At 45.5% G+C, this 57,671-nt stretch carries 47 protein-coding genes, 1 tRNA gene and 3 pseudogenes (1 of these 51 running past the window's edge); 22 read left to right on the top strand and 29 right to left on the bottom strand.

Annotated elements, in window-relative coordinates; all coding sequences use genetic code 11:
* Window positions 1–75: 75 nt before the first annotated feature.
* The 4 genes and pseudogenes from QUB14_RS15930 to QUB14_RS15945 form a co-directional block, all read right to left on the bottom strand.
* Window positions 76–378 (bottom strand): annotated as a pseudogene (locus QUB14_RS15930) (transposase); the annotation flags it as partial.
* A gap of 123 nt (window positions 379–501) precedes the next feature.
* The gene (locus QUB14_RS15935; RefSeq protein WP_333217950.1) at window positions 502–1,701 is read right to left on the bottom strand and encodes an FAD-dependent monooxygenase; all 1,200 of its coding nucleotides are present in this window, start codon (window positions 1,699–1,701) and stop codon (window positions 502–504) included.
* A gap of 78 nt (window positions 1,702–1,779) precedes the next feature.
* The gene (locus QUB14_RS15940; protein ID WP_333217948.1) at window positions 1,780–2,376 is read right to left on the bottom strand and encodes a Uma2 family endonuclease; all 597 of its coding nucleotides are present in this window, start codon (window positions 2,374–2,376) and stop codon (window positions 1,780–1,782) included.
* A 67-nt stretch (window positions 2,377–2,443) separates the two neighbouring features.
* Window positions 2,444–2,860 (bottom strand): VOC family protein, encoded by a 417-nt coding sequence (locus tag QUB14_RS15945; RefSeq protein WP_333217947.1) that lies wholly within the window; start codon window positions 2,858–2,860, stop codon window positions 2,444–2,446.
* A 379-nt stretch (window positions 2,861–3,239) separates the two neighbouring features.
* On the opposite strand from QUB14_RS15945, the gene QUB14_RS15950 reads away from it, so the two are divergent.
* Together QUB14_RS15950 and QUB14_RS15955 are read left to right on the top strand one after the other, a co-directional pair.
* Window positions 3,240–3,614, top strand: coding sequence for a response regulator (locus QUB14_RS15950; RefSeq protein ID WP_190659809.1), 375 nt, complete (start codon window positions 3,240–3,242; stop codon window positions 3,612–3,614).
* Window positions 3,615–3,853: 239 nt separating this feature from the next.
* Window positions 3,854–5,179, top strand: coding sequence for an ATP-binding protein (locus QUB14_RS15955; RefSeq protein ID WP_333217945.1), 1,326 nt, complete (start codon window positions 3,854–3,856; stop codon window positions 5,177–5,179).
* A gap of 325 nt (window positions 5,180–5,504) precedes the next feature.
* Here QUB14_RS15955 and QUB14_RS15960 read toward each other — a convergent pair whose 3' ends face one another.
* Together QUB14_RS15960 and QUB14_RS15965 are read right to left on the bottom strand one after the other, a co-directional pair.
* Window positions 5,505–6,041, bottom strand: a complete 537-nt coding sequence (locus QUB14_RS15960; protein WP_333217944.1) for a GrpB family protein — start codon at window positions 6,039–6,041, stop codon at window positions 5,505–5,507.
* An 83-nt stretch (window positions 6,042–6,124) separates the two neighbouring features.
* Window positions 6,125–6,673, bottom strand: a complete 549-nt coding sequence (locus QUB14_RS15965; protein ID WP_333217942.1) for a GNAT family N-acetyltransferase — start codon at window positions 6,671–6,673, stop codon at window positions 6,125–6,127.
* A gap of 200 nt (window positions 6,674–6,873) precedes the next feature.
* Between QUB14_RS15965 and cax the strand changes: the two genes are divergently transcribed.
* Both cax and QUB14_RS15975 read left to right on the top strand, forming a co-directional pair.
* Entirely contained in the window at window positions 6,874–7,995 is a 1,122-nt protein-coding gene (cax, locus tag QUB14_RS15970) for a calcium/proton exchanger (RefSeq protein ID WP_190659801.1), read from the top strand.
* 1,121 nt (window positions 7,996–9,116) lie between these two features.
* Window positions 9,117–11,186 (top strand): serine/threonine-protein kinase, encoded by a 2,070-nt coding sequence (locus tag QUB14_RS15975; RefSeq protein ID WP_333217940.1) that lies wholly within the window; start codon window positions 9,117–9,119, stop codon window positions 11,184–11,186.
* Between the two features lie 98 nt (window positions 11,187–11,284).
* Here QUB14_RS15975 and QUB14_RS15980 read toward each other — a convergent pair whose 3' ends face one another.
* From QUB14_RS15980 to QUB14_RS15990, 3 genes are all read right to left on the bottom strand, one after another.
* A complete protein-coding gene (locus tag QUB14_RS15980) occupies window positions 11,285–11,836 on the bottom strand; it encodes a GUN4 domain-containing protein (protein ID WP_333217938.1) in 552 nt (183 codons plus the stop codon).
* 59 nt (window positions 11,837–11,895) lie between these two features.
* Window positions 11,896–13,416 carry a calcium-binding protein gene (locus QUB14_RS15985; RefSeq protein ID WP_333217937.1) on the bottom strand — a complete coding sequence of 507 codons (1,521 nt, stop codon included), beginning with the start codon at window positions 13,414–13,416 and terminating at the stop codon, window positions 11,896–11,898.
* 227 nt (window positions 13,417–13,643) lie between these two features.
* On the bottom strand, window positions 13,644–14,282 hold the full coding sequence (locus tag QUB14_RS15990) for a transaldolase family protein (protein ID WP_333217936.1): 639 nt from the start codon (window positions 14,280–14,282) through the stop codon (window positions 13,644–13,646).
* Window positions 14,283–14,719: 437 nt separating this feature from the next.
* Between QUB14_RS15990 and QUB14_RS15995 the strand changes: the two genes are divergently transcribed.
* Window positions 14,720–14,947, top strand: coding sequence for a hypothetical protein (locus tag QUB14_RS15995; protein ID WP_333217934.1), 228 nt, complete (start codon window positions 14,720–14,722; stop codon window positions 14,945–14,947).
* 176 nt (window positions 14,948–15,123) lie between these two features.
* On the opposite strand, the gene QUB14_RS16000 is transcribed toward QUB14_RS15995, so the two are convergent.
* On the bottom strand, window positions 15,124–15,792 hold the full coding sequence (locus tag QUB14_RS16000) for an ElyC/SanA/YdcF family protein (protein ID WP_333217932.1): 669 nt from the start codon (window positions 15,790–15,792) through the stop codon (window positions 15,124–15,126).
* 96 nt (window positions 15,793–15,888) lie between these two features.
* On the opposite strand from QUB14_RS16000, the gene QUB14_RS16005 reads away from it, so the two are divergent.
* Together QUB14_RS16005 and QUB14_RS16010 are read left to right on the top strand one after the other, a co-directional pair.
* Window positions 15,889–16,560 (top strand): aminotransferase class IV, encoded by a 672-nt coding sequence (locus QUB14_RS16005; RefSeq protein ID WP_333217930.1) that lies wholly within the window; start codon window positions 15,889–15,891, stop codon window positions 16,558–16,560.
* A 116-nt stretch (window positions 16,561–16,676) separates the two neighbouring features.
* Complete coding sequence (locus QUB14_RS16010) at window positions 16,677–18,128, top strand: anthranilate synthase component I (RefSeq protein ID WP_333217929.1); 1,452 nt, start codon at window positions 16,677–16,679, stop codon at window positions 18,126–18,128.
* A 159-nt stretch (window positions 18,129–18,287) separates the two neighbouring features.
* Here the strand turns inward: QUB14_RS16010 and QUB14_RS16015 are convergent.
* Window positions 18,288–18,579 (bottom strand): annotated as a pseudogene (locus QUB14_RS16015) (IS1 family transposase); the annotation flags it as partial.
* Between the two features lie 272 nt (window positions 18,580–18,851).
* On the bottom strand, window positions 18,852–20,762 hold the full coding sequence (locus QUB14_RS16020; protein ID WP_333217928.1) for an ABC transporter ATP-binding protein: 1,911 nt from the start codon (window positions 20,760–20,762) through the stop codon (window positions 18,852–18,854).
* A gap of 711 nt (window positions 20,763–21,473) precedes the next feature.
* On the opposite strand from QUB14_RS16020, the gene QUB14_RS16025 reads away from it, so the two are divergent.
* Together QUB14_RS16025 and QUB14_RS16030 are read left to right on the top strand one after the other, a co-directional pair.
* Window positions 21,474–21,866, top strand: coding sequence for a hypothetical protein (locus QUB14_RS16025; RefSeq protein ID WP_333217927.1), 393 nt, complete (start codon window positions 21,474–21,476; stop codon window positions 21,864–21,866).
* Window positions 21,791–22,039, top strand: a pseudogene (locus QUB14_RS16030) (hypothetical protein); the annotation flags it as partial. The gene QUB14_RS16025 and the pseudogene QUB14_RS16030, both read left to right, overlap by 76 nt.
* 102 nt (window positions 22,040–22,141) lie before the next feature.
* Here QUB14_RS16030 and QUB14_RS16035 read toward each other — a convergent pair.
* Window positions 22,142–23,302 carry a quinone-dependent dihydroorotate dehydrogenase gene (locus QUB14_RS16035; RefSeq protein ID WP_333217955.1) on the bottom strand — a complete coding sequence of 387 codons (1,161 nt, stop codon included), beginning with the start codon at window positions 23,300–23,302 and terminating at the stop codon, window positions 22,142–22,144.
* 231 nt (window positions 23,303–23,533) lie between these two features.
* Here QUB14_RS16035 and QUB14_RS16040 point away from each other — a divergent pair, with 231 nt between their 5' ends.
* Window positions 23,534–26,455, top strand: a complete 2,922-nt coding sequence (locus QUB14_RS16040; RefSeq protein ID WP_333217926.1) for a GAF domain-containing protein — start codon at window positions 23,534–23,536, stop codon at window positions 26,453–26,455.
* Between the two features lie 333 nt (window positions 26,456–26,788).
* Here QUB14_RS16040 and QUB14_RS16045 read toward each other — a convergent pair whose 3' ends face one another.
* Window positions 26,789–27,247, bottom strand: coding sequence for an ABA4-like family protein (locus QUB14_RS16045; protein ID WP_006635816.1), 459 nt, complete (start codon window positions 27,245–27,247; stop codon window positions 26,789–26,791).
* Window positions 27,248–27,425: 178 nt separating this feature from the next.
* Between QUB14_RS16045 and QUB14_RS16050 the strand changes: the two genes are divergently transcribed.
* Complete coding sequence (locus QUB14_RS16050; RefSeq protein WP_333217924.1) at window positions 27,426–28,436, top strand: leucine-rich repeat domain-containing protein; 1,011 nt, start codon at window positions 27,426–27,428, stop codon at window positions 28,434–28,436.
* 412 nt (window positions 28,437–28,848) lie between these two features.
* Here QUB14_RS16050 and QUB14_RS16055 read toward each other — a convergent pair whose 3' ends face one another.
* On the bottom strand, window positions 28,849–30,348 hold the full coding sequence (locus QUB14_RS16055) for an NAD(P)/FAD-dependent oxidoreductase (RefSeq protein ID WP_333217922.1): 1,500 nt from the start codon (window positions 30,346–30,348) through the stop codon (window positions 28,849–28,851).
* 70 nt (window positions 30,349–30,418) lie between these two features.
* Here QUB14_RS16055 and QUB14_RS16060 point away from each other — a divergent pair, with 70 nt between their 5' ends.
* The 3 genes from QUB14_RS16060 (at window position 30,419) to QUB14_RS16070 (ending at window position 34,778) form a co-directional block, all read left to right on the top strand.
* Window positions 30,419–32,113, top strand: a complete 1,695-nt coding sequence (locus QUB14_RS16060; RefSeq protein WP_333217920.1) for a hypothetical protein — start codon at window positions 30,419–30,421, stop codon at window positions 32,111–32,113.
* A gap of 183 nt (window positions 32,114–32,296) precedes the next feature.
* Window positions 32,297–33,292, top strand: coding sequence for a pentapeptide repeat-containing protein (locus tag QUB14_RS16065; RefSeq protein WP_333217918.1), 996 nt, complete (start codon window positions 32,297–32,299; stop codon window positions 33,290–33,292).
* A gap of 154 nt (window positions 33,293–33,446) precedes the next feature.
* Window positions 33,447–34,778, top strand: a complete 1,332-nt coding sequence (locus tag QUB14_RS16070) for a serine/threonine-protein kinase (RefSeq protein WP_333217916.1) — start codon at window positions 33,447–33,449, stop codon at window positions 34,776–34,778.
* Between the two features lie 276 nt (window positions 34,779–35,054).
* Here the strand turns inward: QUB14_RS16070 and QUB14_RS16075 are convergent, their stop codons facing one another.
* The 6 genes from QUB14_RS16075 to ndhL form a co-directional block, all read right to left on the bottom strand.
* The gene (locus QUB14_RS16075; RefSeq protein WP_333217953.1) at window positions 35,055–37,466 is read right to left on the bottom strand and encodes an ATP-binding protein; all 2,412 of its coding nucleotides are present in this window, start codon (window positions 37,464–37,466) and stop codon (window positions 35,055–35,057) included.
* 252 nt (window positions 37,467–37,718) lie between these two features.
* Complete coding sequence (locus QUB14_RS16080) at window positions 37,719–37,928, bottom strand: hypothetical protein (RefSeq protein WP_333217914.1); 210 nt, start codon at window positions 37,926–37,928, stop codon at window positions 37,719–37,721.
* A 689-nt stretch (window positions 37,929–38,617) separates the two neighbouring features.
* Window positions 38,618–39,265, bottom strand: coding sequence for a DUF6658 family protein (locus QUB14_RS16085; protein WP_333217912.1), 648 nt, complete (start codon window positions 39,263–39,265; stop codon window positions 38,618–38,620).
* 446 nt (window positions 39,266–39,711) lie between these two features.
* Window positions 39,712–40,509: a tryptophan synthase subunit alpha gene (trpA, locus tag QUB14_RS16090; protein WP_333217911.1), complete on the bottom strand. Its 798-nt coding sequence runs from the start codon at window positions 40,507–40,509 to the stop codon at window positions 39,712–39,714.
* 305 nt (window positions 40,510–40,814) lie between these two features.
* Window positions 40,815–41,120, bottom strand: a complete 306-nt coding sequence (locus tag QUB14_RS16095; protein ID WP_006635827.1) for a DUF3007 family protein — start codon at window positions 41,118–41,120, stop codon at window positions 40,815–40,817.
* Window positions 41,121–41,336, bottom strand: a complete 216-nt coding sequence (gene ndhL / locus QUB14_RS16100) for an NAD(P)H-quinone oxidoreductase subunit L (RefSeq protein WP_006635828.1) — start codon at window positions 41,334–41,336, stop codon at window positions 41,121–41,123.
* Window positions 41,337–41,534: 198 nt separating this feature from the next.
* Between ndhL and QUB14_RS16105 the strand changes: the two genes are divergently transcribed.
* Window positions 41,535–41,619: transfer RNA gene (locus QUB14_RS16105), tRNA-Leu, on the top strand.
* 374 nt (window positions 41,620–41,993) lie between these two features.
* Here QUB14_RS16105 and QUB14_RS16110 read toward each other — a convergent pair.
* Both QUB14_RS16110 and QUB14_RS16115 read right to left on the bottom strand, forming a co-directional pair.
* Window positions 41,994–43,769 (bottom strand): ATP-binding protein, encoded by a 1,776-nt coding sequence (locus QUB14_RS16110; RefSeq protein WP_333217909.1) that lies wholly within the window; start codon window positions 43,767–43,769, stop codon window positions 41,994–41,996.
* 236 nt (window positions 43,770–44,005) lie between these two features.
* On the bottom strand, window positions 44,006–46,720 hold the full coding sequence (locus QUB14_RS16115; RefSeq protein WP_333217908.1) for a DNA methyltransferase: 2,715 nt from the start codon (window positions 46,718–46,720) through the stop codon (window positions 44,006–44,008).
* A gap of 164 nt (window positions 46,721–46,884) precedes the next feature.
* Between QUB14_RS16115 and QUB14_RS16120 the strand changes: the two genes are divergently transcribed.
* The 5 genes from QUB14_RS16120 to ureC all read left to right on the top strand — a co-directional run bounded on the left by QUB14_RS16120 (window position 46,885) and on the right by ureC (window position 51,381).
* A complete protein-coding gene (locus QUB14_RS16120; RefSeq protein WP_333217907.1) occupies window positions 46,885–47,760 on the top strand; it encodes an urease accessory protein UreD in 876 nt (291 codons plus the stop codon).
* Window positions 47,761–47,922: 162 nt separating this feature from the next.
* Window positions 47,923–48,225 carry an urease subunit gamma gene (gene ureA / locus QUB14_RS16125; protein ID WP_006635319.1) on the top strand — a complete coding sequence of 101 codons (303 nt, stop codon included), beginning with the start codon at window positions 47,923–47,925 and terminating at the stop codon, window positions 48,223–48,225.
* A gap of 33 nt (window positions 48,226–48,258) precedes the next feature.
* Window positions 48,259–48,570 carry an urease subunit beta gene (locus QUB14_RS16130; protein WP_333217906.1) on the top strand — a complete coding sequence of 104 codons (312 nt, stop codon included), beginning with the start codon at window positions 48,259–48,261 and terminating at the stop codon, window positions 48,568–48,570.
* A 67-nt stretch (window positions 48,571–48,637) separates the two neighbouring features.
* Window positions 48,638–49,639 (top strand): DUF91 domain-containing protein, encoded by a 1,002-nt coding sequence (locus tag QUB14_RS16135; protein WP_333217904.1) that lies wholly within the window; start codon window positions 48,638–48,640, stop codon window positions 49,637–49,639.
* Between the two features lie 5 nt (window positions 49,640–49,644).
* Complete coding sequence (ureC, locus tag QUB14_RS16140) at window positions 49,645–51,381, top strand: urease subunit alpha (protein WP_333217902.1); 1,737 nt, start codon at window positions 49,645–49,647, stop codon at window positions 51,379–51,381.
* A gap of 233 nt (window positions 51,382–51,614) precedes the next feature.
* Here ureC and QUB14_RS16145 read toward each other — a convergent pair whose 3' ends face one another.
* From QUB14_RS16145 to QUB14_RS28760, 3 genes are all read right to left on the bottom strand, one after another.
* The gene (locus QUB14_RS16145; RefSeq protein ID WP_333217900.1) at window positions 51,615–52,247 is read right to left on the bottom strand and encodes a hypothetical protein; all 633 of its coding nucleotides are present in this window, start codon (window positions 52,245–52,247) and stop codon (window positions 51,615–51,617) included.
* A gap of 253 nt (window positions 52,248–52,500) precedes the next feature.
* Window positions 52,501–52,800: a hypothetical protein gene (locus QUB14_RS16150; RefSeq protein WP_333217899.1), complete on the bottom strand. Its 300-nt coding sequence runs from the start codon at window positions 52,798–52,800 to the stop codon at window positions 52,501–52,503.
* Window positions 52,743–52,931 (bottom strand): hypothetical protein, encoded by a 189-nt coding sequence (locus QUB14_RS28760; protein WP_445251879.1) that lies wholly within the window; start codon window positions 52,929–52,931, stop codon window positions 52,743–52,745. The genes QUB14_RS16150 and QUB14_RS28760 overlap by 58 nt, the downstream gene beginning before the upstream one ends.
* Between QUB14_RS28760 and QUB14_RS16155 the strand changes: the two genes are divergently transcribed.
* Complete coding sequence (locus QUB14_RS16155) at window positions 52,846–53,100, top strand: hypothetical protein (protein WP_333217897.1); 255 nt, start codon at window positions 52,846–52,848, stop codon at window positions 53,098–53,100. The genes QUB14_RS28760 and QUB14_RS16155 overlap by 86 nt on opposite strands.
* Window positions 53,101–53,350: 250 nt before the next feature.
* Here the strand turns inward: QUB14_RS16155 and QUB14_RS16160 are convergent, their stop codons facing one another.
* Together QUB14_RS16160 and QUB14_RS16165 are read right to left on the bottom strand one after the other, a co-directional pair.
* Window positions 53,351–55,054 (bottom strand): S8 family serine peptidase, encoded by a 1,704-nt coding sequence (locus QUB14_RS16160; protein WP_333217896.1) that lies wholly within the window; start codon window positions 55,052–55,054, stop codon window positions 53,351–53,353.
* A 327-nt stretch (window positions 55,055–55,381) separates the two neighbouring features.
* Window positions 55,382–56,278 (bottom strand): aspartoacylase, encoded by an 897-nt coding sequence (locus QUB14_RS16165; RefSeq protein WP_333217894.1) that lies wholly within the window; start codon window positions 56,276–56,278, stop codon window positions 55,382–55,384.
* A gap of 251 nt (window positions 56,279–56,529) precedes the next feature.
* Between QUB14_RS16165 and QUB14_RS16170 the strand changes: the two genes are divergently transcribed.
* Window positions 56,530–57,435, top strand: coding sequence for a LysR substrate-binding domain-containing protein (locus QUB14_RS16170; RefSeq protein WP_333217892.1), 906 nt, complete (start codon window positions 56,530–56,532; stop codon window positions 57,433–57,435).
* Window positions 57,436–57,624: 189 nt separating this feature from the next.
* On the opposite strand, the gene QUB14_RS16175 is transcribed toward QUB14_RS16170, so the two are convergent.
* A protein-coding gene (locus tag QUB14_RS16175) for an RNA-guided endonuclease TnpB family protein (RefSeq protein ID WP_333217891.1) crosses the window boundary here: on the bottom strand, window positions 57,625–57,671 show its end. The gene runs 1,126 nt beyond the window's last position; only the last 47 of its 1,173 coding nucleotides appear in the window; its start codon lies off the right edge, out of view — the gene reads right to left on this strand; the stop codon is at window positions 57,625–57,627.

The raw sequence follows: 57,671 nt of genomic DNA on the forward strand, positions 1-57,671 counted from the left end.
ATTGAGTAAGATTTCATTGGGACTATTATTTCTACATTAAATATTAGTGTACCTCATAAACCTGGGATACGCTGTAAGACAATCAAGAACTAACTGCCATCGTTGATCCATCACCATTTCTTCAATCACTTCATCATCAGAAATACCCAAATATGCTTGTAGAATAATTGCCAAGGCAAGTTGTGCAGGAGGAACTGGACTCTGACCCACTGTGCTGTCTTTAAAAATTGTAGCCAGTTGTTTTTGAAACTCATCATTAAATATGAATGAACGGTTCAGTCGAAGAAACGTGAATAACTTGGCTCGTTTAATGCGTTTGATAATCAACGCTTCTCTTTCTGAGAGTTCAATTGGAGGATGCCATAAGGGAGGACGCATAAGATTTCTTTCTTCTTCCTGATTGTGAGAATTTAACAGGCTTCTCAATTCACATATCATTTCCAGTCTGTTTTGTCAAGACCGCATACTGAACCGATGCTCTAGCTTTAGCTATGGAGTTCCTTACACAACCAATTTTACCTCTGTTACTCCTTGGCGCAATTCATACTGTTTTTTTACCCAAAATTGTTTAATTTTTTCACCCAAAAACGGAGCCGTTTGCATCATCAATAAACGCAATAATCGATTTTTTCGCAGTTGTTCGCCTTTCCCGGCTTCTTGTGCTTGAAGTTGTTGGGCGCGAATAATTTCGGGTTCCCGTTCTGCCTGAATCCGCGATAATGCTAAGTCAATATCCTCGTAATTAGCCCCTGCTTTCAATAAAGGTACAAGGTGATTGGCGGCAACAATTACATCGCGCAAAGCCATGTTAATTCCTTGAGCGCGAACCGGAGACATGGGATGTGCCGCATCCCCCAAAAGTATGATTCCTGGTCGATGCCAGCGCGGACAGCGACCAACCACAACAGATAATCGCATCGGAGATTCGATCGTATCGGCACAGTTGCGGAAATGTTCTGCCATCCACGCAGGCGATCGCGATGCGAAAGTTTCTGCCCAGTCTGTGTGTTTCCAATCGGTTTTGTCATCGGCAGATAGCACCCAAGCCAGATGAAGTTTTCCTGATTCTGCCCCATGAAAGACACTAAATCCGCTACCGCCATTCAGGATGGAATAAAATACATTATCCGCCACAAACCGAGGATGAGCGGCAAGTTTAAACCACAGAACATCTATACTATTCTGCTGTTTTACTAACTCTAATTCTGCACGCTGTCGTACAACCGAGTTTCTACCATCTGTACCAATCACAAGTGCAGCAGGAATCTCTCGCCCATCTCCTAGCTTTACACCCGCAATGCGATCGTTGCTGTACAGTAAATCTTTTACGGGAACACCTGGGATAAATTCAAACTCTGGATGCAACTGAGCTTCTGAAATTAGTGTTTCTAGCAAAGGCGGTTGCGATACCAGTGTACAAGGTCGATTTGACCCCATTGGCTCATCAACTCGAAATAACTGCCGATCGCCCACAATGAACTCCCAGGCATCAATTTGTCGGTGTGGAACACCTTCGAGCATAGTGGATAAACCCATTTGGGCGATCGCATCCAATCCGCTGGGCATTAACGCTTCACCGCGAAACACTCGGTAGGAATCTTTTGCAGCCTCAACCAAGGTTACGGCAATACCTCGTTTGACCAGCAGTAAGGCAAGTGCCGCACCAGTTGGCCCCGATCCCACAATTACAACTTGCATCATTGCCCTTCCCCATTGCTTTTTGCGGATATTGAGATGTCAAAAAAGGTGGTAAAAGGAGGCGAAATCCCCTATTTCCAGCTATTTCTGGAGTGCCTGTTGAAAAGTCTTAACTGCATCAACATGATTCACCATATTGATGCAACGCAACAACAAATCCAAATCGATCCCTTTCACCTCCTCACTACTGGAAACCTTTTCATAATAAAGTGTATTGTCCTCTCCCCGGAGGTGATAAACCTCTAACAATCCATCTTCCCAGAACCACACTTCCTTTATCTTCAGCCGCTTGTATGCCTCCAGTTGGTTGATGCCACCACTGGAAAACACGACCTCGATCGCCAAATCGGGTAGCTTACGACCAGGGGCAAGTTTATAAGATTCATCCGCCTCTCGCTTAACGGCTACCCCTTCACTTTCTAGCGTCATTGAGCCAGTTGGAGTAAAGTCAAACCCCGCCATCAGCAGGTACAGTTCCACCAATGCGGCAATTCTCTTCTTAACGGTTTCGTGGGGTTCTCCAGGCATTCGTCGTATCTCCAGAATTCCATCCAGGAAAGAAAGTCGATATCCTGGACGGTCTAACAATTGCTCAACTGCTTTGAACTCTCTCCAAGTGAGTCCCTCAAACAGAAGGGGTGATTCTTTTCTGGGTGGTGCGATGATTGCTGCGGTCATTTGATTCTCCAGTCTATTTCCAGATGAGAAACGATCGGGTTTGGAGGGCTATTTGTTTATTATAACTTTAAGTAGCTTTCTCCACTGTAAATCCGATTTCTTGCCCGTATGATAGTTCCAGCGTGTGACCGTCCGGGTCTCGCAAAAAAGCCCAGTAGCCGATCGGATATCCAGAATCTTTTGGTTCCTCAAGCAGTACGCCTTCTTGACGTGCTTTGTCGCAGAGTTCGTCCATATATTCGCGGCTTTTGCAACCTACTCCGAGGTGTGCAAAGGGAGACAACACGGGATGTACGGAGTCTGTTTGAATTAGCACAATTACAAAAGGGCGAGTGCGATCGGAAAGCCAGACCACAGCAACACCAGTTTCTGCATCAATGCGGCGGTGAACGACCTGCATTCCAGCATACTTGGAGTAGAATTCAATACTGCGATCGACATCGGAAACGGGCAGTGCGATGTGTGTGAGACCGATATCAATCATATGTTATCTTGCTCCCGTCATATTAGGCTTAAAATCAATAATTGCCACTTCCAATATCATAAATTTAATGAGACGATCGCCACTTATACCAATTTTTTATGAGGCCCCGTAGAATCCGATCCCCCCTAGCCCCCCGCGTCCGGGGGGGGACAAGAGTCTGATCTTTCGTTCCCCTACTATCAGGGAGATGCGAGGGGGATCGAGATATGTGCAACTTCACATTAAATTGGTATAACCGCTCGTAACTGTCCATCGTTTTGCTGCCTAGTATTTGTAAGCAGCAAAACCTGAGCGGAACCAAGAAGATTTACCTCTCAAGGTAGATGTCGGTTAATCCGGCCTTTGAGATACTCCATATGAAATGTAACTATTTATACTAATGCCGCATCTTTTGTTGGTAGACGACGAAGCCCCACTCTGTGAAAGCCTTGCTTACTCACTGAGAAAGGAAGGCTATGAGGTCACTACAGCACCAGATGGACACAGCGCGATCAAACAATTCCACAAGCAAGTACCCGATATCATTCTGCTCGATCTGATGATGCCAGAAGTTGATGGGATGGAAGTGTGTTGGCGTATCCGGGCTTTTTCTAATGTGCCTATACTGATGCTAACGGCTAAAGACCAAGATATGGATAAAGTGTTGGGCTTAGAGGCAGGGGCAGATGATTATGTGACCAAACCCTTCAATACGCAGGAATTGCTCGCACGGATTAAAGCTTTGCTGCGCCGCCATCATGCGGAATCTACTTAAAAGCGATTAAGGCATCCTTCAAGGGTTTGATAGCTCGGTTGGCTCAATCCATGACCAATGGCGCTAGGTTAGGATCGCTTGCAACGGATACACCATTTATCCCAGCCATGTTTGAGCCGATGAAACTTTTTGCCCAAGACTCCTTTACGAGCAGATGGTTAGCATCTCTTCGGTGGAATTCAATCCACACGAAGCTCTTGGCTACCTACCTGATCCTGATCGTCTTAGGAACCTCGCTTATGTCTGGTTACATCCTATGGACGTTTTATGCCTTTTTCATGCAGTCTCGTCAGACAGATTTAGAAAACTGGGCAACAGCACTGAGCGAGAGCGTTGCAGATGCCCTCCAAGAAAAAGATATGCAACGGGTGCAGATCATTGTCCGGCGCTATGGGGCACCCGCCAATATCACACTCCGTGTCTTTGATGCCCAAGGTTCGCTGTTAGCCACCTCTGACCCTCGAACAGATCGACAAATCACCAATTGGCTGCTGATATCTGGCGTTTCAGAAGCACTAGACGGTCATTCGGTGCAGGGCGTTACTAAAGGGGTTTTATCAAGGGAAGATCGCCTCTATATTGTCAAACCGATGACTCGCAACGGTCAGATGTTGGGGATATTACGCATCTCGATTACTTTAGAACAGTTTCAGAAACAGTTTGTAAGGGTGATCTGGACAATTTTAGCCGCCCTTGGCATTACCATTCTTCTCTGTACCTTGGTCAGCAATCGATTAGCCCGGAGTCTCTCTAAACCCATTGAGGTGATGCGAAACTTTGCGATTCGCGTGGGTAGAGGACAGTTTGATGACAAACTCGTGATTCGTCAAAGCAATGAACTAGACCAACTCGCAACGGAACTGAATCGTATGAGTGAACGGTTGAAATCATTGGACAACGAACGCAGAGCCTTCCTAGCGAATGTTTCCCATGAACTGCGGACCCCTGTGAGTAATGTTCAGGTCACCATTGATGCGCTGGAGCGTGGCGCTGTGGATGAGCCGGAGTTGCGCGATCGCTTCTTTCAAACCATCAAAGAGGAGACGAAGCGACTTTCGGGCTTAATTCACGATTTGCTTGATTTAGGACGCTTAGAAGCGGGTGTCACGCTATTAGAAATCCAAGCCATTGCCTTAGAAAGTGTCATCAGCCGTGCGATTAGAGCAATGGAAGTTCGTATGCAGGCTAAAAACGTGACTGTAGAAGTTGATGTTGCTGACCTTCGGATTATGGGCGATTCGGAACGCTTATTACAGGCTTTTTTGAATCTCTTAGACAATGCGATTAAGTACTCTACCCCCAATGCTCGTATTTTCATTGCTGCCTCTGGCAACAAGCAACAGGCTCTGATTTCAATTCGAGACCAGGGAAGCGGCATTCCTGAAACCGATTTACCTCGCATTTTTGAACAGTTTTACACCACGAGCCGCTCTAGTAAGAATGGGGTTGGTCTGGGTCTAGCGATTGCCAGACGCATTATTGAAGCGCATGGAGGCAGTATTACAGCCAGTAGTAAACCCGGTCAAGGGGCTGTATTCACCCTTTCTCTACCCTTAGAATCATAAGTAGTTGATCCCGTTGTCTGGTTCCGTGTCACTTCTTCCACCTGACTCACAGCAGTATTAGTCAAATGGATAGGAAAACCCGACTCTGCCAAATCAGACAATCTAGATTTAATTATCTTTTTATTTAAAGAAAAATGTTGTGCTAATTCTTTGTCAGGACATTTGCATTTTTTATAATTATTTAGTAGTCTCTAATACCAATTTAATGTGAAGTTGCACATATCTCGATCCCCCTCGCATCTCCCTGATAGTCGGGGGACGAAAGATCGGACTCTTGTCCCCCCCCGGACGCGGGGGGCTAGGGGGGATCGGATTCTACGGGGCCTCATAAAAAATTGGTATTAGCCGCTTTCAGATCCATTGCTTTAATGAAACCATCTTTTCCGTCCATGTACCCTTGAATATTATCAGGGTATTTTTGGGCAAGTTTTCTCTTTAGTTCGCTGTATTGCTGCGCGTCCTCAGGATGGGAAATCATATAATCTCGAAACGCTAAATGGCGCTCTATCTGCGCTGAGTTCACTTCAAACCCGTGAATTTGGTGTGTTCTAATCCCTGCTTCATTACCCTTGCGAAAATAACGACGACCGGATATCCCAAACTCACCCATTGCTTCATAACCTAATGCCTCAAGTGCTGAACTCTGTGTATCGAGTTTTATAATATCTTTAACCTCAACTAACATATCGATAATCGGCTTTGCATAAATTTGTGGAATGGCTGTGCTACCAATGTGATGTATAGCAACCACATTGTCCCTAAGTGCAAGTGCAATCAGTTTAGACTCAGTTTCAAAGGCGCTGCGCCAATTTGGATCGTGCGGGACGACTTCTACTTTGAAAAAATCTACTTTTATTGACATGGCTGATAATTATTGGCTTTTTTTGTCATCTCATTGATTTACCATCGGATTTAACCGAAACAGATTTTATTATGCCTCATATTTTACGGGCTGGGTTCAAAGCTCTTAAACATACGGACAACGGGGAGGAACTGACTGTTTGGGAGAGAAATTTCAAACCGCTCAATCACCTGATAGTCAAATTTTGTGTAAAATGGCTCTCCCGCCAGCGTCGCAATCATCTCAACTTCCTTAAATCCAGCACGCTCAGCAGCCATTTCACATACTCGCATAATCTGACTTCCAATTCCTCGACGTGCCCATGCTGGATGAACAAAGAATGCACGAATTTTTGCCGAGTCGCTGTCTGGGTTGAGGAGGCTGTCTTCTGGATTATTTTTGCCTGAATCACCTCCATAAAGCGTTTTACGCTTACTCCAACCACCGCAACCAACAATTTGGTGATTGTTCTCAGCAACAAAGTATGTTTGGTCTTGAATCAGTTGAGTATCAACCCCAAAAACTGTGCCCAGTGCGCCTTCAATCTGCTCTGAAGTGTAGTAGCCTGCTTGCAAAGCTCTAGCAGAATCAGGAATTAAAGTTGTCAGCTTAGGAATGTCTTCTAAGGAAGCTAATCGAATACAAAAATCCATTGAACCGATCGGCTAAACAAATCGCTCTCTTAGTTTGTCACATCCGTGAAAGCGGCAATGCAGCGATCGCTCGTTAGCGAAGCCCTCGAAGAGGATCGCCCACCCCCAGCTTTAAGCCAACACCCAAATCCCTCGCCCTCGCCCTTTTTTTCATTTGGTCACAGGCTATGATTGACGGTTGGCAGCTTTTGAGAATCTAAATGCTAAACACAAATACAATTATTTCCAGCCTGCTGTTATTTATCCCAGTTTCCATCGCCGGACACTTTCTCGGCTGGGAATCCTCCACAATCTTTATCACCTCGGCTTTAGCCATCGTCCCCCTAGCCGCCTGGATGGGCACAGCCACCGAAGAAATCGCCGTTGTCCTCGGTGCCAACTTGGGGGGTTTGCTGAACGCTACCTTCGGAAATGCCACGGAACTGATTATCGGCATCGTCGCCCTCAACGCCGGACTAATAGATGTTGTCAAGGCCAGCATTACCGGTTCAATTATGAGCAACCTGCTGCTGGTGATGGGATTTGCGATGCTGCTGGGTGGCTTGCGCTACAAAGAACAAGAATTTCAGCCGATAGTCGCCCGGTTGAACGCTTCAGCGATGAACTTAGCCGTGATTGCCATTTTGGTGCCGACTGCAGTTAATGCCACCTCTACGGGCATCCCTCCGCAAACTATGCAGAACCTCTCTAGCGCTGTTGCTATAGTCCTGATTCTCGTCTACGTGCTGACGCTGCTGTTTTCGATGAAAACCCACAGTTATCTGTACGATGCAGGCGTGGCAGAAATAGAAATGCTTGAAGAATTAGCCGAAAGTAACTTAGCACCAGACAGCCCTGACCACAAAGTCAATCTGCCGCTGTGGATTGGGGTGCTGTTGGCCTGTACCCTGATGGTAGCTGTCGAGTCGGAACTGTTGGTGGGTACTCTCGAAGAAGCGACGGCGCGTTTGGGGCTGACATCACTGTTTACCGGGGTGATTTTAGTGCCGATTATTGGCAATGCAGCCGAACATACGACGGCGGTGACGGTGGCGATGAAAAATAAAATGGATTTGTCGGTTTCTGTGGCCGTGGGTTCGAGTTTGCAAATTGCTTTGTTTGTTGCGCCGGTCTTGGTTTTGGCAGGTTTTGTCTTGGGCAAACCGATGGACTTGAATTTCAACCCGTTTGAACTTGTAGCGGTTGCGGTGTCGGTGCTGATCGCCAATTCTATCAGTTCTGACGGCAACTCTAACTGGCTCGAAGGTACTTTGCTGTTGGCAGCTTATACGGTTTTGGCGCTGGCGTTCTACTTCCATCCGGTAATTGAGGGACTTGTTTAAAACGCTTTCTTCTGCTGAAGGAAGAGGGAAGAGGGAAGAGGGAAGAAGGAAGAAGACAGATTTTTTCACTCCCTCACTCCCCCACTCCCCTACTCTCACTTCTTTCTTCGAGAGTGGTGGTTGCGATCGTACAATTGAAATGTAGCTGCTCTCTCGTTATTAGTTCTGGTCTGTTTGTACATTATGTGCTGTCATCAGGGATTTGTGACCTCGATCGGCTGTGACAAACAACAAAACCTTTGGCATCAACCCGATCGTTAGAGCGCAGTGCCACAGGTTATACAAAAACACGGGATGCTGAAGTCAAGCGAGACTCAAGCCTCCCTTGACTTCAGAGACGCTGCAAGATTTCAATCAAGGGTGCTCATGAGTCTTTTACTAGGTGTGCTACGATCGTCATAAGTTGAAAATTGAGTCTAACTAGACAAAGTAAAACCTCGTACTCTTATTGTTGAGTACGTCGTTTCACAAACACGGTGTTGCCGTCTAGGAAAACTCGTATTTGAACAAAAACCGAACTAGATAAAGAGGACTAATCAAATACGGTATGCCATACCGGAATTAACGATTTTAGAGAAGACACCTCTAATGCGGCTTGAGTAATCTTGTCAAGGCAAGTAACCCAAGCTGAATCAAAAATCTCACTCACCAAGAGTGCACAGAGGTTAATCTAATCGCTTAATACTTGATTAAACTTCCTCAGAGCTGCTGATGACAAGCATATTGACAGAGGCGCAGTTTTGTGCAACATTCTCAGAATAATGCCCAAAATATGCAGGAAAAATTTTCAGGAAGAGTAAACGACGGTCGATTTAAAACTGACCAGCCTATAAAAAGGTCGAACGGGATACCACGATTCGTTAAATTGGTTGAAAATAATGGTTAAACAATGGCTAAAAGCTTCCACAATAATAAATAGTTGTACAGACTTCAAAAATAGGGTGCTGCTCCACCCGAATTTACGCCTGTGGACAAGTAAGAGCCGACTCTCTTGGCAGAAACAGGAATCAGACCCTCTAGAAAACACTTCTAGTTGAATGGTGAAGCTTAAATAAGTTTAGCCAAGTTTTGTAGAGCAGTGTCCAAGTAAAACTTGATAGAGCAACCTCAATCAGGGTTATGTGGCTTCTGTGAGTTATTGCCTCAATCCCAAATGCCCGAATCCCTCCGATCCAGCCAACTCTGGCAAATCCGTGTGTATCCACTGCGGGTCTGAACTTTTGTTGCAAGGTCGATATCGGCTAGTCGCGCCTCTCGGAGGCGGCGGCTTTGGCAGAACATTTGAAGTGGACGATAACGGCGCCCGAAGAGTGCTCAAAGTCCTGCTCAAAGAACATCCCAAAGCTGTAGAACTGTTTAAGCAAGAAGCCGACGTATTGGTCAGGCTCAGACATCCAGGTATTCCAAAAGTCGATCGCGACGGTTATTTTACATTTACGCCCGCTCACAGCACAGAGTCTTTTCACTGTCTGGTGATGGAGAAAATTGCTGGGGCCAATTTGCAAGACTGGCTGAAACACCGGGGCCGCCCCATCAGTCAAGAACAAGCTGTGAACTGGCTCAAACAACTGTCGGAAATTTTAGACCAAGTTCACCGCCTCAACTATTTCCATCGGGATATCAAGCCGCACAATATTATGTGCAAGCCAAACGGGCAGTTAGTGCTGATTGACTTCGGGACTGCTCGGGAAGTGTCGGCGACTTATTTCGCTAAGGTCGGTCAGGGGCAAAATGTGACTGGTATTGTTTCCCCGGGCTACACGCCGCCGGAACAAACTAATGGCAAGGCTGTTCCGCAGTCAGATTTTTTTGCTCTGGGCCGCACTTTTGTTTATTTGCTGACTGGAAAGCCACCGACTGCGTTTCCAGAGAACCCGCGCACGGGCAGATTAATGTGGCGCAAAGGAGCTCCTCAGGTTTCCGACGCCGTGGCTAATGTAATCGATTATCTGATGGCGCCTTTTCCGGGAAATCGACCTCAAAGCCCGCAGATGGTTTTGCAGTGCTTGGAGGAAATTAATCTCGACGGCGCGGAAAGTCAGTTGCCTACTCAGTTGCCGACGACGGGGCAAACTAAACTTCGCGCAACTTCCGGGACGCCTGAGGCGAAGAAGCAGACTTCTGTAAACCGCCTCAGACCTCTGAATTCGGGATTGAACAAGACCGAGAAAGATGTTTTTGATTGGAAAAAGAAGTTGCTGGCGGGCACGGCTGTTTTGATGCTGGGTATTGGCGCGTCTCAAATTTACGGTTCGCTGCGTTACGGGGTGTTTCCGGCAAACCCGGTGTGGCTGCTTTCTACTTTACCTACCACTCATTTTTTGCAAAGAAGTTTGGATAATGTGGGGGGTGTAAATGCGATCGCCCTGTCGCCTGACGGTCAAACTTTGGTGAGCGCAAGCTTTGGGACGATTAGAATTTGGAATGTGAGGACGGGACGCCTAGTGCGGACTCTCAATTCGGTGCATTCTAAAGAATCGGTCAAGACGCTGGCGGTGAGCCCCGACAGCTCGATTTTGGCCAGCGGCGGCGGCGACAAGAATGTGATTCTCTGGGATTTGAAGACGGGGCGACGGATGCGGACGATTCCGGCTCACAAAGCCTCCGTCAACGCCATCGCTTTTAGCAGGGACGGTCAAACTCTCGCTAGCGGCAGCGATGACAAAACTATTCGCTTGTGGAATGTCAGAACCGGCAGCAGGTTGCGGACTTTGAGCGGCCACGCCGGAGGAGTAAACGCGATCGCTGTGAGCCGGGACGGTAAAACTCTGGCTAGCGGCAGCCAGGACAAGACTGTGCGTTTGTGGAATCTCGGTACCGGAGAAGTCAGAAGAATTATCACAGGTCACGGGGGCCCGGTTACTGCTGTGGCTTTTAGCCCGAACGGGCAAATTGTGGCTAGTGCTAGCACCGACAAACGGATCGTATTGTCGAACGTGCAAGACGGGAAGCGCACCCGCACTTTTAAAGGGCATTCGAGCTCGGTGAGGACGATCGCCTTTAGCCCGGACAGCCGCACTTTGATTAGCGGGGGCGGAGATATTATAGTTTGGGATTTGAAGACAGGAAAAGAAAGAAGCAGTCTTTCGGGTCACAGTCAGTTTGTGAGTTCTGTTGGTATTGCCAGAGATAGCAAGACTTTTGTGAGCGGCAGTCCCGATCGCACTATTAAGATTTGGCGAATGCCATAGTCCTACTATTTTAGATTTTAGATTGAAGAGTCGAGGCGATCGAGAAATCCCATCCCGACTCCGACGTGGAAGTCTGGGCATTGCCCGTCCTACAACTGTTACTTGCCGCAATTGGCAAAAGTAGAAAACAGGTTAAATTCTGTAACTCTCCACGCTTGCCATGTCTGCGCGCCCGCAAAAAGACTGTACCTAGTTATGCTTTTATCGCTGTCAACATAACTTTGCCAACTTAATGAAGCAACAGTTGGATACTGGGCTGGAAACTCCCCTGGTATAGGACTTACTTGAGAGCTCATGTTCCATCCTACTTGCTTGCTAAATTCTTTAATTTGACCTTCGCAAGTTCGACAGTTAGAACCGCCGACTTTCTGCCAAATCTCTAACTGCGGAGTCAATCCATATTTGCCATTGCTCGATCGCATCCACATCCCATCGATCGCGCGGAGGTTCGGACAAGACAGATTGGCGGAGTTGTTGCGGATCAGAGAGACTGTTTCTTGATCGGCTTCGTACCATTTTTTGGCTTCTAATAAGGATTGAAGTTTGCTAAATTCGCTGTTGCTTTCTTGTGAATGAGCGGTAAATGCTGGTTGCAAAACTGCAAGAAATGTGCCTATTAATGCGAGTGATTGTTTGCCAAGTTTAATCATGATGTCCCTCTGAGTAAAAGTGATTTAACAAATGACCAGTTTACCATCCATCTCTCGACCTAGATGAAATCTTCAGAGCCGATGAGGTTCGGAGCAACGCCTGTCAAAGAAGCTAAAACTTCACCGCTGCTGGCTACTCTAATTAATGTGCCGTTAGTTCCAGGGGAAATTGATAGCTGTCCGAAAGTCAAGCCATTGATTAATTGAATGGTATCTTGAGAGTTGGTGAAATCAGAGAATGTATCAACTCCCAACCCTGCACCTAAAACAAATACATCGTTGCCCGCGCCGCCGACTAGATTATCGTTGCCCAAACCGCCGTTGAGAGTGTCAAAACCTTTGCCGCCAGATAGGTTGTCGCTGCCACCGCCCCCGATAACGATATCGTTACCTTGTCTGCCGGTGAGTGCGTCATCGCCGTCTAAACCGCTGATATTATCGCTGCCGTTCGTGCCTGTCAGGTTGTCGTTGCCGTTCGTGCCGTTGAGGACGTTTGGAGAGTTATTGGTGCCGCCTGGAGTGTTACCGGTGTCAGAAACGAAGATGTCGCGACTAGCGTTAGTATCTCCCGGCACTAGGTCGGGGGCATCAGACGAAAATGCTACAAACCGCCCGTCGGCGGAGATGGAGGGGAGGGTGGAATAACCGTTTCCCTGATTGCCTGTCCCTGAAACAGAGAGGCGGGTGGTGGTGTTGGTTGACAAGTCGCGGACGAAGATGTCGCGGTCATTGTTAGTGTCCCCGGGCACGAGGTTGGATGCGTCAGATTCAAACGCTACAAACCGCCCGTCGGCGGAGATGGAGGGGTTGGAGGAGCCGTCGTTCCCCTGATTGCCTGCTGAATCTACAGAGACGCGGGTGGTGGTATTGGTTAACAAGTCGCGCACGAAGATGTCGCGGCTAGCGTTAGTATCCCCCGGCACGAGGTTGCGGACAAAAGATGAAAATGCCACAAACCGCCCGTCGGCTGAGATGGAGGCGTCGGAAGACTCGCCGATCCCCTGATTGCCTGCTGAATCTACAGAGACGCGGGTGGTGGTGTTGGTTGACAAGTCGCGCACGAAGATGTCGTCGGTACTGTTAGTGTCCCCCGGCACGAGGTTGGAGGCATCAGATGAAAACGCCACAAACCGCCCGTCGGCTGAGATGGATGGAAAAAAGGAGCCAATGGAGGAGCCGTCGTTCCCCTGATTGCCTGCTGAGTCTACAGAGACGCGGGTGGTGGTATTGGTTAACAAGTCGCGCACGAAGATGTCGCTGCGATTGTTAGTGTCCCCCGGCACGAGGTTGGACGCCAAAGATGAAAACGCGACAAACCGCCCGTCGGCTGAGATGGAGGCGACGCCGAAAAAATTGTTGTTCGCCTGATTGCCTGCTGAATCTACAGAGACGCGGGTGGTGGTATTGGTTAACAAGTCGCGCACGAAGCTGTCGTCGGTACTGTTAGTATCCCCCGGCACGAGGTTGGACGCCAAAGATCCAAACGTTACAAACCGCCCGTCGGCTGAGATGGAGGGACGGAAGGAGAAGCCGATCGCCTGATTGCCTGCTGAATCTACAGAGACGCGAGTAATAGTCATAAGCCCTGACATTTAAGACTACAAGTTTGGAGATGCCGTGCGGTTGATTGACATCATTCAATAAGCAGCTCTCAAAGTCAATTCATAAAATTCATAACCTTGAGTTTATAAAAGTCATACTTATCAACAAATGTTACCAACAGTAGACAAAATAGCCAAACTCATATAGAGTCAGCGAGCGAATGATACTTCCTCCAGAATTAAGGAAGTTTTCTCTATTGCAACATCTAATAACTAATTCCCCGCCCGTTGTTGGCAAATTCATCAACTGTTTGCTGCGATAATTCGTGAACTGCGATCGCTTGCAATACATCCAAAGGCAAGGTCAAATGATGGGCTCCAGCTAATAAAGTCTTTACCGCTTCTTCCGGCGATTTAATGCTAGCTGCCAAAATCTCAGTATTAGTTCTGTGCAACACATTTGCCATATCCCGCACTAAGGCAAAACCGTCTCCTAGGAGTCGGGTGGCGCGATTCACGTAGGCGATCGCATATTTTGCCCCAGCTTCTGCTGAGACAACTGCTTGTGATGCGCTGTATATCGCCGTCACCGCGCAAGGAATGGAGGGTGACAAATGCGCGACTGCTTGGAAACCAGCCGCCGTTGCTGGAACTTTCAAGACTGTTTGCTGTCCAATTAATTCAAAAGCGGCTTTTCCTTCTGCTACCATGCCATCAACATCAGATGCCATTAGCTGATAATACACTTCCCCAGGAATCAGTTGTGCCAGTTGTTTAAGGGTTTGCTCAGGAGATAACTCGCTTTTTGCCAAAAGTGTCGGATTAGTAGTAATTCCCGCTATCCATCCGAACTTGCTCGCCCGTGCGGCTTCCGCTACAATTGCAGTATCAACATAAATTGCCATCAGCTCTACACCTTCAGTTTGTTAATATTTCCCAGACGGTTGCTTGCAGATTGATATAAATCCGAGCGAAATTAATTGTTAATCTTTAACAATATCAGAATCTCGGAAATATTACTGTTAAGTAAATATAACACTTCAGTGATGTGCATCATCGGTAGTAGTGCGTGAGTTTTGAATTTAACAGGACTTAGGCTCCCAAACCCCGTTTCTTACAAAAAATTGGTGGAGGACGACCTATCCGTGAATAAATCGGCTTTCTGAGGAAAATTGGCTAAGTGCTATTTAAGATAGCTAACAACTGAAATCACAACTTTTAAGTCAGTTGGTAACTGCGATTGTCGGGTAAGGAAAACTTGACTCCCCAAATCCCGGATACAAAGAAATTACATTTGTATTAAGGGTTATGTATGCAATAACTCCAGGAGGTGACTCAGAAAATGACCGAAGAAAAAAATCAGCAGCCACAAGTCAGCCTTGAGACATCTTCTGAACAGCCCCAGTTGGAAAAACCAGCAGAAACTGCTGAAGAATTGTCGATAAATCTTAAGTCTGAAACTCTGTCTCAAGCGGTTGAAAATAACGCCGAAGACCGTTTGAAGGCTCTAGGCCGCTTAATGATGGTGAGCTTAACTTGGTCGCTGGCGGGGCTTTCCAAACGCGAGTAAGTTATGGAACACTACCGCAACGGGCGAGTTATGATTTGTGAGTTGTGTTGTAAGTTTTGTTTAACTCAAAACTTACAACTCCCGGACTTTCGTGATGTCCGGTTAGTTGTAATAAAACCCGTTTTTAGTGAAGACTTTAGTCCTTAAAGCAAGGACTAAAGTTTTCAACAGAGCACTCATAACTTTTCTTTAATTCCTTCAAACGGGCCCAAAAAAGTCGGTTCTGGACGGGTAACGCGCACTTCCCAAAGCGCTTTGAGGACTGCCAGAAATTCGCGGAAACTGTAGCGAATCATGCTATTTTGGCGAAATTTGCCCCAATCCGGCGTTCCTAAGCCGATCGCCTCTACGCCCAACTGGCGGCAGGTATAAACAGCGCGGGCTAAGTGAAAGTTTTGGGTAACTAAAACAGCCTGGGTTATGCCAAAAATCTCTTTCGCCCGGTAGCAACTTTCATAGGTGCTAAATCCGGCATAATCGAGAATGATATTATTAGTCGGTACGCCCTGGGCTTCGGCGTACTCCTGCATTGCTTGGACTTCGTTGTAATCGACGCTGCTATTGTCTCCTGTCATCAAAAGTTTGTCGACTCGCCCCGCTTTGTACAAATCGACCCCTGCTTGGACTCGATCGGCTAACATGGGGGTTGGAGTGCCATCTTCCCAAACTCCGGCACCAAAAACTATAGCGATGGATTCAGCAGGCACGTTAGCTATATCGTTGTGGCGGTAGTTGCGGGTAACAAGTCGGACGTAGTAGTTGAGGGCTAGGGGTGTGAGCACTGAGGTTAATATTAACAGCCCGAGGGCAAGGCGCCATTGAAATATAAAGGGTTTAGGCAACATAAATTCAAGTTAACTTCCTATTTAATTACAAAAACAGGAACCTTCGCTGGTCGAAAAATTGTCAAGTTACCTAATTTACATTATATTGAAAAAAATATGATTCAACAACAGCAAAAATTTGAATTGCTGGAATCACTTTTATGGGAACCCAAAAACGGCTATTTTTTGCTAGACAGACATCTTCAAAGATTAGAGCTATCGGCTGATTATTTTAATTTCCCCCTATCGCTAACAGAAGCAAGCAATGCTTTACAAGCATTAAGTATGACTTGCGGGTCAGTCAAACACAAAATACGGTTAACAATATCTTGTGAGGGACACATAAAATTACAAGCTCAGACACTAGATAGCGGTATCTTAAAAATCGGTGCATCTGTGGGAATTGCCCGCAAACCGATCGATTCTCAAAACCCATTTCTTTACCACAAGACAACTTACCGATTGCCTTATACAATGGCTTTGGAGTCGCAGCCCGAATATCAGGATGTCTTTCTGTGGAATCAAGATGGAGTTATCACCGAATCCACGATCGCCAATATCGTGCTCGATACACCCGCAGGTCTAATCACACCTCCCGTCAAGTGCGGTTTATTACCCGGGACGTTTCGTTCTCAACTTTTAGAGGAGGGAAAAATTAGAGAAGAATTAATTACCTTAGATGATTTGCACAGTACCCAAACTCTATTTCTCATTAACTCCGTTAGGGGTTGGATACGTCTCAAAAAAGAAGCAAGCCGAGATGTTTGGAAAGTTGTCAGTAATGGCTGAGATAACGCTTTCAATCGATTTTAGTAGGTGCGAACTGTGAACCTTACTACTACAGATAGTGTCAAAATTGACTCGTAGCGTAAGTTCTGAAAGTGTTAACCATAGTGCAATCTCTTATGAAACAAATACAACCTTGGCATTGGCGAAAGCTTCCCCTAAATCAGCGCAGCGGATCTGAAATTTTTCAAATTTTATTTCTCGGTCAAACTGCCGACAGTGCAAGCTCAATATCGGATTGTTTCCCCCGCGATATGGCGGTTCTGCTAGAAAGTCCAGTTACATCTTCTACTAACTTGGCACGATATTCTATTTGTGCAGGTTCTCCCCGAATAATTGATGGTCAATCTCAGCTATGGACACCGCCAGTCGGTGAAATTTTACCTTTTTTGCGCGCTCTTTTAAACTCTCAAAAGCAAAATTTAGCAGTAAATGTACCGCCGGAAATTCCTTTTACTGGGGGTTGGTTGGGATGGCTAGGTTATGATTTAGCATGGGAAATCGAACACCTGCCCCAACTCAATACCGATCCGCTTCCTTTCCCGGTTAGCTGTTGGTACGAACCAGAATCTTTTGCGGTTTTAGACAGTCAAACGCAAATTCTCTGGTTGGCTGCGAGTCAACCTTCTCACCTCGATGTTATGCAGCATCAATTAGAGCAAACCGATCGAGAAATAATCGAGAATAATTTACCGGAAAATTATCAACCAAATTCCGCTACTCCTATTTTTCAACTCTCTCAGAGTCAATATAAAGAAATAGTGCAAAAAGCTCAGAAGTATATTCATGCGGGCGATATTTTTCAGGCTAATTTATCTTTGCGGTTTGAAGCCCGTACAGATTGCAGTAGTTGGTCAATTTACCGCGCTTTGCAACGGATCAATCCTTCGCCTTTTGCAAGTTATTGGCAAACTCCGTGGGGGTCGATAGTTAGTTGTTCGCCGGAAAGACTGGTTCAATTATTAGGAAAAAAAGTGGATACTAGACCGATCGCGGGAACAAGAGCGCGAGGTTTAACCGACATTCAAGATGAGCAGTTAGCACAGGAATTAATAGAGAATATCAAAGAAAGAGCCGAACATATTATGTTAGTTGACTTAGAGCGCAACGATATCGGGAGGGTGTGTGAATGGGGTTCAGTAAAAGTTAACGAATTTCTGACGATTGAACGCTACAGTCACGTGATGCACCTTGTCAGTAATGTTATCGGTACATTAAGAGGAGATTGCGACGCGATCGACTTGATTCGAGGGGTATTTCCGGGCGGTACGATTACAGGCTGTCCGAAAGTGCGCTGTCTGGAAATCATCGAAGAATTGGAACCCGTGAAGCGCAATTTATTTTACGGTTCCTGCGGTTATTTGGACTGGCGCGGCAACCTGGATTTAAATATTTTGATTCGCACCCTTTTATATGCACCAAAAAGTGACGGTACAACCGGGGGAGTTGTTTGGGGACAAGTGGGTGCGGGGATTGTTGCTGATAGCGATCCAGAAAGGGAATGGCAGGAGTCGCTGCAGAAAGCTCAAGCTCAAGTTAATGCTTTGAAATTAGCGGAAATATTTGATTAGATGCGTCTTAGCTCAAGGGAGTTTTTAAGATTATTGAAAATTACGATCGCCGATTTACTTTAGATGTAATACTGATTAAGTTTGTAAAAAAATAAAAATATTGTAGTATTAAGGTTAGGAAAATGTTGGTATGGTATTGCCATGATAGTTTTTTGGTAGTCATGCACAGTAATGATATCGTTTTCTTATGCAAGAATTATAGTGATGTACAAAGTTAAAAATTGCCCCAATATGGTGCAAGCAGTTTTTTTGAGAAAGACAAGGTTGTACGAACCAAACGAGAAATTCGCTGCCGTAAAGTATTATTAAGTATTTCAATATGACTGGTTTTTCCCAATTCTTTGCCTACAGGTCGATGTCTTTTAAAAGGTAGCACTTCTGAATAAGATTCCCAAAAATCAGTATAACAAACAGCACATTGTCTATAGACAGGAGGTAAAGATTGCCAGAGATCGGACTGAGCTCCTCCAAAAAGCCATCTATATTCTTTACCCCCAGGATCGTAGCCGATCGCGATCGCATCCTTTTCCCAAATCTCCAGTACGTTTGCACTTTTTCCGAAATAGTCCGTCCTGCGGCTATTTGCCTTGCTCTCCTTAATATTGGTTCATGAGCAGCCTTCTGTGCCGCTGGGTCAGTTAATGCGAGTGCTATTCCCAGTCAGGCAGTCAACGCCCGCTGATTGAAGCAAAAGAATCAGAATAAGTTCGCCATGTTGTGTCCCTACTCGATGCAGGGTTTGTGCGTAAGTCCTGTTGATTTTACGGTACCGTAGCCCAACATTCGGTAGTAGAGTCCCTGTTTGGTAAGGAGTTCGGCGTGAGTGCCAGACTCAAAAATCTCGCCCGACTGCATCACAAAAATCAGATCGCAGTCTACGGCAGTTTCGAGTCGGTGCGTGACCAAGATGATGGTTCTGTTGCGACGTAGACGTTGCAGAGTCTCTAGTACCCACTGCTCGTGCTTCAAGTCCAGCGCATTCGTGGGTTCGTCGAGGATGAGTATTGGAGCCTCAGTGACGAGCGCCCGCGCGATAGCTAGGCGCTGTCGCTGTCCACCCGAGAGGTTTTGACCGCCCTCCGCGATTAAAGTATCATACTGCTCCGGCAAGGTTTCGATGAACTCGGCTGCCCCAGATTCGACTGCCGCTTCCCGAATATCGGAGAGCAGAGCATCCGGGCGACCGTAGGCGATATTCTCTGCGATCGTTCCGGGGAATAGTGGGCTGCCTTGCGAGACGAGCGCCATGTGCTTGCGAACATCGGCAATCTTAAGGGTGCGGAGGTCGAAGCCGTCGAGGAGGACGCTGCCCGATGTCGGGTCGTAGAAGCGCGGCAAAAGATTGAGCAACGTGCTCTTTCCCGTTCCGCTAGGACCCAAAAACGCCACCATCTGACCCGGCTCGATACTAGCACTGATGTTCCGCAAGACGGGTTGCCCAGAGTTGTACTCGAAGCTTACGTCGGCAAGTGCTAGTGTGCGGGGATGGACGGGAAGCGATCGCGCATCAGGCTCATCTTTTATAGCAGGCGGCTCGTCAATGACCGTAAAGACGCGATCACATGAAGCTACAAACGTCTGGATCTTAGTAGTGAACCCCAACACCCAACCTATCGGGTCCCAGAACTGCCCCAGGTACGCCATGAATACGAGCAGATCGCCAATGGTTACGCCGCCCTGCACCGGACGCAAGAACTGGTCGCGATAAACTAGGTATCCGCCGTAGCCTAAGATTACCCCGCTTCCCAGGGCGAAGACTACCTGAACCGCTAGCGGATAGAGGTTTTCTTGCCAATTGAGTCGCATGGAGGCCTTGACGCTGCGTTCCACTGCCTGCCCGAAGCGCCGCGACTCGGTTGCTTCTCGACCGAAGGACTGGATTAGCCCGATCGACTCTATAGCTTGCTGCATGGTTGAGGTCATCACCGCATCGGTCTGCTTCGACTCAAGGGCTCGACTCCTAATCCTTCCCTCGAAGTACCAATTCGCCAGTATTAGAAGCGGAGTGAACGAAAGCGCAAACACGGTGAGAAGGACATGGCGCGAGAGCATGATCCAGATCATCGCCGTCAGCGTCACCGATGCGGCAGTGGAGCCGATAAGCGTATCGATTACCCCCCAGGGGCCGAGGCTGTCGTAGCTCAACCGATAGATTGCGTCACCCTGCGATCGGGAGCCGTGCCAGCCGAGACTCAGCGCCTGCATTTTGTCGTAGAGTTCGGTGCGAACCCGCAAGGTTCCGTTGTACTGGATGCGGTAGTTCAACATCCTACGGAGCATGAAAACGGTCTCGCTCAGGATTCTAATAATCATCGCGACGAATGCCATTCCGAAAATTCGGTTCAGCGTGCTTTCACCGAACGGAGCAAGAAACAGCGTATGAATCCAGTTGGATTTGGGAGTTGGTGACAAAACCGTATCGACTAGAATCGCCATTGGCCAGGCGTTGAGAAGGTTGAAAAATACCGATGCTCCGATCAACAACAAGAGTGTGACGATCAGCCATAAGTCTTTGCGGAAGTAGGAAATGGAGCGCAGGACGATCCGCACCAACCAATGTTGGTTAATTAACGGCATCACCATTTTTGGTGAATTCTTCTGGCTCTTCAAACGTGCTTTGAATGGAAAATTCATAAATATACTGGGTGCCTCTAAGTAAGACAATGCACCAATTAGGAAGTTTCACCCCTGTCAGAGAAGCTAGAAATTAACTTTGAGTTATAACCTTTGTTGTCAAGCAGGGCAGATGGAATGTGAGATTATTCGACTGGTGCAAGATGTAAGTATAGTTGCGTTGTGCCAGGGTAGCTAGATAGAAAGCGATCTCGCTTTGCTTCCTGGTGTGATGCAAAGCACGAAACTTTTCGCAAAGCGGTCGCTTTCGTTGAGACTATCTCAACTTGTTAATCGGAACTTCCCCCCTGTGGTCGATCGCATCCCAGCAAAGCCCCCATCAGTCGGGCAATCGCGCTAACGCCCTCCCTCAATAGATGACTACAATATTAGGGAAACCTTCAGTAAATCCAAAGATCTCTGTTGCAAAGGAGCTGGCATTGTCAGCTTGTCGAAACTAACTGAAACCAGACGCAATTTAGGCGAGACTCGATTTTTAGCGATTGTCGATAAATTTGTTATTAACGTCCGAAAACTTGGAACTGGAAAACCCTCACAAGTACATTTTGTTGAAGCTTTCCGTTTTGCTGGAGTGGATGACTTAACCGGGACAACCACCGACCCTGACTCAGAAGCATTCAACCACTCCTCATCCTCAAACAACGAGGACGGACGGTAATCGTTGACACATATGCTCTTCTAAGTAATAAGCTAACACACATAAAAACAGGTGTGCAAGCACCAACAGAAGTTGTATCACTAGGAACAACACCCACAGAATCACTTATAACGGAAACACCACCAATACTGGAAGCTGCACTGCCAGCGCTAACAGCACCGCAGCCGAAAGCATCAGCAGCAGAACCAGTCCCCGCTCCATCCCAAGAGAGCAGTCTGACTCACCGACTCCAAGCACCCTACAAAGAAGTAACGGTCAGGTTTACGGTGGATATGTCCGTCGGGAGAGCACCGCAAGCTGTCGATGCTGGCAGCCAGGACGGGGCGCAAGAAACTCGATATTGTGCGGATGCTGCTAGAGGACGGGTTGAAGGAGGGGGAGGGGTAAGGGCTGGAAGAATATTTGGAACAATCTTCGTATCATACTTCAACCTTTTACCATATTGAACTTAATTCAGCCGGGGCTTACACTCTTTCCTATTCCTCAATTATCTTTAAAATTTGCTAAACTTCAATCTATCGTTTATAGGCTGACTGGCTCAATTTTTATATTCCTGTTTTACCCGGATTTCTATTTTTGTTCTGCCTCAAGTGACATAAGAAGGTTAATAACTCGTTAGAGTCGGTGCGTAAATCCTGCGGCCAGAATTTATGAGACTTCTTCAACGATTCTTGTGGGGCAGGCAGGATACCTGCCCAAGACTTGCTTTCCACTCCTATGTCTATTGATTGTCCGAACCTACTGCCTCAGAAATAGAACTAAATCCGCGTTCTTCTAACTTTTGCAACAACCCTTGTAGAATCCGGCGCACCATCCAAGGCCCTTCGTAAACCCAACCAGTGTAGACTTGAATTAAACTCGCACCGGCGGCTATTTTTTCCCAAGCATCTTCGGCGGTGAAAATGCCGCCAACTCCAATTATGGGTAATTCGCCTTTTGTATATTGCCAGATAAATCGGATTACTTCTGTCGATCGCTCCCGCACTGGAATCCCGCTAATTCCCCCGGCTTCTTCGGCGATTGGTTTGCCTGTTTCTGGCAATATTTGTGTTTTCAATCCATCGCGGCGGATGGTGGTATTTGTGGCGATAATTCCTGCTAGTTGGTAGGTTTTTGCTAAGTCGAGGATTGATACGATCGCCTCCGACTCCAAATCCGGCGCAATCTTGACTAAAATTGGCTTGATTCCCTGATTTTCTTGTTGCAAAATTTCCAAAATTGTGCTAAGCCCAGCAGCATCTTGGAGCGATCGCAACCCAGGCGTATTCGGAGAGGAAACGTTCACTACAAAATAGTCGCCCCAATCTTTCAGCAGCTTAAAACTCTCCAAATAGTCGGCTGCGGCTTGCTCTAACGGTGTTACCTTAGATTTACCGAGATTGATGCCCAAGGGGAACCGAGACTGAGGCATGGGGCGCGAGGCATCGAATTTTGACTGTTTCTGTGCTGCCTGAAACCGGGCTGCCATTGCCGCGGCTCCTTGATTGTTAAATCCCATGCGGTTGAGGGCTGCACTGTCCTGAGTCAATCGAAACAAGCGAGGTTGGGGGTTTCCCGGCTGTGGTTGACAAGTGACAGTGCCGAGTTCGGCAAAGCCAAAGCCAAAATTTGCCCAAATATCGGCAGCTACGCCGTTTTTATCAAATCCGGCGGCTAAGCCGACAGGATTGTTAAAGCTCAGTCCCCACAAAGATTGTTCGAGGCGAGAATCTTGAACTCCCAAAGATTTCTGCAATCGCCAGAGCATTTGGCTGGTTGCGGGGTTTGACTGGGTTCTGGCTGCGAGTTCGAGAACTTGGAGAGTGCGGTTGTGCAGCCACTCGGCATCGGTTTTCAATACGGAAAACAACAGCGGGCGTACACTTGATTGATAAATATCCAATGATTTGTACTGGGGCAATTTACAAATTAGAAATGAGAAGGGAAATAAAAATATTCAGGAGCAGACAGTGAAGGCGAATTTTTTACTTCAACTTCGATCGACTTTATCCAATGTTTTAGATTGAGGGATAAGTGAGACGATTATATTATAAGTTGATTCTTTTGTATTTTATTTTTTTGAATTTTTAAGTTAGTAATTTTAAATTAGACAAAGGTGCGGGGAAGCTTGGAAATGGGGCAGCAGCAAAGACCAAAGGATTTAGACGAACAAATCGCGACCCTAGAGCGCGTTCTCCAGACTCTGCGAGAAGAGGAGAATGTTGAAGTGCTACTTTCGACCACACTCGGTTACTTGCAAACCGAATTTGACTGGCCGTTGATTTGGATCGGGTTGTACGATCGACAGGCCCACAGATTGTTCGGCAAAGGCGGCATAACTCCTAACGGCGACCTGTCTTTTCTCAAACAGCGGTTTGCTCTGAGTCCGGGGGATTTGCTGGAACAAGTGGTGATTCAGCTCCGGCCGGTGGGAGTTCCGGATTTGCGATCGGAAAGTAGAGCCGGAGAATGGCGCAAAGCAGCTCAAACTTTCAATATTCAAGGCACGACTCTGTTTCCGCTCCGCTACAAAGACCGCTGCTACGGCGTGATTTTGCTCGGCACAGACGTGTGGGGAGCGTCGCCAAAGTCCGGGGAAAAAACGCAGTTGGCGATCGTATTTGGAGCGCTGGCAACTGCTCTTTACCAAATAGAAAAAGACTGGCAGCGACAACAAGTTAAACACCCAGACGAGTCTCTTTTAGCGCTGATTTCGCAGTTGGGGGAACTGCGATCTCTCGACCAATACTTGCAAGCGGTGGTCGAACAAACTCATGAATTTATCGAGCCGACGCGCACCAATGTTTATTGGTTCGAGCGAGAGCGGCGCTATTTTTGGCGCCGAGTCAGCAACCGCGAAGTTGCTCCGGGTTTGGGCGGGCCGAGCCGAGCGGCTTCGGGCATCACCGTTCAAGACTTGGGCGAATTTTATCAGGCTTTGGGCAGGGAAGAAATGGTTTGGATCGGTGAATCTCAAAGTTCTCTGAAAACTGAGCTGACGGGGCGGTTGATGCAGCAAATCCGCGCTCGCTCTCTGTTGGCTGCGCCGATTGTTTCAGAAGGGGAATTGTTGGGATTTTTGGCAGTCGAAGCCGGCGAGCCCCGGATTTGGCAAGACAATGAAAAGCATTACCTGCAGGGAGTGGCGCAGTTAGTGGCTCTGACGGCTCCTGTGTCGGAGATGGAGGAGAAAATTCAGCAAATTGAGATCGATCGAGATTTAACTGCGGGAATAGCTCGCGCCATCTACAGCGATGCTGACTGGGAGGCGACTTTGAAAAATACCGCCGAACAGTTGTGCGAGCGGCTCAAATGCGAATACTTTTTGCTACTGCTGTACGGCGAAGAACAAAATCGCTTTGAAATTGTCTGCCAAAATCTGCCCCGCAACCGCAGATCAGTGCCGTCGCCGCTCAACGCCCTCGATGTGGCTGACGTGGGGCTGTTGCAAGAAAGCGAACCTGTGGCTATTGAAAATTGGGAGGAAGACGGGCGGTTGAGCGCTTGGCGGGAAGTGTTGGGGGAGGCGGGGGTGCGATCGCTTTTGGCATCGACCACGAGGGGGAAAAAGAAAGAGGGAGAAAACCCCAATCTAAAATCGAAAATCCCCAATCGAAAATCGATCGAGGGTTTGCTGGTTGTCGGACACAATGCAACTCGCACTTGGAGGCGATCTGAGCAAGAATTAGTTCGGCTAGTGGGCCAACAGCTAGGATTGATCCTGCACTCCTGGCAGCAGAGTGCGGAAATCGACAAATATCAGCAATTTGAACGATTGCTCAAATCGGGTTTGGCGGTTTTGCACCATTCTCCTGATGAGCAATCTGAGCAAGAGATATCTGCTGCTTCACCGACGATGTTCCCAGAGTTGCCGCTACAAAAGCTCGATCGTAACTTTGCTCAACACGTTTCCCAGACACTTTCCTGTCCTTTAGTCGCCCTAATTACTTGGAATCCGGGTCAGGAGGAAGGTTCCATCGTGGCGACGGTAGCTGCCAATCCCGTATTTGCCCTCAATCCCGAGGCGGTGATTCCTGTCAAAACAGATGCCTTGATCCAACAAACCCTGGCAGAAGCGGGCGTGCTGCAACAGAGCACGAGCCAACTGCCGCTGGCGACGAAGCGGTGGCTCCGCAGTCCGGGAATTGGCGAGATTCTGACGGTGGCGCTGCGGACTGCCCCAGAACACGCTGCGGCGGGCATTGTGGTGGCTGCGGACGCTCCGGGCCGCCAGTGGTCGGAGTTGTCGGTGAGTTTACTCAGCTCGATGGCGTCTCAGTTGGCTTGGTGGCACAGGTATTTGGCGGTGCAATCGGCAAGCGAGTCGCAGCGATTGGATCTGGAGCTGCTCAACTGGTACAAACAGCGCCGTTTTGAGGAGTTTTACCGCACTGTGGGAGCGGGGGTGAAGGAGTTGGGGGAGTTGAGTCAGTCGATTTTGCAGTCGGCGAAGGAGCAAAAGGATGCTCTGAAAATTTTGCGCTACCAACAGGTTTTGCGGCAAATTGGCAATGCTTTGGGGTCAACTCATCTGCTGCTGAAACAGGAACAGTGGCGGCTGCAATTCGGACAAGATGCGGTGCCTGTGAGCGCTTGGCTGAGGCGATCGCTCGATCGAACGGCCTCCCTGGTCAAACAGTCGCAAGTCTTGCTGGAAGTGCACAGAGAAATTGCTGTGTCGATGCCTGCTGGTCAGACTTTGAGCGTTCGCGGCGACAGCATCAAGCTGGATTTGATACTGTGCGAATTGCTGGCGGCGGCTTGCAGGCGCTCTGCTGTTGGCGCCAAGATTGAGATTCGCTCTCAGTTGTTGGGAGAAGATTGGCTAGAATTGTCTGTGAGCGATAGCGGCGCGTGCGATCGACACTTAATTGCTGCCTTCAACAGCGGTTCCGGGCCGGACATATTAGCCGTTTCTACTTCCAATAGGTCGATCGTGCAAAATCTTTTAGTTTATCAGCGAGCGGTACGCTTAATGGGGGGAAACTTTTCTATAGAAATGTTAGAAAACAATTTAATTGTGGCTCGTTTAGTGCTGCCCCTAGCCAATTCTTAAAATTCTGTACGGGCGAGTTCACCCCTATCTGCAATTCACATACTAGGTACTTATAAACCTGCCCCTACCCAACTTCTAGCGGTAAAGTGCTTCAGGTGCACGCTACATAATTAGGTTCTGCGTCCAAGAGTGGATGATTGATATCAACCCCGTTTGTATTAGATCGAGTTCTGTTATGGAGTAAGATTAAATGAACCGCGAAGACGCAAAGAGCACGAAGGAAGAACTGCACCTTCTTCTTTCTCTTCCTTCGTGTCCTTTGCGCCTTCGCGGTTTAATCATTCCGATGCAACCGGATGCGATATAACATCCAAGGTATTAAAAACCCTGTGCCTAAACCGATGAAGTAACCGTTTCCGCCGCCTCAGAACTCGGGAAAAACCTTTGAGTAATCCAAGCAGTTACAATATGAGAAAGCAATCCCATCGGCCCAGCAAAAAAACACAAAGCCAAAGAATGAACCGTCCAAACTCCTGTCCGCTGTCCTTCCAAATAAATCCAGCGCCCGACAAACAAGTCCATCACTAAAAAATGTATCCATCCCGTAGCCGCCGCCGTTTCCTCACCCAGAAACTTAGCAATATCTGCTAGTTTGGGATTGGACAAAGCAGCCGCATTTTCCGCAGTCAGACTGCTACCAAACAAATATATGTACAAAACGGCTAGCACTGCAAACGGAATAAAGGAATTCATCACTTTTCGGGTAATTCCCCAGTTTGGTAATAAAATCATAATTGCCCAGAAAGGCACAACGAACAGATTACCGACATTAAAAATTAGTTCTGGTGTCATAGTTGGCTCTTGGCTCCTACGAATGCAATTCAATTAAGCATCTTAAGATTACTTTACACAATTTTTGCCGAAATTTCTCAAAAGCCGAAAAAAATGTCATTCACAAATGAAATAGAATTGCTATACTTATCTAAAATTTAAAATCTCGAATCTAAAATCGATTAAGGCAGCACAGCCCATGACAACTTATAATAACTTTCCCGATTGGTGCCAGCAAAAAGAGAATCTCTCGCTTGATGCTAAACATACGGTAGAAATACTGTTGCAAATCTCAGACACTTCCGAGTGCGATCGAGCCAACGCACTGCTTTCTAATACAACAGAACTTAACCTCAAAAATCTTCAAATTACCGATATCACTCCCCTCTCATCTTTCACTAAACTTACTAATCTAATCCTCGGCAGCAATCGAATATCTGACCTCGCTTCCCTGCAATCTTTAACCAATCTGAAAACTTTGATTATGGATGTTAATCAAATCTCAGATATCAGCCCGCTTTCATCTCTAATAAATCTGAGTCAACTTGTTCTCGATACCAATCAAATCTCCGATATCAGTTCCCTAGCAAATCTAACTAATCTTACCGCACTTGTCTTGTTTGACAACAAAATTTCCGACATCACTCCGCTGAAAAACTTAACTAACTTAAATGCGCTGATTCTCTACAACAATCAAATTTCAGATATCGCTCCTCTGGAAAATTTAACTGAACTCCAGACACTCTACCTTTACAATAATAAAATATCAGATATCACGCCGCTGGCTTCCTTAAAAAATCTCAATACGCTGTTTCTCTTCGGAAATGAAATATCTGACCTTACTCCGCTGGGTTCTCTAACTAACTTAAATAAATTGGTTTTATTCCAAAATAAAATATCAGATATTAGTCCTTTGGCCTCCCTCACTAATTTAATTGAACTAAACCTCGGTAACAATCAAATATCAGACATCAGTCCGCTGAAATCGTTAACTAATTTGACTCAACTGTATCTGTTCAACAACCCGATTTCGGATACCAGCGCGCTACAAGCTTTAAATAATTTATTTTTACTAGACTTGTACAACAATCAAATCTCTGATATCAGTTCTTTGCAATCTTTGCAAAAGTTAACTAGCCTGGACTTGCGCGGGAATCCGATTGTTAATAAAATTTGCCCTGTCAATCCTGAATCTCTATGCCGGTTTTAATTATTAAGGCCGAGGCAAGATGGCAGTTTATAGAGTATAATGTCAAAGGTCAATATTAGGAGAAAGTGATGAGCGGACACGATGCTTTGATGTTAGGATTGCTGCTGTTGCCCGGTTTGGCTTTGTCGATCGCAATTCTGGGCGCTTTTGCCGCTGGTGGATAATCAGTTTTGGCAGCAGGCAGATTTGGTAAAAAGTAGTTTTTTCCTCGTTCCCTGGCTCTGGCTGGGAACGCATTTCACTATTGCTTTGCCTCCTGTTTTTTTGCCAGCGAGGCAGAGCCTCTGGATCTCGGTTCCCCGCCAGAGGCAGGGAACCAGTTAATTTCCCTTCTTCCTTCTTCCTTCTTACTTCTTCCTTCTTCCTTCTTCCTTCTTCCTTCTTCCTTCTTCCTTCTTCCTTCTTCCTTCGCTTACAAAAATTGTGCTGTAATATCCGAATTTACCAAAGTATTCGCGCACAAAATACCCGATGCTGCGACGGCGGGGACGCCAATTCCCGGCATGGTGCTGTCTCCCACCCGATACAAGCCTTTGACTGGTGTTTGCGGCCCGGGAAATGAGCCTTTTCCGGCGGCAATTGCAGGCCCGTAAGTTCCTTGATATCGGCGCAAAAATCGGGCGTGGGTTAGCGGTGTGCCGATCGACTCTAAGACTATTCGCGATCGCAAATCGGGTATAATTTTTTCTAAAGCTTGAAACAGAGATTGCGATCGCTCTTGCTTTTTCTGCAGATACAATTCGCCATATTCCCAACCTTCGTAAGGTTCCAATGTATAAGCATGAACGGCGTGATGTCCGGGCGGCGCCAGAGTTGCATCCCACACTGTAGGAATCGAAATCATGCAAGTATTTCCGGGTACTGTAATGTCAATCTTGCTGTCGTGAACGACGACGTGGTGGCCAGTCAAACCTTCGAGTCCTTCGGCTTTAATTCCTAAATGCAGGTGCATGAAACTCTCTACTGCTGGCATCGACAAAGCGTTTTTTCGGTAGCTTTCCGGCAAATCTTCAGGCCGCAGTAATGTTGTATAAGTATCCCAGATTGTGGCATTTGAAATGACAATTGGGGTGCGGATAACTTCGCCATTTTTCAAGCGAACGCCGGTTGTTTTGCCCGCTTCAACTAATATTTGCTCGACGGGAGATCCCAGGCGCAATTTTCCTCCCCAGCGCTGCAAACCTCTCACTAAAGCATCGACGATCGCACCGCTGCCACCTACAGGATATTCGATCGCACAGCGCGATCGTTCGCCAATCATAAAAGCTATTTCCGGCGCGACAGTTCCGTGCGCTTTCAAACCCGACAGCAAAAAGCACTCCAAGTCGATCAAACGCCGCACCCAAGGGTCGCGCACATCCCGATCCATCAAGGAACCGGCTGAACCCGCGATCGCACCTACTAGCGGCAACAGCTTCAGCAAAGCAGGCGAGTACCGAGACAGCAAAACAGGTATTAACTGCCAGTCGGATCTCAGCGCTAAAGCCGGAATTCCACGCAAAGCTTCATACAAAACTAATAAATTTTGTTGAAATTGCTGCAATTCTACAGCACCTTGCGGTGCGAACTTAGCTACAGCATCTAAGTAACTTCTCGCATCAGCATAAATCGGTAAACTTCCCTCGGGAAAATGGTAATGCCCCAGGGGATCGTAGGAAATTGCTGCGATCGATTCCTCCAAAACATCAAAAACTTGCCGCAAAGGATTGAACGACCGGGGGTCAGTCAAACCGCAATAAAAAGAAGGCCCCGAATCAAAGTGAAATCCCCGGCGCGAAAAGCTGTGAGCTGCCCCGCCCGCTATTGTGTGGCTCTCGCAGACGAGCACCCGCTTGCCGTAACGAGCTAGCATCGAGCCTGCGACTAAGCCGCCAATACCGCTGCCAATTACGATCGCATCAAAGTCTTGCATTTATCAAATGTGGTATAATTGTATTATTTCTTGCTGAGTGTTGACAGGGTATTTTTATGGGAGGAAAACTATGAAAGCTTTATCTATTTTAGATGAAGTTGTTCGCGAATTAGAACAAGACGTGAATCTCTCGCGCATTAAAAAAATAATATTTTTTGCTTGTAAAGAGTCCTGGGAAAACGACCCCGCCCAACTCGCCAGCGCAGATGTAAGGATTTTAATTGAAGAGCTGTGCGCCAAGTACAGCAGGTTAGAAGATATTGAATCAGTTTTAAATAGTATAGTCTCTAAGGTTAATAAAAAAACCGAGTATGCTTTAGTAGCAGACCTCATAGTCTGTCAACTTAGCAGGCTGTATGAATTTGAAGATTTCACCAAATTAGAAATAAACATATCTAGTTTTGGCGGTCAGGAAGCTCCCGCATTTGAAGATCACTTTAGTTCGGAAATACCCAGCAGCAGCGAAGAAAGTGCAAGGAACCCCGGCAAATTATTTGATGTCCGACAAAAAATTTTGCAGCAAACAAATCCGCTGAGGGCGAAAATCCTAATTTTTTCTACTCTTTATCACCAGTTTACTTTTAGCGATCGCGACTGGCTACTGCTGAAAACTCAAGAACTTGACAATCTACTGCGACAACTGTTTAATGTCTGTGGCAGCCTAGCCGAACTCGAATCTCGATTGTACACAACTGCTAGCAATCTTGACAACCGAGATGAAAACGACCAAGCTGCGAGCGTAATCATCAAAGCGATGAATCCTTGTTACGCAAAAATGCAACAGGAAGAACCGGATGAAGCCGAATCTTCGGCTAGCGAAGATTACGATCAGACGCATTTAAACAACAGTGTTTATGAAGAGAGCAAGCTGGTGGACAGGCGCACCGATTATTTTGATCCAGGCGAGATTACTCACATCCTTCAAGCTGCTCCTGCTCACTATCATTATGACCCCCAAAAGAGTTACTTAGTCCCGGACACGGCAGAAAATGTACAGTTTAAAGAAGCCGAAACCAGCAATAATTATGCTACCGATTTCAGACATGAAATGGTAGAAACATTCCCAGTTGCAGAAATGGCGACTATTATCGAAACTTTAGAACCTGCGGCTCCTGTTATTATAAATATTAGCGATTCCATCAAACGCAAGTTGGAATTGGAAGAAGAAATGACAGAATTAGTCAGTCAAAGTGCTAACTCCGCAACGGCGCAAATAGAAAATATATTCACCAAGTTAGAAGCTGCTTTGAACGGAAAATTTTCTACGGGAAGTCCAGAGGAGCGTTTGTACTGGAAATATAAAAATCTCAGAGAGTATGTAGGAAAAGTTCAGAAGTTTACCGATAAATTGCTGGAAATTTTGATCGAACTGGAGTCAAAAGAAAGCGGTAAATATCCTTCTGAAATCACCGAAGACCTGGATGACAATATTTTAGACATACCGCAGGAAAACTCTAGCCATAAAGCAAATCAGTATCAGCTTTTGGAAATGGCAAAGCAAGGCAAACCAAAGGCGATCGCCCAATTGATTAATCAATTGCTACAGCCTAAAGGAATTGCTGCTACAGCGGGATTTAAAGACGGTTGGCTCCATGTTATTCTGGAGTCGGCTGAAGTACCCAACCAACAGGCTACAGCTACATACATTCACAAAAAACTGTGTACTTTAAAATCCAAATATCTTACTCATGTGAAAATTCACGGGCGACAGTTAGGTAGCAAAACAGTCTTTTGGACTCAAGAATTTGTCAATCAAACTCATTAAATGCCCCGACTAAAGTCTGAGGCTACACAAACTAAGTCGGCCTGCGTCAACTGAAATTCAAGAAATTTCATCAAATTCCTCAGACTCAAGTCTGGGGCTACAAAAACTAAGTCCGCCTGCGCGAACAGAAATTTAAGCAGTCTAGAAATAGCAGATTGTACCTAATTAACAACAAAAACAAATATGAATGCCAGCGAAATTTTAAGGCGATATACATCAGGAGAACTAGATTTTCAAGGTATGAATCTCCGAGGCGTATACCTGAGCGGTGCTGATTTAATTGGCGTCAATTTAAGCAGTGCTGACCTCTGGGGTGCAAACTTAGCGATGTCGTACCTGAGCCGAATTAACCTTCAGCGCGCAAATTTAACTAATGCAAAGTTGTGCGGTGCTAACTTAAATCAGGCCAACTTGAGCGGAGCAAATTTGTCCGATGCAGACTTCCACGGAGCGACTTTGCAAGGTGCAGACTTTCGCAGAGCCAATATCTCTTTGGCAGTTTTTATCGATGCAAATTTGAGCGATGCAGATATGCGAGGTGTGAATTTGCAAGGTGCAGATTTGCGCGGTGCGTGCTTGCGGGGTGCAAATTTGCGGAAGGAGCCGCGGATTTTTGAGGGTGCAAATTTGCGGGGTGCAAATTTGCAAGGTGCAGATTTGCGGGGCGTCAATTTGCAAGGTGCAGATTTGACTAAAGCTAATCTCAGCCACGCGAATTTGACAGAAGCATCTCTGGGGGAAGCAAATCTGACTCAGGCAAATTTGAGCGAAGCTATTTTAGATGGCGTATTTTTGACTGAAGCAACTTTGGTAGAAACAAATTTTTCCTGGGCTGTAATGGCAAATGCTAAGTTGGAAAGAGCTGTGTTAATTGATGCTGAATTGGCTGGCGCTAACTTGCGGGGTGCATTTATGACTGATGTTAAGTTGAGCAATGCTAATTTAATCATGGCTGACTTGAGTCGAGCTAATTTGGTGCGGGCTGATTTGAGTCGAGCTAATTTTAATCAGGCAAATTTGAGTGAAGCTAATCTGACTGATGCTTATCTGGCTAGAACTGATTTGCGGGAGGCAATTTTGCACCGCACAAGTTTGATTAGGGCAGATTTGAGCACTGCTAATTTATCAGGTGCTCAGTGGCGCGGTACAATTATGCCGAATGGAGAAATGCACGGGTAATTACTTCTAGTAGCAATTTAAGGCTGTCACCAAAATAGTTAATCTCCGACCCTGTGATTTAACAATTATGAGTAAAAATAAGCTGGGTAGGAGACCCGTCATTAATTTAATAGGTAAGGCCATTTTGTAGAAGTCAAAACAGGAGGGCAATGCTGTGTTAGATACAGGAAAAATTTTACAAGAACGTTATCAATTGCAACAGCGTTTAGGACGCACAGCGGCCGGTCATCAAACTTGGCTAGCAGTGGATTTAGAGTCTCAAGAACAGGTGACGCTGAAAATGTTAGCTTTTAGCCCGGAAATGCAGTGGGAAGAACTCAAGCTTTTTGAAAGAGAAGCACAAGTTTTGCAGGCGCTAAATCATCCCCGCATTCCTTGCTATCGAGATTATTTTTCCCTAGAGCGGGAAGCCGGAGCAGGATTGCCTTGGTTTGGCTTAGTGCAAGATTATATTCCGGGATTTTCACTTCAGGAATTGTTAGAAAAAGGCAAAAAATTTTCAGAAAAACAAGTACGAAAAATTGCCACTGAAGTGCTGAAAATTTTAATTTATTTGCATGAATTAAGCCCCCCGGTTTTGCACCGAGATATTAAGCCGAGTAATTTAATTTGGGGGGAAGATCAGCACGTTTATCTAGTAGATTTTGGGGCGGTACAAGCTCAAGCGGCCGTCACAGGTGTAACGTTTACAGTGGTAGGAACGAGTGGCTATGCACCCTTAGAACAGTTTTGGGGGCGGGCGGTGGCGGCTTCGGATTTGTATGCTTTGGGAGCTACTTTAATTCATTTGTTAACGGGGATGACTCCTGCGGATTTGCCCCAGAAAGATTCTCGGATTCAGTTTAGCGATCGCGTGAGTGTGAACCCCACTTTGGTAAGCTGGATTGAGAAGATGACGGAAATCGCCTTAGAAAAGCGTTTCAGCAAGTCTAGAGAGGCTTTAGCAGCTTTGAAATCGGGAAAAATACAAGGGGCTAATCTTCCAATTCCGACTGTTTGGAAAATTGCTAAACCACCTCACTGTCGCATTCAAGTTAGCAAATCAGCAACGGAGTTAAACATTAAAATTCCGTCTACTTTAGCCAGAAAGCCTTTTTTAGGTGCTTTTATAGGAATATTAACTCTACTGCTATCTTGGCCGATAGTCTTAGCATATTTGCAAGTAAATTTCAGTATGGGATTAGGATTTTTTCCGCTGGTAGCAAGTATGTTACTTAAGATTTTGGGCAATGGTACTAAAATTACCTTTAACCGGAACTACTTTAAACTGGAACATCAGATATTTGGTTGGAGTTATTTAGGACAAAGGGGGGAAGTTTCTGAGATTTTGGGTGCTTTTCTATACAATACTTATCAGGGAAATCAAATCAGGATTCGTTCAGGTAACGAGAGGGGAACTTACTTTTATACTTTAGCAACAAATTTGAAAGAGGTTGAGGCGGCTTGGTTAGCGCAAGAAATTCAAGATTGGTTAAATTTAAGATAAATTTTTGTAGGGCGAAGCCTTGGTGATTAATTTTTTTGTATAATAGACATCTCGCAACTAAAAATGGGTGACGCACTCACTTATAGGGGGTCTAAAATACAGCATATTCCAGGTTCATTAAGTACAGTAGCAACAGCTTGTAAACCAGACTGCTTGATCAAAAAAATGATCCTACTTTAAAATCGTTATGCCAAGGCTTTCAAAAAAAGACCCCAATCAAAGTCAGTATATTTTAATTACGCGATCGCCCAAAAAACATTGAATTTTAATTCAAATTTATCCCTTCACAGGCAAAACGATCGCAAACTCAGTGCCAATTCCTGGCTCGCCATTTACCTCGATGCTTCCGCCATGTTTTTCTACCGCAATCTGCTGGACAATTGCCAACCCCAATCCTGTTCCTTTGCCGACACCTTTCGTCGTGAACAAATGGTCGAATATCTGCTGTTTAACTTCCTCTTTTATCCCAGTGCCGTTATCAGCAATTTTAATTTTAATGTACCCTTCGCCAATTATATCCGTGCAAATCGTGATGCGGTTGGGATTGGCGGTAATTTCGCTAAAAGTGCGTCCTATATTTGACTCTTCTAAGGCATCGATCGCATTGGCAAGCAGGTTCATGAAAACTTGATTCAATTGACCCGGAAAACATTCGATTTTAGGGAGATTGCCGTATTTAGTTATCACTTCGATCTGCGGGCGGTGTTCGTTTGCTTTGAGGCGGTGTTTCAAAATTAAAATAGCGCTATCAATGCCTTCGTGAATATTAAAAGGAACTTTGTAGTCTTTGTCGCCTCGGGAGAAGGTACGCAAACTGTTGCTGATGCTGCAAATGCGCTCGCACCCGAGTTGCATTGAATCAATCATCTTCGGTAAATCTTCCAAAAGATAATCGAGGTCTATCTCTTCGGCGTGGTCGGCTATTTCCGATTGCGATGCAGCGGAGCGATACAATTCTAAGTGTTCGATCACATCTTCCAAACTTCTTTTACCTTCGTTTAAATTGCCAGAAATAAACCCAATCGGATTGTTAATTTCGTGGGCGACTCCGGCGACTAAATTACCCAATGCCGACATTTTCTCATTTTGCACGATTTGCAGTTGTGCTTGTTGTAAATTTTTTAAAGTTCGTTCTAGCTGTTGATTTTGCTCTTGCAAAAGTTCGGCGGCTCGCTTGCGCTCAGTGGCATCAACACCCAAACCAATAATCCCGATCGTCTCGCCATGGGAATTTTTTAACTGGACTTTCGTGATTTCTAAATAGTGTAGTTTGCCATCCACAAGTCTGAGAATTTCGCTGGAGTAATGCGGCAAATCTTGAGCAAGGCAGGCGGCATCGGAAACCAGACAGCCCGCTGCATTCTCCCCCAGTATATCTTTATAATGATCGACAGCTAGGAAATCGCTCAGAGGCACGCCCACATCTTGAGAAAATGTCTTGTTCAAAAACTGTACTTTACCACTGGGATTCACCATCCAAATCCAAATCGGAGCGACATCAAGAATCGCTTGGAGCATTTTCTTCTGATCGGCAAGCTGAGCTTCGGTTCGGCTAATTTTTACTAGCGATCGCTCTAATTGTTGGTTGTAATCCTGATATTTTTTATATAGCAGAGCATTTTGCAAACAGATGGCTGCCTGGGAACACAGGAGATTGAGAAGTTGCAGGCGATCGCGGGTAAAAACTCTTGCGGTTAAGCGATTTTCCAGATACAAAATGCCGACTAAGTTGCCTCGATCGAGAATCGGCCAACACAACAGGCTCTGCGGTTGGTATTTGAGGATGTAGGAGTCGGAATCCCAATCGCGTTGTTGAGCGAGATCCCGAACAATCACAGGTTTCAATAAATTTTTAACGCAGTCAACAATTTTGAGGGGCAAGATATCTCTGTTTTCATCGAGTGTTGCGGATGATAAGTCGATCGCCCACTCGACTCCCGAATTGTCGAGCGCGCTGGTAGCCGCGATTTCCCATTGATTGCCGTTTGGCAAAATCAGCGCTCCTTTGTCAGCTCCTGTATTTTTCATCGCCAGTTGCATCAGTTTGGCAATCAGTCGATCGAGTTCTCTTTCACTAGAGAGCGCTTGACAAGCTTTTAGCAGTGTTGAAAAATTCCCGAAATCTGAGACGCTCGCCGAAACAGACGGATGAATGGATGGATGAATGGATGGATGAAGCGATTGATTTTGCCCCGCAGGTGTTGGAAAATTTGCTAATGGATTTGCAGGAAGTTTTGCGGGTTCTAAAATCGGTTTTAATAATTGAGGATAACGTTTTTCTAAGTCATCAATTTTTGCTCTATCTCCCCAGCGGACATAGCAATCATAGGCATCTATCATGTAGAGTCGGGCAATTTTTTCTCTTCCCAATGACAGGTAAAACTTAGCAGCGAGTTCGCAGGCCAGAGCTTCTTCATTGACATATTCGTTAGCTTTAGCTCCGGTAATAGCTCGATCGTACAGTTCCATTGCTTCGGCTGTCTGTCCCAAAACGCCCAGCAATTCTGCCTCAACCAGATCGAACTTGTGTTGGTAATTGATCGGCGTATGGTGCGCGAATTCTTTTAGTTTTTTCTGACTAGCCCCAACGCGCTTAAGGATTTGTTGGCGCTCCGCCGGTGCGGCATCTGCATAGATTGCCAAATCTGCCAGCGCATCATAAAAGTCGTGCATCATCGTTACTAGCATCAAAACACAATTCCTAAGATAAGGTTTGCCTCTATTTCCCCTGTCGATTGGCGGCGGATTACGGCTCGAATACATCCCGAATCCGTGGCCTCTTTTTGCTAAATTTTATACACCTCCATGTGGCAGATAACAGTTAAGATTAATTGAAAGATTGGAAGGTTTAATGTATTTGTAAATAACCGGCCTGCGTTCGAGTTCGTCGAGAATGTCTGTTCGCTTGAGGACTATTTCTACCCATCCAATTAACGGTCGCTAATGCAACTTTTTGGGATTTGGGCAGCACCGCGTTCCGGAAATCCTCCGCCACAACGACGTAGGTTTGAGAATTTTAGCGGCGGGTGGTTGGTCTTTCTCGGACACGAACCGATCGATAGCCGATCGACAATCTGTGTACAATTGCGCGATCGGGCGATATCCCGGTATTACCGCAGTCAAATCTACTACATCTACTGTTGCGTTCATATCGCCTGACCTCAACTCCGAGATTAGCTTGACAAAACTTAGTGTATCTATCTTAGGGCATAAACCGCATAATTTTTGATCGCCCGATCGAAAATTCCAATTGTCTGTTAATGAACAACATTTTATACTTTGGCGATCGCGATTAAAGCTTTTTACTTACGTATAAGTTTCTCCTGTTAATCTCAAATGCAATTCAATGAACGCGAAATACCGTATAAACACCGCAGTTTCCTGTCTGGAAAAATACAATGGGTAATTAATTGAATTTAATATAGCTCGATCGCCCAAATTTCCGCGAAGCAGCTCAAACAGTTAATACCTTAAAAAGTCCAAATACAATCTATAGAAATTATAAAGAATCCGTCGTGAAAGCAGTGGCACTCTAGTCCCCCCTAGAAAAGGACAGAATCGTTGCATTGTGGTGAAACTCCCCCTCCACTCTACTTCCGGCCTAATAGCCCTCCCAGGGGTTAAAACCAAATCAAATAGTAATAGGCAGTAGTGTTCACATGACTTTACGTAGATTCCGACAGAGGTTAAAACCCCTGTCGGAATCTAGCTTCCCGAGACGGAAACAGCGTTATTTGAATTTAGTCGATCGCGTCTGCCGCTGTTTCTGCCACTCGTTGAGTTATGTCAATATCTCGATTCACTTTCTAGCAAATATTCTCCGAGGCATCTTCAGCGTTCTATCTGGCATCTCGCGCTGCATCATTGATATTTTCTTGGCCGCCGCTGGTACCATATCTCAGCGACTCAGTACCCTCTGCTGCTCTTTCTTTGGCTCCCGCAGTGGCTTCTTTAACAATATCTTTTGCTCCCTTCAAGCCTTCGCGAGTGTTTTCTTTAAGATTAGCAAAGCCTTGTTTGGTTTTGTCGCCAAAGTTATCAGCTTTGCTCTGGGCGGTGCTAGCATCTTCCTTCACCTTGTTCCCAATTTGGCCGAGTTTGTCAGGCGCGTCGTCCGCTACCCGCCGCACGTTTTCGCCTACATTGCTGCTAGATTTGGTGTCAATGCGGTGCTGCGCTTCCTCTTTGAGAAGCTGAGCTTTTGCTTCTTCTGTTGTTACCTTTTTGTTTCTGGGATCGACATCGCTGTAGTCGTTCATGCCGCCTTTGAATTCGGAAGTTACAGCCCCTGAAGGCACTTCTTCTCTAATTTGGTCGGCAGTTTTTCCTATCCTCGCATCACCTTGTCCTGCGATTACATCAGTTTTTCCTGCCGTCACATCAGGGCGGCTGCAGGCCGTACTCACTAATACTAAAATGCCAGCCAGAAACACTGTTAAAATTTGTACAGCTCGAATTTTTTTCACAAATGCAGTTAGTCTCTTCATAAAAATGCTCCTTTCTATTGTGATAGGCTCAAATGCCTGGTGGTTCTGTAGATGGTTAGCATTACAAAATTAGGCACTTAAACACTTTTTTAGTTTACGAAGAGAAACAGCAGCTTTTCATCTATCTCAAGTTAGATTTCTCAAGTTATAGTACAAGGAAGAAGGAAGAACGAATGGACAATCCTCAATCTTCTACCAATTATTAAAAATCTCACCACCCCGCGCCCGACACGGCAATGTCCTTTCCCTATAGGGCTGTTTGGTTCTCCGTGCCGGCAGTATATATTGAAATGTTTTGCATTTTCGGCTCAAAAAAAACCTTCTAGTCAGGAACTAGAAGGAAGGTGGTGTATGCTCTCAAGTACAACAAGGTCTTTAATCGCAATTGTGGCGACACATCGCGATCGCAGACATCTGTCTAATGGCTGAAAGTATGTGCACACTTACTAAGCATTTTGAATCGCTGTTTTTAAACTCTTGCAGAATTCGCCTATCGCCTCTAAACCCTGTTCTGGAGTGCCTTCAGCCAAGCGTTTCACAAAAGCACTGCCAACAATCGCAGCGTCTGCACCCCATTCTTTCACTTGGCGAGCGTGTTCGGGTTTCGATATACCAAACCCGACGCCGATGGGTTTGTCGGTGACGGTGCGGAGTTCTTGCAGCAACTCTTTTGCTCTCGTTTCTAAGCCTTCGCGCACTCCCGTAACCCCCGTCACACTGACTAAGTAAATAAATCCTTGAGACTGACGAGCGATCGCTTCTATACGACTTTTGGGACTTGTCGGAGCAACTAATAATGTTAGTTCAATCCCTAATTTGTTGGCAGGTTGGATGAGACTGTCGGCTTCTTCTAAGGGCAAGTCTGGTACAACCAATCCCTGAACTCCAGCACTTTTGATTTGCTGCAAGAAGGTTTCTATCCCTCGGTACAAAATCGGGTTGTAGTATGTGAAGAGAATGATGGGCGATCGCAAATTCGGACTAACTTTCGCTACCATTTCCAGCACCGAATCTAACCGCGTTCCCCGCTGTAGCGCCCTTGTAGCAGCGGCTTGAATCACCGGCCCGTCAGCTAGCGGGTCAGAATAGGGAACGCCAAGCTCGATCGCGTCTGCACCGTTATCATCCAAAATTTGCAGTGCTTTAGCCGTTGTCTCCAAGTCTGGGTCACCAGCAGTAATAAAAGGAATCAATGCACATTCGTGGTTCTTGCGTAACGTTTCAAAACAATTAGAAATAGTCATTAGTTATTAGTCATCAGTCATTGGTTATCAGTCATCATACATAGGATTTCCCCTCGATCCATCGCAATCAAATTTGTTTGTAGTGAGTAATTCCTTCCTCATAAAACTCCCTCGGACTGAAGTCCTCACTACAAACCTATTGCGCTTATTTTAGGGAACGTGATATCAGTCATCAGTCATTAGTTAGCCGTCAATCTTACTATTCATGAGTTGTTATTCCCCAGTCATTAGTTCAGAGTTTATTGCTAATAAATAATCACTAATAGCTCACTAATAACTAATAACTGAGAACTAACGACTATTGACTAATTATCTTTTTCCTGCTCAATTTCGGCTTGAAGTTTGGCTAATTCTTCAGGAGTGAGTTCATCGAGCTGCTTCTGCAAGACAGCTTCTTTGTAGTCTTGCAATTGCTGGCTGTAGGTCATATTTTGAGTCAGTGCTCGAAATAAATAAGTCACCAGCCAGCCAATCAAGCCGGCGACCAAAAATAACTGGCTCCAAATCCCTGCATTCATGCTGTCAAGTCCGGCGAATTGCAGTAGCAAGTAGACCAACCCACCTGCTACAAAAAAGCCGATACTGATTCCAATTACGTCAATACGTCGCATTTAGGCTTCTATCTGCCGCCGTTTGGGCCGAAAATTCAAAAATGGAGCTAGGAGAAACATACCTGGGAAGAAGAAGAACATCAAGAAGTACATGAAGCCGCGCTCAAAAGAGGTAGCGATGTACCAGCGGCTGTTCAGGTAAGCGTAGGTGGCTGCGGGTACTACCAGGAGGTAGGCTCCTGCCAAGACGGCGTAAAGCAGTAAGGTAATATACATAGATTTGCTTTAGGGGAATAATAACACGGGTAAGTCAGTTGACACGCTCCGTTAGCTGGTTAACTATTGTACCGCTTGGGGAGATCCAGCGCGACTTTTGGAAATTTTTTGATTAGGGGTTGCGTAAATTGGGGTTTTGGCTGTAGAATAAAAGGCTGTTGCTCTTAGTGGCTCAAAACCACAGCAGCTTGACCAAAGGGGGGCGTGGCGGAATGGTAGACGCTACGGACTTAAAATCCGTTGACCCGAAACGGTCGTGTGGGTTCAAGTCCCTCCGCCCCCATCCATTTCAATCATTTGTGATATCAATTCTGGTTGCACCGGAATGATTGTTGACTGTTGAGTGTTGATATCGTTTCCGGTTGCACGAGCGACATGATATAGAGGACAGGGCAGTGCCGTGTCCTCGGTATCATTCCGGTGCAACCGAAAACAATATGATTCAACGGTTTCAGATTTATTGTCACCAATCGTTGTGTTTTTCGCTCAATTTTCGCGCTAATGGTTTTCTAGTATTTCTCAAACCGCCTCTATATATGCCAAGTTCGCCCCGGACTTTTTACGTCGGGCCTTCAATTGGTTGAGCAAGTCGGCTGGTTTTGGAAATGGGGCCACGGTGGGAACCGATTTTTTATCTTCATCCCGCCCCGCGTGATATTACGCAGCAACTGGCAAAGTAATCACAAATTCCGTGCCCTGTCCTATTTGAGAATTTACCTCAATTTTGCCTTGATGTTTGGCAAGGATTTGATAGGAAATAGCCAATCCTAATCCAGTACCTTTGCCGATCGACTTTGTAGTAAAAAATGGGTCAAATATCTGTTGGGCACAGGCTGCTGCAATTCCGGGCCCGTTATCCCGAATCTTGACGGTGACAGTATTGTCGGCTGTAATTTCCGTGCTAACCCAAATCGTTGGCGAATAGCCTTTGTCTTCCTTTTTCACCTCCTCCAGCGCATCTATTGCATTACTAATAATATTCATAAATACTTGATTCAGTTGCGCGGGATAGCACTCAAGCGCAGGCAACTTACCGTATTGTTTAATAACTTGAATACCTTGTTTGAGTCGGTGATTGAGAATGACGAGCGTGCTATCTATTCCTTCGTGAATGTCGGCTGATTTCATTTTTCCGTCGTCCGATCGCGAAAAATTCCGCATGGATACGACAATTTCGCGAATGCGATCGGCTCCCATTTTCATTGAAGAGAGGGTTTTTGGCAAATCTTCTCTGAGAAATTCGAGTTCAATGTCTTCGATGCGCTCTAGAATGGCATCTGGTGGGTTGGGATAATATTCTTGATAGAGAGTTACCAAACCTGTTAAATCTTCGATGTATTGGTTGGCATAGTCAATGTTGCCGCCGATGAAGTTGACGGGATTGTTGATTTCGTGGGCTATCCCTGCAACCATTTGACCGAGAGATGACATTTTTTCGGTCTGAATTAATTGGGCTTGAGTTTGTTTGAGTTCTTTTGTATACTCGCTAACTCGTTGAATCAATTGATTGAAAGAGATCGCTAAAACTCCGATTTCGTCGTTTGTTGTGACTGGTACTTGCAGGTTAAAATTCGATTCGCGAGCGACTTGCTGAGCCACATTAGTAACGGTTTCGAGGGGTTGGGCGATCGCGCGGCTGGTTTTGTCCGCCAGCGCGACGGCGATGAGTGCTGAAATTAGCATACTCCCGAGAATAATTCGGTTTCGCAAATTTTCAGCTTGTTCTAATGCTTTGATTCCTTGCTGTTGGTGAGTTTCTACTGTAGAAATTAGCTCGGTTAAACTCTGAGCAAGGTTATCTAGTACGATCGCTTCTTGGCCGCTGCTAGTCCTCAACATTTGTAGCTGTGCGGACTCGATGCTGTTGGGAGGCAAATTCCAAACTTCCGCTTGTTTTAACTGCAATTTAATTAGCTGAGCGTAGTAATCAATGACAAGGGCAGATTTCTTCAAGAGAGCCTGCAATGCTGGCTGTTCTGTTGCTAGTGTATTGGGATTTTCTCGTGCGAAAGATTCAATTTCGGAAATCAAAATTTTCGCCTGATTGATTTGCCCGAAAAACCGCTCCTGTTCGTATTTCAGCCACACCGTGTTTCCCAAAACGACTGGCAATCTCGCCGCGTGCGATCGGGCTTCAAATACGGTATTTTGCAAATTTTGCAGCATTTGCTGCTGCTGTTGGGCAACATTCACCTCAACTAAAGCTTGCTTGCGAAAGTAGTCTCCCAATCTCATTCCCGCACCAGTTCCCAAAATCGCTATGCCGATAGCTAAAGCATAACCGTAGCTAATTTTTTGGCTGATTCGCAAATGGTTGCATCCTCCCTTTAGCCCTGTTAGATTAATACTTGAAGTAGGTAACAAAGGTTTTTGAGCATAGTGCTCTTGCTCTACTTTGCTATTTTTGGACTGAGTGTGGGTAAATAATAACATTGAAAGTTCCTCCCAAACAAATCAGGAGTAATTGAGCGAAGAAAAGCAGAATGCACTTATGCTGAAGGCGGAAAGCAGTTTTGAGTGTTTAATTTTGAATTGGGAAATCTTTAACTCAAAACTTAACTCTTCCCCTAGTATCTCTGTTTTTATACTACAGTGTTTGTGATCTCTATCAACAATTTATGTGATTATACCCAAATTTACAAAATTGATGGTAACAACGATTAGTATTTTTAGTCAGTGGGGACACAAGGCCCAACTATCGGTTCTCTCCGTTTGTCTTTTTCTGCCAGTTCTAGGTTGAATTCCAGCACTTTTGCTAAAATATCGTCGTTGTCAGTAAATCCGTAAGCTTGCATTACTTCGCGATCGAGCTTAGCATGAAGTTTATAAAGTTGACTTGTTGGCTCTTCAAAAAAATTATTGTAAAGTTGAGTAATTCCCCACTGCTTGGCGGACATTTGTTGAGTGCGGTATTGATGCAATTCGACCGCCGTTGCCCGGATTTGCTCTACTGATTGACAAGTCGGTGTCTTGGGGAATGGGAAAGTTTCAAAGCAGGTATTGTGGGTGTATGCGATATCTCCTTTGAGAGTTGATTTTTGAGCGTGCATCCAAATTCGGTGAATTTTAGATGAGAGAATGCCGAGAATATAAAAGTCTTCTGAGGCAACAACTATTGATTTGTCCCCTGGCAGCCAACTAACGGGGGCGGGAATGAAGACAGCCCACTTTGAAACTCTCGGTACAGTAAAGTAGTGAGATAAAGGGGCGATCGCCTTTCTCATTGCTGGTCGTTTTTCGCCATATTTCCACCAATTAACTTTAGTTACTTCTCTGCGGTTTTTATCACGTTCTAGCTTGACATGAGCTTTCACATACTCAAAAGGCAGCACATATTCACTCGCTTCTTCAATGTTCATATCATTGAAGTCAATAATCCAGCGTTCCGGCATACCGTTGGGATTCTTTGCTAGATTTGCACCCATTGAAAAAAGTTTAAGAACCTCTTGATTTTTAGTATCTGATTTAATCCAATCATTAACCTGTTGTTGAGTAACGATAAATCCCATCCCCACCGGGATTACACCTTGAAAGCATTTATTTAAATTCGCTGACAACCTAGCAGCTTGAGAAACATCAATCGTAGCTTGTAGCGAAGAGTTAATACTAGAAACCGCGAGGTTATCTAAATAGTAAACGTTCTGCTTTTCCTTGCTCCAGTTAATCAAACTAACATGAACCTTAGCTTCCCCGGACCAAGGCTGAGTAGAAACGGCGGCATAAATGTGACCGCCATTTTGCGCGACATAATCTAAAGCAGCAGCACGACTTTTACCTTGACTAATTGAATTAGTAGCAACTAAACCAGCCCTGCCATTTAGTTCTAAATTATTGTGAGCTATGCGAAACCAATAAGCACAAAAATCCACCGAATCTTTCACATCAGGAAAGCGTTTAAACACGCGGTCAATATATTCATCTCCCAGGGCAATCCTCATGTGCTTTCCGCCTAAAAAAGGAGGATTGCCGATAATCGCGTCAGCCTTCACCCAATCAGTAAATAAAGCATCAGCATAGACAATATTTTTATCCAAAGTATCTAAAGGCAGAGAAGGTTCTTTCAATCCTAAATTATCGATCGCCACCTTGCGGCCAATCATCAACGTCACCCGTGCCAACTCCACCGCAAACGAGTTAATATCCATGCCGTAAAATTGCTGCGGCGTGACTAAATTCATATAACCTCTTGTACCATCGAACTCGTTTAGCTTATCTAAAAGTAACTTTTCAACTTGCTTGAGTTCCTGATAAGCTACATAAAGAAAGTTACCAGAACCACAAGCCGGATCTAGAACGCGATAGCGACCTAATTCTTGGTGCAGATGTTGCAGTTTGGCTACGGTATTTGCAGCGTTAATTCGCTCTTCCCAGTAATAGCTAATTGTGGGCAGAACAATGCGGCGAATGTCTCCCTCAGTAGTAAAGTGAATCCCGTAAGCGCGGCGCTGTTTTTTATCTGTTTTCAAAGCGGATTCAAAGATATTGCCAAAAATAGAAGGGCGTACCTGACTCCAGTTTTGTTCGGCACAAACTTCTAATATTTTCAACTCTCCCTGTTGCAGTTCAATAGGGTGTATTTCCGAAAATAATCCGCCGTTGAAATACTCGACTCCTTCATAACGTCCTTCCGGCGTGACTCCCTGCTGATTCATTGCTTGAAATAAGCCGCCCAAGACATCGTAAGAACTTGCTCCTTCCAGACAATCTTTGACGCAGCGAGTAAAGAGTGCCGGCGGCAAAAGTCCCCTATCTTCGGCAAACATTGCTAAGACGCATTGTAACACAAATCGCTGTGCCTGAAACTGATTAAATTTAGCAAATTTGCGCTCTTTGCCGCGTTCGATTAGCATTTCCAGCAGCATCCCCATTCTGCTAGCAGCTTTTTCGGTAATCTCGACTTGGTTGTTTTTGAATATGGGGCGGCGGCTGGTAGATTCCATGAAGGCAAAAGCGGGCGATCGCGCGGGCAATTGCTTTAGGGATATAATGTCTACAGGCTGATCCGGCTGAAGGTCGAAATCGTAAATGTGAAACTCGTCAAAATTGCACATCATCACGTAGCGCGGGCGATCGTCTTTTTTGAGGCGAATATAATAGCGTTCTGTTTGGGTGCGGTGTTCTCTTTTAGTCAAATCTTCACCGCGCTTTTTCATTTCAATCAAAACGTGCTTTTTCCACACCAAATCAGCAAATCCCATTTGACCTTTTTTGCTGCTTTTTTCTATGCGTTCCTCATAGGTTGCGCCTGCTTCTAATGCCCCATCGTGGCCGAAAGCCCGAAAGAAGCGGTCTAAAAATACCTGTGCTTGTCCTTTTTCATCGCCTGTAATGTGTTGTTGGCAGTAGGTAACGAATTTTTGGAGGCTTTCAGGGGTTGCTGGCATGGGAGGATAATTTAAAACGCATATTAATTAGTATAATCTGCTATCTTGTATTATTGTTATCTTTTGTCATAGACCGCCAGAGAATTCATTCCCTGGCGGAATGTTGGGTAGCGGGTAGTAATACTATATTGTTAATAATCTTTATTATTAACTTCTAAAAAGCTGTGATTCAAAACTCGAATGATACACCTACAAATAACATTCAAAAAGGATGGCACGGCCACCTCAATTTAGTCTACGCTAACCGCAGCGGTGCAACTCAAATCATTCACAATCAAATGCAAGCGCCCCTTAAGGTGCAGCGTCCGTTTTATCCTGAAGGGAAAGAGATTTGTCACAGCGTCATCTTGCACACGGCTGGGGGAGTTGTCGGGGGCGATCGACTTTCCAGCCATTTTTACCTCCAACCCAACGCCAAAGCCTTGATTACCAGCGCCGCTGCTAGTAAAATCTATCGCAGCAGCGGACTAGAATCACAACAAAATATTGACATTCAGCTAGATCTAGGTGCTAATTTAGAATGGCTGCCACAGGAAACAATAGTTTTTGACGGCGCAATATATCGGCAAAATTTGCGGGTAGAATTAGCACCAACAGCGAGGATTTTACTGTGGGAAATTACCAGATTTGGACGCAGTGCTAGGGGCGAAAAGTTCTTGTCGGGAGAATGGATCTCGCACACCGAAGTCTGGCAACAAAACAGCCCTTTATGGATTGACAGACAATTGCTCAAAGGTGGAGAAAAAATGCTCGGAAGCCCTCACGGCCTCGGAGGAAAACCCGTAGTCGCCACCCTCGCTTGGGTAGGCGAACCCGTCACCACAGAGTTCGTGGAAAAAGTGCGAAATTTGCCATCTGAGGCAACAATTTATCCTGGTAATTCCACCGTCGGCGTGACTCGTATTCCTAACGGTTTGCTGTGCCGATATCGCGGTACATCTACAACCGCAGCTAGAGACTGGTTTGTCAACATTTGGCAGTTGCTGCGCTTGTCTTTTTCACAACGCCCTTGCTGTTTGCCCAGAGTTTGGATAAAATAGGATGATATTTGAGTTTCAATGTATAGTTGCCCTCCTAACTAGATTATTCATCTCTCTCTTCTCTTCCTCTGCGCTCTCTGCGCCCTTTGCGGTTTAATCATTCAGAAACAACCGTAAACGATATTATAATCACATAATGCGATCGCACTTACAAGAATAAAAATGCAACTCACCCCCCAAGAAAAAGACAAGCTGCTGATTTTCACCGCCGCCCTGGTAGCAGAGCGCCGGAAACAAAGAGGTTTAAAATTAAACTATCCAGAAGCACTAGCCTACATTTCTGCCGCCATTCTAGAAGGAGCCAGAGACGGTCTCACCGTCGCCGATTTAATGAGTTATGGAACCACTCTCCTGACGCGGGAAGATGTGATGGAAGGGATAGCAGAAATGGTGCATGAAGTCCAGGTTGAGGCGACTTTCCCCGACGGAACTAAGTTGGTGACAGTACACGATCCGATCCGTTAAAAAATCAACCACAGAGACTCATAGGAGGAAAAAATGATTCCAGGGGAAATGATTGTTTCAGCAGGCGAAATAGAATTAAATACCGATCGCCAAACCGTGCGGTTGCTGGTAGGAAATAAAGGCGATCGACCCATACAAGTTGGCTCCCACTATCACTTTTACGAAGCTAACGAAGCCTTAGAATTTAATCGAGAACAAGCCAAAGGAATGCGGTTGGATATCCCCGCAGGTACAGCAGTCAGGTTTGAACCGGGAGATGAAAGGGAAGTTCAATTAGTGCCGTTTGTTGGTAGTCGTCAAGTCTACGGCTTTAATGGAAAAGTTAACGGTATGTTAGATGAATGAGATTTTTAGAGGGACGAGACTTTTTGGCAGAACTTAAAAAGAATAATTAGTAGGAGTAGAATTCGATATGTCAGATCAAATTAGATTGTGGGAAATATCAAAGGATAAATTGAATGAAATTACCGAATCTAAGTTAGACTTAGAATTTCGTTTGGAAACCTGGCTAGATAATGATATTTCCATCCTAGCAGATGATATCTTAGTAATTGGTCGGCAAGTGATTACTGATTATGGTGGAAAACTTGACCTTTTATGTATAGATAGGAACGGAGATTTAGTCATTGTTGAGTTAAAGAAGGACAAAACATCAAGAGAAGTAACAGCACAAGCCTTGGATTACGCCTCATGGGTTAAGGATTTGTCAAAGGAGAGAGTTACAGAAATTGCCAATGCTTATTTACTGACTAAAAATGGCAGTAACTTAGAAGATGCTTTCTGTGATAAATTTAGCTCAGAATTCCCTGATATTTTGAATTATCAGCACAACATTATAATTGTAGCTGCACAGATAGATAGTATTTCTGAAAGGATTATTAAATACTTGTCAGAAACTTATGGTGTGAGAATCAATGTCGCAACATTCCAGTATTTCCGTGACTCAAGCGGTAGAGAGTTACTAGCAAGAAAAATGTTTATCGAGGCTGAAATAAAACCTGTAAATATATCAAAAAAAAATCCCAACTTGACCATAGAACAATTACTTGAAATAGCAGATAGCAATGAAGTTGGAAAAGTGTATAGACTACTTTATGACGAAGTTGTACCAGATATATTTTGGATAAATACAACAACAAAAGGTCTGGCATTGAGAGAAAGAAGTCAAAATGGCAAACTTATCTTAAATCTTTTGTTAACTGAAAGCACGCCTAGGAATGGTCTAAAAGTTAAGGTATACATAGATAGAATTTCAAACTATTTAAACATTGATGCAGAAGAGTTTGCTAATTTGTTACCTAACTATCAAGAAATAGAACAAAATGATTCCTTTGGTTTAATTGCTGAAGGATTCTTTAAAACAGAAGAACAGGTGAACCAGTTTGTGGCAAAATTAAATCAAGTAAGGAGCTAATTAATATGAGTTACAGAATGGATCGCCGCGCTTACGCGGAAACCTTCGGGCCGACTGTGGGTGATCGCGTCCGGTTAGCCGATACAGAATTATTCATAGAAGTTGAAAAAGACTTCACAACCTACGGCGATGAAGTTAAGTTTGGCGGCGGCAAAGTCATTCGCGATGGCATGGGACAGTCGCCTATTTCTAATGCCGACGGCGCTGTTGACACGGTAATTACTAATGCTTTAATATTAGACTGGTGGGGAATTGTTAAAGCAGATGTCGGTATTAAAGACGGCAAAATTTACAAAATTGGTAAAGCCGGAAATCCTTATGTTCAAGATAGGGTAGATATTATTATCGGGCCTGGTACTGAAGTAATTGCGGGTGAAGGAATGATTCTCACCGCCGGGGGAATTGACAGTCACATTCACTTTATTTGCCCGCAACAAATAGAAGTGGCGATCGCCTCTGGAATCACGACAATGATCGGTGGCGGCACAGGCCCTGCAACGGGTACAAACGCCACAACTTGCACTCCGGGGCCTTGGCATATGTACAGAATGCTGCAAGCTGCTGACGCTTTCCCCGTAAATCTAGGGTTTTTAGGTAAAGGAAATAGCAGTCAACCTCAAGGATTAATTGAACAAATTTTTGCTGGTGCAATGGGTTTGAAACTCCACGAAGATTGGGGAACTACACCAGCAACGATCGACACTTGCTTGAATGTAGCTGACGAGTACGACGTGCAAGTTGCCATTCACACCGATACTCTCAACGAAGCGGGATTTGTGGAAACTACAATTGCCGCTTTCAAAAATCGCGCTATTCACACCTACCACACCGAAGGTGCTGGTGGCGGACACGCACCGGATATTATTAAAGTCTGCGGACAAGCTAATGTTTTGCCCTCGTCAACTAACCCGACTCGCCCTTACACTGTCAATACTTTAGAAGAACATTTAGATATGTTGATGGTTTGCCATCATTTGGATCGAGGCATTCCTGAAGATGTGGCTTTTGCTGAATCGAGAATTAGAAGGGAAACTATTGCTGCTGAGGATATTTTGCACGATTTAGGTGCGTTTAGTATGATTTCTTCTGATTCTCAGGCGATGGGAAGAGTTGGAGAGGTGATTATTCGGACTTGGCAAACTGCTCATAAAATGAAGGTTCAAAGAGGGATTTTACCCCCCCTAACCCCCCCTTACCAAGGGGGGGAACCAGGGGGAGAAAATGACAATTTTCGCGTGAAGCGGTACATTGCGAAATATACAATTAATCCGGCGATTACTCACGGAATTAGTCAGTATGTCGGTTCGGTGGAAGAGGGGAAATTGGCGGATTTGTGTTTGTGGCGGCCGGCTTTTTTTGGGGTGAAACCGGAACTGGTAATTAAAGGAGGGGCGATCGCCTACGGGCAGATGGGAGATGCTAACGCCAGCATTCCGACGCCGCAACCGGTGCATATGCGGCCGATGTTTGGCAGTTTTGGCGGGGCGATTGGGGCGACTTGTCTGACGTTTGTTTCCCAAGCTGCGCGCGATCGAGATATTGCCGCACAGCTCGGTTTGCAAAAGCCAACTGTAGCAGTTTCCGGGACGCGACAAATTAGCAAAAGAGACATGAAACTCAACGATTATTTGCCACAAATGGAAGTCGATCCAGAAACTTATGAAGTCAGGGCGGATGGGGAATTGCTAACTTGCGAACCGGCAACAGTTTTGCCAATGGCGCAGCGATACTTTTTGTTTTAACTGATATCTTGCACCATTGTCAGCAACAGGCAAGATGCCTGTTCCACAAAATATAAATTTTCTTGTGGAACAGGCCGGACAGCCTGTTCATAAAAGGCTAATTGAAAATGGTGCAATATCTCACTTTTAACCGATTATACAATCATGTAGTGGCGGGTTTTACCAACAATATTGGCCAAAAACCGACAATCTCAAAAACCCGCCCCCACCCAACGGCAAATCTTCATCTTACTTCATTCGGGATGTGATGTCTTGTTAGAAAAATTGAGCGATCGCACTATCAAACCCTGACACAAAAACCCAAAATAAAATGCAATATTAATTCCGCTCAACAGCTTCGGTATTCCCTCCAGCAAGCTCGAAACAATCTCGTTTTTTAACGGCAGCGCTTCTGCAAAAAAGGCAACAAATAACAAACCAACGCCACTCAGCAGTAAAGCATAGGGAGTCGAGCGAATTTGTCTCCGAAAAGCTAATCCGTATGCAATTGCCAGCACGGCGTAAAATATGACAATTGTCACTTTCGGAAAACCCGCACGTCCCAGATGAACATGGGTGCGAAAAACTTCATTGAACAGAAAGCAACCTGCAAACAGTGCCGAATATAAAATAAATCGATTTGCTGGGCGCTCTGGTTGAATAATTCTCAGCAATCCAAAGGTAAAAGCGCACACCATTACCGAGCAATAAAATAACATTTGAAACGCCAAAAAAAAGAAACCTGCACCCGGATACGTGGCAGAACAAGGCGGCAAAAACAACCCTTTTACCGAAGAAGAACCGAATAAACTCAGACACCCCGTCACTAACCCAACTAGCACTAAAGTTAGACTATTGAACAACAATACAGTTCTGTAATTTGCCATAATTAATAACTAAAAGCTAACAACAGTATATTGCGCGTCAAACCATTTGTTGCTAGGGCTTGTGCACGGGGGTTCAGAAACCGGGTTTTTTACGAAAATACTGGGTTGTGACCCGCAGATTCGGTAAAAAACCCGGTTTCTCTGTCGGAGTGCGTAAGTCCGGATCGTGTTCTTTGAGTAAATGTGAGATATTCGGTGAAAGGACAAAGCATTGCTGTGTTTCTACAGCAGGCAATTGAGAATCGACAGATATTTAAACAGAGACGAAATCTTCAGGGCCGATGAGGTTTGGAGTAACGGCTGTCACAGAAGCTAAAACTTCACCGCTGCTGGCTACTCTAATTAATGTGCCGTTAGTTCCACGGGAAATTGATAGTTGTCCGAAGGTCAAGCCGTTGATTAATTGCACGGTATCTTGAGAGTTGGCGAAATCAGAGATTGTATCAACTCCCAATCCCGCACCTAAAACAAATACATCGTTGCCCGCGCCGCCGACTAGAATATCGTTTCCCAAACCGCCGTTGAGGGTGTCAAAACCTTTGCTGCCAGACAAGTTGTCGCTGCCGTCGCCCCAAGAATATCGTTGCCTTGTCTGCAGGTGAGAGCGTCATCGCCGTCAAAACCGTCGATCGTATCGCTGCCGTTCGTGCCAGTCAGGTTGTCGTTGCCGGGAGTGCCGTTGATGTTGTTGCTAGGAGTATTAATGACGCCTGGAGTGTTGGTTAAGTCAGCAACGAAGATGTCAGTGCTATTGTTCGTGTCTCCCGGGACGAGACTGGAGGCATCAGATGAAAATGCTACAAACCGTCCGTCGGCGGAGATGGAGGGAATAAAGGAGCGACCGATCGCCTAATTGCCTGCTGAGTCAACTGAGACGCGATTAATAGCCATAAGTCCTCACACTAAAATTGGAAATTTGGTAATTTGACGAGTGTTCGTTCGATCGCCCGAAGCTTCTGACAAAACAGATTCGCGCGCTTGTAGGGCGATCGACTAATGTTTCTGAATAGACTTCTCCAAAAAATATATTATTGTGGAACAGGCATCCTGCCTGTTCAAGACTTGCATTTCTGGAGATGTCTAATAGTTGCTGCCTGTTCTTTCTAGGCTATTATCCCATTTGAATTGGCTGTTGTCGTCAAGATGTACTCAACTTGAGCCGGAGTTAAAGTCGGATTGGCATTCAAAACTAAAGCCGCTACACCCGCTACGTGAGGGGTTGCCATCGATGTACCATCCTCGGCTTTGTAGGTGTTATCAGGAGTTGTAGAATAGATGCCTACTCCCGGTGCAATTACATAATCCAAAGGTCGGAAACCCGCACGGTTAGAGAAGCTAGGCATTACACTATTTCTAGCTAGTGCTCCCACAGCAATTCCCCCGCGATCGGCATCTCTAGCTGGATATCTTGGTTGAGAAGAACCATTGTTTCCGGCTGCCATAACGACAACAGCTCCTTTATTTGTTGCGTACTGAATCGCATTATCAATTTCCATGTGATATGAGCTGTAACCCAGACTAATGTTAATTACATTAGCTCCATTATCAGCAGCATAACGAATTGCCGCAGTAATATTATTCCCAAAGCTCTCGCCCTGTGCCGGCAAAACTCTCAAGGGCATAATCTTTGCATTGTAGGCAACTCCAGTTATGCCAAAATCATTTCGTTCGGCCGCGATCGCACCTGCTATGTGAGTCCCGTGACCGTAGCTGGAGTCGGCATAGTAGCCGCGGGTCATCTCATCCATGGGGGTGTTATCATTAGACACAAAATCCCAACCGATGACATCATCAATAAATCCGTTGCGATCGTCGTCAATTCTGTTGTTGGGAATTTCATCAATGTTCTGCCAAATATTGGCATCTAAATCGGAATGGGTGTAATCCACACCGCGATCTATCACAGCAACTACGATGCCATTTCCCGTAATTCCTTGGTTCCAAACTTCCGGCGCATTTATCATGTTTCGCCCCCAATCAACCTCACCCAAATTAGGAACTTCCGGGAAGAGAGTCGGACGGTTCTGCGCGCGGGAAACTGCTGCATTTGCATTTACTAAACCGTAGCCGTAATTGCGATTAAAACTTGTACTGGGGGTTGCTGAAAGAGTCAGGCTGTAATTTGTAGATGCACCCAGGAAGCTAGAAACTCGGACATAGTAAGTTCCGGGACTCACACCTAATAAATTAATATTATCTGGCGTGCTACCGAAGTTAATAGATTGGTCAACAATTTCACCAACATCAACTAAACGGTTGCTGTTATTATCTTTAATTAACTCCAAGTCAGCATCCACAGTCAAACCGTCGAGACGCAAGTTTAAATCGCTAGTGCTGTTAATAGTAAAGCGGTAAGAATCCTCGATATCGTTAGCTCCGACGAAATCATTTAAGGTGACGCGACCGTTCTCAACGCCAACAACATCTAGAGCGCTTGCCAAGGAGTTGTTTGGGAGTGTTAAATACACCTGAGACGCTGTTCTGATTCCTGTTAGCGGATCTGTGTCAGGACTGGCACCTAAATTCGATGTTTGTGGAGCAGAAGATGTAGTATTAGCGGCTCGATCGCTGCCTGAGTAACTGAGGATATCGCTGCTTTGGGCTACTACAAAATCTGCTATTTGTCCTTGTTCGCCGATCGCGCTCGCTTTCAAGTTAGCCGTGTTAAAGCCGTGGGTTGGGATGCTACCATTAAATTGATTCGATGCAGTGAAAAAATTAAGCTGACCGCTGTTACCAAAGGTTGTTAATGCTGCTGTGAGCTGCTGTTCGCGATCGCTTGCAAGTATACCCAGCGTACTTTCCATAAATTTGCTCCTGATAATTTGAGATTCACTTGGGTTTTGGGGAAAAAATATTTGATTTAAATGTATTACTTAACATCATACCAGAGCCGAAATTCCAAGTCAAGTCATAAATTCATTGTTTGAGTTCATAAAAGTCATAACCCTAAGTTCATAAAAGTCATAACCCTAAGTTCATAAAAGTCATCATGAGTAAGTTAAGTAGGTGATCGCAAAAAAAATAATTTGTGGGAATTGTAGGGCGGGATTAGTTGAGGAGCTATACTATGAAATACTTTACTGTTGCACTCACGCGCCCTCCCCACTTTATGTTTATTTGTACCCACTTACTTATGCCGTTTCAAGCTGAAGCTGTTGTTTTTGCGTCAAAACCATCGCTATGTGTTTTTCGTAATAGGCAGCTTCGTTAATGAATACAGGGAAAACAGTAGATTCTCCTTGATAGAGGAGTGATTCTCCCGTAAATGTGAGAAACATCGGTTCACCAGGATGTAAGGGTTCATAGTCTTTGAACTGAAGTTGGGGGTGGATCGCAGCTTGCAGTTCACCTACTGAGTTTCTGGGATAGTCTACTGAGCCGATCGCCTGATATACAGTTAAATGTGATGGTGTAGGAAGCGGCTTTCCCCGATTTTGTGCGTCGAGATAATCCAGAATGGCGTGAACCAGCATTTCGGTTTGCTGAAGCTGACGGGCGTTAATGACTCCCTGGGCGATGGGCCCAACTTCTATGGTGCAACCGAAAGCAGAGAGCGATCGAAGCATTGGGGCATCCTGGCCAGAATGCTCTCCCAAACAAACTCGCAGTGAGGGCTCGATCTCACTCAAATAAGCTAATAATTGCAAATTGAATGGATGTTTGCTAGATGGTAAAATTGTCAGCCCCATGTTGGCCGTTGTGCTGTGAAGGTCAACGATCGCATCAGCCCCATGTTCGTCTTTCGGACATAGTTGGGCGGAGATTTCCTTAGCACGTCTGTTCTCGTAACCCATCAAATCTGGGTTAGACAAATCTTCCTCGGCAAAGCAACGGTTCAAATCGCGATCGACATAACGCCGATTGGACTTTACCGCTTGAGGATTAGCTAATAGAGTAACCACCTCAAAGCTCGATCGTTTCAGTAAGTCTGGGAATTGTTGAAACTTCTTAATCAGATAAACCCCAGTCAACTCGTTTCCGTGGGTTCCTCCCACAACTGCAACTCGTCGAATTACTTGCGAAATCATGAATAATCCTCATTAAGCAATACTTAAATGGGTATTGCGTGCCGAAATTTATAACTATTACTTTCAAGATAAAGAAGTTAGTGCTGTATGTCAAATACTATTTTTTATATAACAATATACTTAAAAAATATACTATTTAATCCCCGTTACAAAAGAGAATGTAACTGTAGGCCAGTGCTCCAAACCAGGATAGTAATCATTCATTCCCAATCGTTCTATTCTCAAATCTAAAATCTAAAATCGTATAACCTATGGAACTTCGCCATCTTCGTTACTTCATTGCAGTGGCAGACGAACTGAGCTTTAGTCGCGCCGCAAAGCGATTGCACATTGCCCAACCCCCCCTAAGTCAACAAATTAAAGATTTAGAGGCTGAACTGGGTGTGAAGCTATTCGATCGCAAAAGTCACCCGATTCAGCTAACCCCAGCAGGACAGGCGTTTTTAGAAGAAGCTCGCGCAACTTTGGTACAGTTAGAACAAGCGGTACATAAAACCCAGCGCATCGATCAGGGTGAATTGGGTTATTTGACGGTGGGTTTTCCCAGTTCGATCGCCAATGGTGTCTTTCCCGAGATTCTGCGAACTTTTCGACAGCAATATCCAGAGGTACAACTGATTTTGCAGGAAGAACACAGTGCTTTCTTAATTCAGAGGTTGCGCGATCGCCAGACTGATATCATTTTTCTCTATCTCTACCACGATATTTCTGAAGCCAATGATTTAGAAACGATGTCTCTCACGCAAGAACCACTTGTCGTCGTTTTACCCAAAAACCATCCGCTTACAGCCCAATCCAAAATTTCGCTTTCCGACCTAAAGGATCAAGAATTTGTAATGCCCCTTCATCAGATTGTGGCTGGCTTATCTGAGGAAATTTACTATGTATGTTCGCAAGCAGGGTTTGTTCCTAAAGTTGCTCAAACAGCCGTCTTTATGGTCACAATTTTGGGATTAGTCGCAGGCGAAACAGGTATCAGCATTCTGCCATCTCACGTACAGAATATTCAACGCGAAGGAGTGGTCTATCGTCAGATTCAGGAACAAACGACAACCACTCAATTAACTGCTGTTTGGCGGCCTAATCATTCGTCCACCATTTTGCAGCAATTCCTCAATATTATTAAACCCCTCTCAATTTATAGCAATCCTAAATGATTTGTGAGAAACAGGCATAGGTAAAAAGCTTTGAAAAGTCCAGCAAGTAAGGTGCGTTGCCATCAACAATCTGCAAGTTTTATCCAATATCTCGCAGATCCGCACCCGACAGATTAACACCACACAATATAGCTGCTACTCTAGTTCTTGACATCCACCCCGTCCTAAAGGAGCGGGGATTCCCAATCGTCACCGATTAGGTTTCTGCTTCATAGCACCCGCCCTAACAGACTTGC

Source organism: Microcoleus sp. B3-D2, from assembly GCF_036705345.1.
In the GTDB taxonomy this organism is placed as follows: domain Bacteria; phylum Cyanobacteriota; class Cyanobacteriia; order Cyanobacteriales; family Microcoleaceae; genus Microcoleus.

Bases quoted from the DNA above. Each gene is read 5' to 3' on its own strand.
- QUB14_RS15935 (WP_333217950.1), bottom strand. From the start codon at position 1,701: ATGATGCAAGTTGTAATTGTGGGATCGGGGCCAACTGGTGCGGCACTT.
- QUB14_RS15940 (WP_333217948.1), bottom strand. From the start codon at position 2,376: ATGACCGCAGCAATCATCGCACCACCCAGAAAAGAATCACCCCTTCTG.
- QUB14_RS15945 (WP_333217947.1), bottom strand. From the start codon at position 2,860: ATGATTGATATCGGTCTCACACACATCGCACTGCCCGTTTCCGATGTC.
- QUB14_RS15950 (WP_190659809.1), top strand. From the start codon at position 3,240: ATGCCGCATCTTTTGTTGGTAGACGACGAAGCCCCACTCTGTGAAAGC.
- QUB14_RS15955 (WP_333217945.1), top strand. From the start codon at position 3,854: ATGTCTGGTTACATCCTATGGACGTTTTATGCCTTTTTCATGCAGTCT.
- QUB14_RS15960 (WP_333217944.1), bottom strand. From the start codon at position 6,041: ATGTCAATAAAAGTAGATTTTTTCAAAGTAGAAGTCGTCCCGCACGAT.
- QUB14_RS15965 (WP_333217942.1), bottom strand. From the start codon at position 6,673: ATGGATTTTTGTATTCGATTAGCTTCCTTAGAAGACATTCCTAAGCTG.
- cax (WP_190659801.1), top strand. From the start codon at position 6,874: ATGCTAAACACAAATACAATTATTTCCAGCCTGCTGTTATTTATCCCA.
- QUB14_RS15980 (WP_333217938.1), bottom strand. From the start codon at position 11,836: ATGATTAAACTTGGCAAACAATCACTCGCATTAATAGGCACATTTCTT.
- QUB14_RS15985 (WP_333217937.1), bottom strand. From the start codon at position 13,416: ATGACTATTACTCGCGTCTCTGTAGATTCAGCAGGCAATCAGGCGATC.
- QUB14_RS15990 (WP_333217936.1), bottom strand. From the start codon at position 14,282: ATGGCAATTTATGTTGATACTGCAATTGTAGCGGAAGCCGCACGGGCG.
- QUB14_RS15995 (WP_333217934.1), top strand. From the start codon at position 14,720: ATGACCGAAGAAAAAAATCAGCAGCCACAAGTCAGCCTTGAGACATCT.
- QUB14_RS16000 (WP_333217932.1), bottom strand. From the start codon at position 15,792: ATGTTGCCTAAACCCTTTATATTTCAATGGCGCCTTGCCCTCGGGCTG.
- QUB14_RS16005 (WP_333217930.1), top strand. From the start codon at position 15,889: ATGATTCAACAACAGCAAAAATTTGAATTGCTGGAATCACTTTTATGG.
- QUB14_RS16010 (WP_333217929.1), top strand. From the start codon at position 16,677: ATGAAACAAATACAACCTTGGCATTGGCGAAAGCTTCCCCTAAATCAG.
- QUB14_RS16020 (WP_333217928.1), bottom strand. From the start codon at position 20,762: ATGAATTTTCCATTCAAAGCACGTTTGAAGAGCCAGAAGAATTCACCA.
- QUB14_RS16040 (WP_333217926.1), top strand. From the start codon at position 23,534: ATGGGGCAGCAGCAAAGACCAAAGGATTTAGACGAACAAATCGCGACC.
- QUB14_RS16045 (WP_006635816.1), bottom strand. From the start codon at position 27,247: ATGACACCAGAACTAATTTTTAATGTCGGTAATCTGTTCGTTGTGCCT.
- QUB14_RS16050 (WP_333217924.1), top strand. From the start codon at position 27,426: ATGACAACTTATAATAACTTTCCCGATTGGTGCCAGCAAAAAGAGAAT.
- QUB14_RS16055 (WP_333217922.1), bottom strand. From the start codon at position 30,348: ATGCAAGACTTTGATGCGATCGTAATTGGCAGCGGTATTGGCGGCTTA.
- QUB14_RS16060 (WP_333217920.1), top strand. From the start codon at position 30,419: ATGAAAGCTTTATCTATTTTAGATGAAGTTGTTCGCGAATTAGAACAA.
- QUB14_RS16065 (WP_333217918.1), top strand. From the start codon at position 32,297: ATGAATGCCAGCGAAATTTTAAGGCGATATACATCAGGAGAACTAGAT.
- QUB14_RS16075 (WP_333217953.1), bottom strand. From the start codon at position 37,466: ATGCTAGTAACGATGATGCACGACTTTTATGATGCGCTGGCAGATTTG.
- QUB14_RS16080 (WP_333217914.1), bottom strand. From the start codon at position 37,928: ATGAACGCAACAGTAGATGTAGTAGATTTGACTGCGGTAATACCGGGA.
- QUB14_RS16085 (WP_333217912.1), bottom strand. From the start codon at position 39,265: ATGAAGAGACTAACTGCATTTGTGAAAAAAATTCGAGCTGTACAAATT.
- trpA (WP_333217911.1), bottom strand. From the start codon at position 40,509: ATGACTATTTCTAATTGTTTTGAAACGTTACGCAAGAACCACGAATGT.
- QUB14_RS16095 (WP_006635827.1), bottom strand. From the start codon at position 41,120: ATGCGACGTATTGACGTAATTGGAATCAGTATCGGCTTTTTTGTAGCA.
- ndhL (WP_006635828.1), bottom strand. From the start codon at position 41,336: ATGTATATTACCTTACTGCTTTACGCCGTCTTGGCAGGAGCCTACCTC.
- QUB14_RS16110 (WP_333217909.1), bottom strand. From the start codon at position 43,769: ATGTTATTATTTACCCACACTCAGTCCAAAAATAGCAAAGTAGAGCAA.
- QUB14_RS16115 (WP_333217908.1), bottom strand. From the start codon at position 46,720: ATGCCAGCAACCCCTGAAAGCCTCCAAAAATTCGTTACCTACTGCCAA.
- ureA (WP_006635319.1), top strand. From the start codon at position 47,923: ATGCAACTCACCCCCCAAGAAAAAGACAAGCTGCTGATTTTCACCGCC.
- QUB14_RS16130 (WP_333217906.1), top strand. From the start codon at position 48,259: ATGATTCCAGGGGAAATGATTGTTTCAGCAGGCGAAATAGAATTAAAT.
- QUB14_RS16135 (WP_333217904.1), top strand. From the start codon at position 48,638: ATGTCAGATCAAATTAGATTGTGGGAAATATCAAAGGATAAATTGAAT.
- ureC (WP_333217902.1), top strand. From the start codon at position 49,645: ATGAGTTACAGAATGGATCGCCGCGCTTACGCGGAAACCTTCGGGCCG.
- QUB14_RS16145 (WP_333217900.1), bottom strand. From the start codon at position 52,247: ATGGCAAATTACAGAACTGTATTGTTGTTCAATAGTCTAACTTTAGTG.
- QUB14_RS16160 (WP_333217896.1), bottom strand. From the start codon at position 55,054: ATGGAAAGTACGCTGGGTATACTTGCAAGCGATCGCGAACAGCAGCTC.
- QUB14_RS16165 (WP_333217894.1), bottom strand. From the start codon at position 56,278: ATGATTTCGCAAGTAATTCGACGAGTTGCAGTTGTGGGAGGAACCCAC.
- QUB14_RS16170 (WP_333217892.1), top strand. From the start codon at position 56,530: ATGGAACTTCGCCATCTTCGTTACTTCATTGCAGTGGCAGACGAACTG.